This is a genomic window from Halorussus vallis (assembly GCF_024138165.1).
Lineage (GTDB): Archaea > Halobacteriota > Halobacteria > Halobacteriales > Haladaptataceae > Halorussus > Halorussus vallis.
Map to the genome: position 1 here is coordinate 3,161,848 of NZ_CP100000.1, position 56,242 is coordinate 3,218,089.

Here is a 56,242-nt window from a genome sequence, read left to right on the forward strand (position 1 = left end):
CGATGGCCGTCTTTGCCAACTGCCGGTCGGACCGCACCAGCAACGTCGTGACGTTCGGCGCGAACTTCGGGGGCGTGCTCGCTCGCTTGTCGAGTTCGAACAGTTCCGCCGACGTAGTCCGATTCGCGTCGAGCACGTACTGGAGCGAGTCGTCGAGCGCTTCCAGCGCCTTCGTCCGGTGGCGCTCGACCGACCGCCCAGGACCCGCGAACTCCGCGTCCTGCAGTGCGTCGATGGCCGCGACCCGGTAGTCGACCGCCGAGGCGTTCTCCTCGACGGTGACGTCGACGCTCGCGTTCGCCAGCGCCTCGCTCGCGTTCTTCCTGTGCGAGCGGTTGTCGACGTTCCCGGGCGTGTTCCGGTTCGCCACCCACTCGGGCGGCCCGCGCTCCTTCGACGAGGGGCCGCCGGCCCACGACGGCGGGCCGCCGCCTTTGTCGCCTTTCTTCGGTCCCTTGCCCTTCCCCGGATGGGTCCCGTTCTTCGGTCCCTTCCCGCTACCGGGGTTCGTTCCGTTCTTCGGCCCCTTTCCCTTGCCGGGGTGGGTGCCGTTTTTGGGTCCCTCGCCCTTTCTCGGATGCGTCCCGTTCTTCGACCCCTTTCCGTTGCCGTTCTTCGGTCCCTTGCCCTGCTTCGGGCCCTTCTCGGTGGTCGTCGCGGTCGAGTCACCGTCTCCTCGATACGGCGGGAGCAACCCGTGCCTGGAGAGCGAGTCGGTGACGCTATCGAGCAGCGCGTTTCGAGTCGCGTCGTTCGGCCGGCTCGGCGGTTCGAGGGCCGCCGCGGCCGGCGTGAGCGTCGACGTGACTATCAGTACGGAGAAGACGACCGCGAGGATTCGTCTGGTCCGAAGGTTCATTGCGCCGAACTAATCACTAATACGTTAAGTAGAATTCGAGCGGTATCAACGATGATAACACTGGCAGAGAAATCCCACAGAGTGCCGGGAGAGCTCTGATAACGTGTATTCCGCTCGCGAGGAAGTACGACAACGAAGCGCGCTTCCACCGATACGTGAGTGTTGTCTTACATATATTGCGTCGAGTTCTCTGCCTGATTTCGTTCCGCCATCGCGCCGCTACAGTTCCGACGGCGCGAGCGCCGCCATCGTCGTCTCGAACGTCTCGCGGTCGGCCTGCTCCGGGACGTCGACCAGCAGTCGGTCGATGGCGTCGACGTCCCCGAGCGCCCGGAGTTGCTCGCGGGCTTCTTCCGGCGTGCCCGCGACCCCGAGCGCGCCGACCATCTCGTCGGTCACCTCGTCTGCGGCGCGCTTTCGGTCGCCGACGCGCCAGGCGTCGGCGACCCGTTCGGCCGCCTCGGGGAACCGGCGGGCGACCGCCCGCCGGTAGCCCTCGCCGCTCCCGACGTAGTACGCGAGGTGGCCCCGGATGGCGTCACGGGCGGTTTCGGGGTCCTCGTCGACCGCGCTCGGGACGTACGGAGCCACCGTAATCGCGTCGGGGTCCCGACCCGCCTCGGCGGCCGCCTCGGCGACGGTTTCGAACGCGGCGTCGACGTCGGCGAACGGGACGTTGTGGGGAATCCAGCCGTCGCAGACCCGGCCGGTCGCCCGGCGGTTGGCCGCCCCGAGCGCCGCGTTGTAGATCGGGACGTCGGCGTCCAGCGCGGGGAAGTCGGCGACCGAGAATATCTCGCCGTCGTAGTCGACCCGGCCCGCGTCCTCGCCCGAGAGGAACCGCCTGACCAGTTCGGCGGTCTCGTGGGTCCGGCGGACCGGCCGTTCGAAGTCCAGGCCGTGGAGGTCCTCGATGGACTTCGGCGTGCTCACGCCCAGCCCGAGCGAGAACCGCCCGTCCGAAACCCGGTCGAGCGTGGCGGCCGCCTGCGCGAGCGCCGCGGGCGACCGCGAAAACACGTTGACGATGGCGGTCCCCACCTCGACGCGGTCGGTTCGTTCGGCGACCTCTGCCAGCCTGACGAACGCATCTTCGCCCCAGAGTTCCCCCGACCAGACCGAGTCGTAGCCCAGCGCCTCCGCGCGCTCGCCCAGTTCGCCCGGCCGCGCCTCGCCGGTGTCGGGGAGCAGTAGTCCGACGTGCATACCGGTCCGTCGACCGCCCGGCGTAAAGTTGCTCGGACGGGGACGGTCCTCCCGCCCCGCCGACCGTCAGCCGGTCGGTTCGACGGTCAAGTCGACTTCGGTCGTCGGCGGCCGGATGAGGATGCGCCCGAAGCTCTTGACCGTGACGTCGTAGCCGTGGTACGAGAACGTCACTTTACATTCGCGCGCGACCGTGCTTCCCGACGGACGGAACAGTTCGTCGAGCGCTTCCGGGTCGACGCTCTCGGCCTCGTAGAGTGGTTCGAGGTCCGTCGTATCGCTGTCGGTCAGCGCCATCATCGCGAGCGGCACGGCGAGACTCGGTGGCTCGGACGGGTAGTGGTACGTCGCCCGGTAGGCGCCTGCCTCGGGGTCGACGTCGACGTGCTTCTGGGTGCGACCAGCGGTCATGGGCGTCCATCGGTACGAGCCCCCATCAACCGACCAGGACGTTTCACCCGTTCCGTCGCACAAGCCCACGTTGGGTGTTGGCGGGGCGACGTTCCCCGCTCTAGTGCAGTATTGTGGCCTCCCGGTGCGCCGGCGTAGAAACGGCCAACGCGGCCGACCCGGGCCGACGCGACCGAAACGGCGGGTTCCGACGGACCGGTCGGTCGCGAGGTAGGTTCGTCCGCGTCGGTCGTCGTCGGAACGGGTCGTCGACCGACCGGTGTCCACCCCTCGCCGAGGAATCCCCCGCGTCTCTCGGCGGGTCGGGTCACCTAACGTCGCCATTAGAGGTGTAAAATTTACACTATTTCGGTTCGGTCGGGGGATTCCCCGTTCGGTAAGGTCGGACTACCGAAGGCCGACCGCCGCGCGGACGTCACAGGAGCACTTCGCCGTCGGCCAGCAGTTCCCGTTCGGTCCGTCGGGCCTCCCGGCCCTCCGCGACGAGGACCGGTTCGTCGACCGATTCGGAGAATCGGTCCGGGTCGGGGTCGACCCGCTTCAGCATCGCCGAGAACACCGACCCGCGTCGTCCGCCGGCCGAGACGATGCCGCCGTAGGCCCGCTCTTCGAACGACGTCTCGTCGGGGTCCGGAAACTCCTCGCGGATGATTTCGGCGGTGTCTCGGAGGTACGCCGCCGCCCGCCGCTGGGAGTAGTTGCTCTCCTCGTAGTACGTCCGGGCGTGCTCGGCGTCGAGTTCCTCGGTGGAGTGCTCGGGCGACTCGTAGCGGACCGACTCGGTCGTGGCGTACCCGCTCGCGAACCGGACGTTCACGGTGAAACTGTCGGGGTACCGCAGGATGACGGGGAAGAAGAGCATGTCCGTCACGGTGGTCCGCTGTTGTATCCGCCAGAGGCCTTCGAGGTAGTACGACGCGAGCGCCCCGGTCCGGTCGTCTCGCTCGCCGCGGTAGTACGCCGCCGCGACCTCCCGATAGTCGTCGCCCGCGACGCGGCGGAGTCGACGCTCGAAGCTCCGCGCGACCCGGTCGAGTTCCCGCTCGTAGGCCTCCAACAGCGTGACGTCGGGGTCGGCGAGCAGTTCCGCCTTCTTCTCGCGGGCGTCGGCGACGTTCATCATGTTCTCGTGGAACGTGCGCTCGGCGCGCGCGTCCGGGAGCGGCGTCCGCACTGCCCGTCGGTGCAGAACTCCCGGGTCGCCGTTGAACCGGCGCTGCCGTCCGCTCATGCGAGCGTCTTCGGGGCCGAAGGATTATCAATCGTCGCTTCGCGGCGTGGCGACAAGTTCGGTCAGTGAGTCGACGTCTCGGTCTTGCACACGCGGTCGACGTCGGTGAATTCGAAGCGCGCGCCGCCCGACTCGCCGTCGGTGATCGAGTAGTCCCAGCCGTAGGTTTCGGCCAACTCGGCGACGAACATCAGGCCGAACCCGGTGCCGCCGGTGGTGTAGCCCGCGTCGAATATCCGCTCGCGCTCGTCTGCAGGGATGCCGGGACCGTCGTCTTCGACGTAGAAGCCGCCGTCGAGGTCCCCGACGCGGATGGTCACGGACCCGTCGGCGTGTTCGACCGCGTTCGTGAACAGATTCTCCAGCAGGTGCCGCAGGTGGACCGGGTTGGCCAGGAGCGTCAGGTCGGTTTCGACGGCGAGTTCGGCGTTCGCGACATCGAGGTCGACCCACGCCGCCTCGGCGACCGACGCCAGCGCCACCGCCTCGCGGTCGATGTCGGCGTCCTCGCCCCTGGTGATGACCAAGATGACCTCGACCATCTCCTCGATGCGGGTGAGCGCGGTTTCGAGTTCCTCTGCGGCGTCCCGGTCGCCTTCGACCGCCGGTCCGAGGTAGATTCTGGCGACCGAAAGCGGGTTGCGGAGTTCGTGGGCGAGGAGGCTCGCGAAGTTGTCCAGCAGGGAGTTCTGGCGCTGTAGCTCCTCGCTCTGTTCGCGGAGTTCCTCCTGTTGGCGTCGGAGTTGCCGGCGCTGGCGGCGGAGTTGGCGGGCCTGAGTCCGCCCGCGGGCGTCGTACACTCCGACGAGGAAGCCGCTGGCGGTGCCGATGGACGTGGTGAGCGTCAGCGACCAGCGCGGATACCGGATGACGACGCCCGGTTCGAACCGCAGGAGTTCGACCAGTCCGAGCGTGACGGCGAACCCGCCGAGACACCACCCCACGATTCTGGTGTACGTCTCCGGTTCGATCTCCATCTCGGGCAGGCGGTAGCCGCCGTAGAGGAGGACGAGGCCGGGTGCGCCGACGAGCAGGAAGTCGATGAAACCGGTCGACAGCGCTTTACTTCCCGAAACGACGTACAACGCGCGCCCGACGGCCAACACGACGTAAATCCCCCCCAGAAGACAGAACACCCGATTCCAACCCACCGACCTGAGGCGATTCCGTCCCTGTCCCATTGCCACCTTCGACGTGAGGCAGTCATTTAACTCGTTTGATGGGGGTGTCAGCCCGTCGGATTCCGCGGCGCTGTAACGTGATCGTTGGGCGGTCGCGCAGACGGACCGTCACGCTCGGTCCCGTCCTCTCACCGACGAGGTGCCCGACTTAGAGACGGGTGATATAGAAAGTCCCCGACGGTGCGCGTGGCGATATCAACCCACACCCTCACTCTGGTGGCCGTCTTGCACGGGCAGTACATGTTCACCCCGGACAACTCGCTCGCGGGAGTGCTCGACGACGACCTGTTGGAAATCCTCGGTCGGTCGCGGTGTCGGTGCGTGCTCCACTACTTCAGATACCGGTCGACGGACGTGGCCACGCTCGACGACGTCGCGACGTTCGCCCTCGGTCGAGCGGAGGACGAGGAGGACGACCTGCGAGTCCGGTTGCACCACACGACGCTCCCGCGACTGGCCGATGCGGGCCTCGTCGACTACGACCCGCGGAGTCGCACGGTCAGGTACAGAGGGGGTAACCCGGCGGTCGAGGTCTGGCTAAACCACGTCGTCGAACGAGAGGACCAGGTGGTCGAAGGGGGGAACGACGCGTATGCCCGCGCGTAGACGGGAAACGAGCGACGACGGCGGCCGCGACGAGTACGCGGAGATAGAAGACGCGCTGACCGACGAGCATCTGCCGGCGTTGGCCGAGCGGGATATCATCGAGTGGGACCGCGAGAACCGACAGATTCGGCCGGGGCCGAACTTCGAGCACATTCTCCCCGCGCTTCGAGAGATGGACGACCCCGGCGAGGAGGGTCCGGACGGCCTCCGCTGACGCCCTGCGCGACCGACGCCGCAGAGCGGTCGCCCCAAGACGCAAACCCGTCGGGCCGTTAGCTGGCGTGCCATGTCACCGACCGAGACGCTCGAAGGCTACGTCATCGACGTCGGCTGTGTCCGAAAGAACGCCCGCGACGACCTGTTCGAGAGCGCCAGGACCCACTCCCGGGAGTGCGCCCTGATGGGCCACTGCGTCGAGAGCGGCTACGGAATCGTCTCCGAGGACGACCGGCTGACCGTCCTCGACCCGAACGCGACGCCGAAGGTCGTTAACGTCGTCGAGCAGAGCGACACCGAGGAGGGAATCCGCCTCCGCGTCGAGCGCGAGGAACGCGACAGGACGACGGAGACGACCGCCGTCACCGAAATCGACTGAAATGGCCACCGCCGACGGTGCCCCGCCGAGCGAGGCGCCGTCGGCCGCAGAACACCCTTCACGCTCGACGCCGTATCGATTCCCCGCGAGGACTCCTCATGGACGACCACCACCACTCGAACGGCGACGAAGCCGAGGACCGCTCCGACCCCGACGGTCACGCCGGTCACGATGGCCGCGCCGACCATGACGGTCACGCCGACCACGACGGTCACGACGCGGGCGACGAGGCCGGGGGAACCAGCCTCGGCGACGATGAGCCGCGGGTGGAGCAGTCGCTCCTCGAAGACGAGGCCGACGCCGACGAAGCCGAGGAACGCGTCGAACACGGGAGCCACCCCGAGGGCGACCACGGAGGCGGCCCCGGTCACGCTGGCAGTCACGGTGACCACGACGGCGACCACGGCGGGATGCACGAGGGCCACGAGGAGATGTTCCGCCGGCGGTTCTTCGTCTCGACGCTCCTGTCGATTCCGGTCCTCCTCTACAGCGAGGCCCTCCAGGAGTGGCTGGGGTTCTCGGTGCCGGCGTTCCCCGGCAGCGAGTGGATCAACCCGGTGTTCGCGGTCGTCGTCTTCGCCTACGGCGGCGTCCCCTTCTTGCGGATGGCGGTCCCGGAACTTCGCGAGCGCTCGCCCGGCATGATGACGCTCATCTCGATGGCCATCTCCGTCGCGTTCGTCTACAGCCTTGCGGGGGTCGTCTTCCCGACCACGTCGGCGTTCTTCTGGGAACTCGTCACGCTCATCGACATCATGCTGCTGGGCCACTGGATAGAGATGCGGAGCGTCCGCCGGGCGTCGGGCGCCCTCGACGAACTCGCCGAACTGATTCCCGACACCGCCGAGCGAATCGCCGACGGCGGAACCACAGAAGAGGTGCCCGTGAGCGACCTCCGGGAGGGCGACCTCGTGCTCGTGCGGCCCGGAGCCAACGTGCCCGCCGACGGCGTCGTCGAGTCGGGCGACTCGGACGTGAACGAGGCGATGATAACGGGCGAGTCCCGGCCGGTTTCGAAGGAACCCGGCGACGAGGTCGTCGGCGGCACGGTCAACGGCGACGGGAGCCTCCGGGTTCGCATCACCGCCACCGGTGAGGAGACGGCGCTCGCCGGAATCGTGCGACTGGTCGAGGAGGCCCAGCGGAGCAAATCGAAGACCCAGGTGCTCGCGGACCGCGCCGCGGGGTGGCTGTTCTACGTCGCGCTGGCGTCGGCGGCCGTCACCGCCGTCGCCTGGACCGTCGCCACGTCGTTCGGCGCGCCGGTCATCGAGCGGGCGGTCACGGTGCTGGTCATCGCCTGCCCGCACGCGCTCGGCCTCGCGATTCCGCTGGTCGTCGCCATCAACACGTCGTTGGCGGCCCGCAACGGCATGCTCGTCCGCGATCGCATCGCCATGGAGCAGGCCCGCGAACTCGACACCGTGGTCTTCGACAAGACGGGGACGCTCACCGCGGGCGAACAGGGCGTCGTGGACGCGGCGACCGTCGACGGCCTCGCCGAGGACGAGGCGTTCGCGCTCGCCGCCGCCGTCGAAGGCGACTCCGAGCACATGATCGCCGAGGCCATCCGACAGGCGGCGGCCGAGCGCGGCGTCACACCTCCGGACGCGACCGACTTCGAGGCGCTGAAGGGTCGCGGCGTGCGCGCGACCGTGGAACGGGCGTCGCGTCGCGACGCCGACCAACCGAGCGGCGGCGGCCCGCGAGACGGCGAGACGGTGTACGTCGGCGGCCCGAACCTGCTCGCGCAACTCGACGCCGAGGTCCCGCCCGAACTCGCCGCGTTCGCCGACAGGGCCGGCGAGAACGCACAGACGGTCGTCTACCTTCTACGAGACGACGAACTCGTCGCCGCCTTCGCGCTCGCCGACGTTATCCGCGAGGAGAGCTACCAGGTGGTCGAGGCGCTCCACGAGTTGGGCGTCGAGGTGGCGATGCTCACCGGCGACTCCGAGGACGTCGCCCGTGCGGTCGCCGACGAACTCGGCATCGACACCGTCTTCGCCGAGGTGCTCCCCGAAGACAAGGACAAGAAGGTCGCCGAACTTCAGGACCAGGGAAAACTCGTCGCCATGGTCGGCGACGGGGTCAACGACGCCCCCGCGCTCACGCGCTCCGACGTCGGCATCGCCATCGGCAGCGGGACGGACGTGGCGGTCCAGTCGGCCGACGTCGTCCTCGTCCGGAACAATCCCCTCGACGTGGTGCGACTCGTCAAACTCAGCCGGGCCAGCTACCGGAAGATGCGAGAGAACCTGGTCTGGGCCGCGGGCTACAACGTGTTCGCCATCCCGCTGGCGGCGGGCGTGCTCGCGCCGATCGGTATCGTTCTCTCGCCCGCGGTCGGGGCGCTGTTGATGTCGCTGAGCACGGTCATCGTCGCCATCAACGCCCAGTTCCTCCGCCGGGTTGACCTCGACCTGCCGTCGCTGCCGGGCGTCGCTTCGTCCGGGAGTCCTCGACCGGCCGACTGACCGGCGCGCCGACGCCGCGATTCCGATTCACCTCGGTCCCGTCGTCGGCCGGTCGGGGACGTCACCACACGCTGCGCCGCGACGACCAATCAGAAACGGACACGAACAGAGAGGGACAACGGGTTCCGGCACGGTATTTATCCGTATTACCAAGGTTGAATTACTTTGAGCAAGAACGTAATATTCGATGTCCGAACACGGAGACGAAGTGAGACGGCGTACGTTTTTGCAGCGAACGGGCGTAGTCGCGGCAGGTACGTCGCTCGCCAGCGCGCGCGTCGGTGCCGACCCGGGTGACCGAGAACACATGGAGGAAAGCCAGGACCCCGTATCAGAACTATCCCCGAACGTCATCGCCCACCGCGGATTCGCCGGCGTCTACCCCGAGAACACGGTCGGCGCGGCCGAAGCGGCGTCGCGAGGCGGCCGCGCCGACGCGTCGGCGAATCGCGCGGCCGATATGGTCGAAATCGACGTGATGCCGACCGCCGACGGCGACGTCGTGGTCTTCCACGACACGCACTTGAGCGGCCGCGACGGCGGCGAGCGGGGCCTGACCGACGCGAGCGGCGTCGTCTGGGAGACGCCCACCGAGACGGTCACGAGCGCCGAGGTCCTCGAAACCGGCGAGACGGTTCCTCTGCTGACCGAGGTGCTCGACGCCATCCCGTCGCCCGTCGGCGTCAACATCGAGTTCAAGAACCCCGGTTCCGCCGACGTGCGATTCGCGGAGAACCTCTCGGGACCGACCCTGGAGACGCAGAAGGAACGCTGGCGGCCGTTCACCGAGGACGTCCTCGAAATCGCCTCGCGGTACGACAACGAGATACTCGTCTCGTCGTTCTACGAGGCGGCTATCGCGACGGTCCGGGAGGTCGATTCGAGCGTCCCCGTGGCGTTCCTGTTCTGGGACTCCATCGAGGACGGCCTCGACATCACTCGCACGTACGACTGTGAGGCGCTCCACCCGCCGTACAACCTCGTCGAGGGGACGCCGTTCTTCGGCGACGAGTACTACTTCTCGGGCCCGTTCGCCGACGTGGACCTCGTCGACGTGGCCCACCGCGAGGGCCGCGAGGTGAACGTCTGGACGCTCGCGACGCACTTCCAGGCCCGGAAACTTGCCGCCGCCGGCGTCGACGGTCTCATCGCCGACTACCCCGGCCTCCTTTCGTTCGGCGCGCGACGCTGACCCGGCGGCGGTCCCGAAGCCGAACGCGGCCGACCGGCGACGAGCGGTTCCGTCGCCCCTCGCCGTTCTGTCTACGAGTCCTCGATTATCCACTCACCTTCGAGGATTCGATTCACCAACCGCGGGTCGATTTCCACGGTGAACTCGGGCGCGAGGTCGCCGTCCAGCCTCGCCGCGGTCGTGGCGTCGCCCGTCGTCGTGGTCGTCGTCGCGGAGGTCTTCATCGTCGTCGACGTCGTGGACGCAGTCGTCGTGGCGGTCGGAGTCGACGTCAACGTCTCCGTCGTCGAAGTTGCCGAGGTCGTCGCGGTCGTCGTGTCCGTTTCGGTCGCGGTCGTACTCGTGCTCGTTTCCGTGGTCGTCGTCGCGGTCGTGGTCGTTGTGGTCGTCCCACCGCCGCCTCCGCCGACCGCGCGCTCGACGATGGTGCCGCCGGTGCCGACCGCGACGTCGTAGTCGGGACCGCTGGCCCCGCCGTTGAACTTCGTGTCGGTCGGCGTCTGGTGGCGGGTCCACTGGCCCGCCGACTGGCGCTCGTAGACCTTACCGCCGGCGCCGACCGCGAACCCCTTCTCGCCGTCGCGGTCGATGCCCCGGATGGCCTGCCGGGCGTCGTCGATGACGTGGGGCGTCCAGCGGAAGCCGTCGTAGCGGTACACTATGCCGCCGCCGGCGGTGACGTTGACGTCGCTCGCCCCGACGCTGGCGACGTCGTAGAACGCGTTGCCGGCGAAGTCGATGCCGATTCGGGACCAGTTCTTGCCGCCGTCGGTGGTCTCGGTGACGAGTTGGCTGGTGCTGATGACGTGGCCCTTCTTCCGACTCCGGAAGTCGATGCCGGGGATGGTCGACCCGCCGCCGGGTTTGACGACCTCGCGGTACTTCACCGCGCCAGACTCCTGGCGGACGCCGACGAGCAGTTCGCCCGACCCGTTGACGAAGTAGAGGCGTTCGTTCTTGCCGGCGGTGCCGACCACCGCGACGTCCTCCCACGTGCTCGTCTTGCCCTTCGGCGCGGAGTAGTTGGTCAGCGTGTTGGTGTCGACCCGGAACTCGCCGATGACCCCCGACCCGCCGACGAACCAGACGGCCCGGCCGTCGTCGGTGACGTCGGCGCCCTTCAGCGGTCGACTCCGGGCCTGCGGGCCGTACTCGACGACCTTCCGCCAGCCGTCGTTTCCGCGGGCGAGGACGTCGCCGCCCGCGCCGACCGCGTACGGCCCCTCGGCGGTGTTGACCGCGCTGAACAGCGTCTTCGTCGTCGGGGAGTCCTCGACGACGGTGAACTCGTTCTCGCCGGACTGGGCGTTCCCGGTGGCGCTGAGCGCGCCGGTCCCGGCGGCCGTCAGTAGCGATGCTCCTGCGACTTTCACGAAACTCCTGCGGGTTTGCCGTGACATGGCGGTGCACGTTATCCTTGGGCCGGAGTTTATTGTATTTATCTGACGTAATTGGATATGTGAAAAAGGTTGCTCGGTCGGGCGGGACGCGACGCTTGGCGTCCCGCCGTCGCGTGAGAGCGTCGACCTCTTTCCGCTTCGACACCGCCGTCCCGAGCCGCATGCATTATTATGCAAGCACCCTTTTGTACGGGCGATGCTTCGCCGGCTCCGGTTCCGCTCGCCGAGGAGTGCCGAGTTCGCCATCACGCTCCTGGGAATTGTTCTCTCGGGCGTTGCGATCGGACGATTCCCGTTCGCGGTCGTCGTCCGGGCACCGTTCGCGGAGGCGGTCATCCACGCCGTCCTCGTCGGCGCGCCCGGCCTCGTCCTCGTCTACGGCGGCCTGAGACTCTCCGAAAGTGGTATCGACCCCGAGGCGTACCCGCGGGTGGCCCACTGGTGTTTCGGTGGGGTGGGCGTGTTGCTCGTCGGCCTCGGCCTGCTCGGACTCAACCCCGCGGGCCGAATCGCCAACCCCGTCGAGGCCGGAATCTTCGCCACGGCCATCGGGGGCGTCGGCGGGTTCACCATCGGCCTCCACGACGCCCAGGCCGTCACTCGGGCCGAAGAGGCCGAGGCCCACCAGCGCCGACTTCGGCGGCAGAAACAGGCGCTCGAACGCCAGAACGAGCAGTTGGAGAGCTTCGCGAGCATGCTCGCCCACGAACTCCGCAATCCGCTTCAGATCGCCCAGATATACCTCCAGCAGATACCGACCGACGACGGGAGCGCCCTCGCCGAAGTCGAACACGCCCACGACCGCATCGAGGAGATGATCGACATCCTGCTGGTGACCGCGCGGCGGACGGACCCGGACATAAGTTGGGAGGCGGTCCCGCTGGCCGACGTCTGCACGGAAACTTGGTCGGCCGTGGAGACGAACGGGGCTGAACTCGCCGTCGAAACCGACCGGACGATTCGCGCGGACCCTCTTCACCTCCGCCACCTCCTAGAGAACCTCTGTAAGAACGCTGTGGAGCATAGCTCCACGAGCCCTCGTCGGAACGACGAGAACGCCGTCGAACACGGCGACTGGTCGCCGACCGTCAGGGTCGGCGACCTGCCCGACGGCTTCTTCGTCGCCGACGACGGTCCCGGTATCCCCGAGGACGAGCGCGAAACCGTCTTCGACGCGGGCTACAGCACGCGCAAGGACGGCATCGGACTCGGCCTCACCTTCGTGGCTCGGCTCGCAGACACCTACGGCTGGGAGTGCGCGGCGACCGAGAGCGAGGCGGGCGGCGCGCGCTTCGAGTTCCGGAACGTCGAACTCGTCGAGTCCGAGGGCCGATAGCGAGTTCCGGATTGACCATCTCGACGCGACCGCCGCGAGCGTCACCGAGATGCTCGGCCGGCGTCGCGTCCGTCGTCGCATCCATCGTCGGTGGTGACCGAGCGCACGTCGAGGTCGCCGTCGACGACGACGGTCGCCGTCCCGCCGTCGGACTCGATTCGCAGTTCGAATTCGAGCGGGTCGTCCGACGCGACGGTCACCGTCGGCTCGGGCAACTCCCACGAGAAGGCCGTCTCCACTGGAACGTCGAGGTCCACCAGCGCCGCCGCGACGCGGGCGTCCGAGAGCAGCGGCAGGAGGAAATCGACCGCGACCACCCAGGTACAGGTGTCGCAGGTTATCTCGACGTCGTGCTCGTCGTCCCGGTCGAGGAGGCCCCGCCGTATCGCGACGGTCGTCGTTCCGGCGCAGTCGGGACACTGGCCCTGCCGCGCCAGTCCGACCTGCGAGCGAGCGCGCTGGTACACCGCGCGGACGACCTCCGCGTCGGTGCGGTCGTCGAGTCCGTTCTTCGGGAACGGGTAGGTGAAGTCGCCGACCACCCGGTCGCACCCCGGACAGCGGAGGGTGAGAAAGTCCCCCTCGTAGGTGGCGACCAGCGACTCTTCGCAGTCGGGGCAGGCCGCGTCGCTGTCGAGTTCCGATCGCGCCGCCGACTCCGTCGGGCGATTCGCGAGCACCGCCCGGTAGAGCGCGGTCGCGCTGGCCGTCGGAACGTAGCCGTCTTCGGTCTTCCGGAGGTACGCGCCGCGCAGCCTCCCCAGATGGTAGTTGAACTTCCCGCTGTCCTGCAGGCCGACCGCGCGCATCAGCTCCGAGTACCGCTGTGGCTCGGTGTGGGCGGCCCGCCAGCGGTCGAGCAACGCCAGCAGGATCTCGAGACGGAGGTCGTGGCCGAGGAGCGCGAACGCCTCCCGGGGTCGGGCCACACCCTCGTCGTCGCTCGGCATACCGTCCCCGTGGCCGGGCGATGCAATCAGGCTGTCGGTGGCCGAGGGATTCAGCGTTTCGCGGGGTGTCACGCCTCGTGCAGCGTCACCTCGACCGCGCCGTCGTCGACGACGGCGGTCATCATGGTCGCGCTGTCGGCCGGCGCCGCTCCCGTTGCGGAGCCGGGGTTCAGCACACGGACTCCCTCGTGGACCTCGTCCTCGACCCGATGCGTGTGGCCGCCGATTCCGACGACGCCATCGCCGTCCCACACACGAGTTCGCGCGCGGGCCGTGTCCGCAATCGCGTTCAACCAGTCTTCACGGCTCGTAACCGTTCCGTTATGACTGTAGACGGCCGCTTCGACGAGATTGAACGTGCCGTGCGTGACGACGAACGTGACGCCTCCGAGAGTCACGTCCGAAACGGTCGGCAGTTCGATCGCTACGTCGGTTGCATCGATGTTGCCGTGTACGGCCGTCAGCTCCGTCGCAAGCTCACGGACATCCGCGAGGACCTCCGTCGTCTCGAAGTCGCCAGCGTGAATCGTGTGATCCGCCGCCGCAATTCGCTCTCGGAAGGATTCCGGAATCGCTTCCTCCCGTTCTGGAATGTGCGTGTCGGAGACGATGGCAATTTTCATACGTCCGATAGATGTAACGCGTTAATAATATTTAGATTTCCTGATGATTTCCAGTCGCGCAGGATCGTTACGGGCATCGACGAGTTGCACTCGACCGTGCTGCGGTTTCCGAGCGCGTCGGGTCAGGCAATGCTATTTGTCAACACGACTTGTGAGCTGGGTTTCGCAAAATCGCTAATAAGTCGGCGTACGAACCCCGTATCCATGACCCAGAACACGACCCGGAGCTCCGACTCGCCCGAGGGGGAGTCTTCGTCTCGGTCGCTCCGGTCGCTCTCGGGCTGGTTCGTGCGGTGGCTCGCGGGCGTCAACATGTTCGCGTTGATGGGGGTCTTCTTCGCGGTGGGGTTCCTCGCCGAGGCAGTTCCGCCGCTGGCTCCGTACGATTGGGTGTTCTTCCTGCTCGGCGGAATCCTGCCGATACTGCTGGCGACGGTGTCGACCGAGGAGGACGGCTACGACCACGAGATGTCGAACCGCGACCGGGCGACGTTCGTCGCCTCGATGCTCCGCTGGGCGTTCACCCCGTGGGGCATCTACACCCAGTTCCTCCAGATCGCCGGGACGCTCGCGGCGTACCTCCGGTACCTGGGCCGACTGCCGAACCGCGACCGCCACGTTCCGAAGACGGAACTGACCCTCCCGTTCGACGGCGAGTGGACGACGGTCAACGGCGGGGTTACCCAGCGCACCTCTCACTCGTGGGGCATCGTCTCCCAGCGGTACGCCTACGACTTCGTCGTCACCGACGCGGACGGCGACACCCACGCGGGCGACGGCGGCGAACTGACCGACTACTACGCCTTCGGGAAGCCGATTCGCGCGCCCGCCGACGGCACCGTCGTGAAGACGAAGGACTCGCTTCGGGACTACCCCAAACCCGGTTCGGGATGGATAGAGTGGCGGACCTGGGACATCGCGGGCAACCACGTCGTCGTCCGCCACGCCGACGGCGAGTACAGCCTGCTCGCGCACCTCCAGGAAGGGAGCGTCACCGTCGAACCCGGCGACGAAGTCGCGCGCGGCGACGTCGTCGGCGCGTGCGGCAACTCCGGGGCCTCGACCGAACCCCACCTCCACTTCCAGATTCAGGACAGCGCGAACTTCTGGTTCGCCGCGGGCCTCGTCCCCCGGTTCGTCGACACGACCGTCGCCCGCGACGACGACCGGCGCGCCGACCACGAGGAGTACGACGAGGCTCCCGAATCCGGAGACGGCCTGTACCTCTGGGCCGGCGACGTGGTCTCGCCCGTGGGTGGCTAAGTCTGAAAGCCGAATCCGCGGGCCGCACTGACGTCGAGCGATTCTCTGCGTCCATCCGCAGGCGAGGCGTTGTGCTCGTCCCCGACGACTCCCATCTGATACCGACGGTGGCCGTCCATCGGATGGGTGACGAGAACGGGCGTGGATAACATAAGTAGATTTAAAATATATAAAATAGTAAGAAAACTATATATCTGGTGCGTATAACGGAAAATTATGGAATCTAATGGTTCCAAACAAAGTCGAAGAGCCCTCCTGAAACGGACCGCGACCGGCGCTGCAGTCGTCGGCGGCATCGGAACCGGTACCGAACTGATCTCGGAGAACGCCCGCGCAAGCTCTCACTGCCCGTACGACGCCGTCGACTGTACGGGCGCGTCCAACGACCGCGTCTACGACGACGGTGCCGCAGTGCCGGACGTCCGAATCACGCAGTCGACCGCGCTCGCCTATTACGGACACGACTACTTCAGCGGTCAGGACGATTACGTCCACCAGTTCCAACTGTTCAACTTCGGAGAAGCCCGCGAACGCGATACGAGCGACTCGAACGGAGAGTGGGACCAGGCCTACGGCAAGGAGGTCAAGTCGTCCGGATTCGAGATTTCGTCGCCCCACGAGGTGACCTTCGGGAAGGACTCCCCGCGTGCGGGTCCCGGCGCTCCGCGAGAGGACTCGACCGCCGACGTCATTATCGAACACGGCGACGAACTCGCGTCGCTCATCGTCGGGCACTACTTCCCGTGGGCGGGGATGGCCTACAGTGTCGGAACCATCGCGGCGTCCATCATCGACGGCGCGACTGGAAGCGACGGCGGCGACGAGACGACGCTCAAGCAGACGTGGGACAACGGGGCCGTCGACACTGACTTCACCCCTGCGTTCACCACGTACACGTCCTTCCGAGTGCACGTTCCCGCGTCGCCACCCTGTCAGACGAGCAACGTGAGCATCACCAGTCGGAGCGAGGCGGACTCGTACGGGAGCCAGTATGTGGAGACGGACCTCTACTACTCGTTCGAGAACCCGCAGGAGGGCTGTAACCTGTAGACGGCGCCGCCCGGAGTCGGAGAGCGGTCGACCGGCGACGTCCTCGCCCTCTTCGTTTGGTTGCGACGTCGCTACCGTCCCAGTCGACCCGGCCCGAACCGCTTCGGATTCCCTCGAACTTTATAGTAATTGGTAGTTCGGTGAGCGTCCGAAAACGGGGCCCGTGACCCTCTACTAAATACGCTTTCCGACCCGGACGAAACGTCGGTTTTCGGCCGCTGACGACCGGCGACCGCTACGTTGAACCCCGCGGGCGTCGTAGTAAATTCCCGGGGGAGTAATCGACGAAATGACGTACGCCATAGAGACCGCAGACCTGACGAAATCGTTCGGAGAGACGCGCGCCCTGGACGGTATCGACTTACAGATAGACCGGGGGTCCGTCTTCGGACTCCTCGGGCCTAACGGCGCTGGCAAGACGACCATCATCCGAATTCTGGCGACACTGCTGGACCCCGACGGCGGTTCGGCGACCGTCCTCGGCCACGACGTCGAGCGCGACCCGGCGGCGGTTCGCGAGAGCGTGAGCCTCACCGGCCAGTACGCCTCTATCGACGAGGACCTCACGGGCCGCGAGAACCTCGTCCTCGTGGCCCGCCTCCTCGGATTCCGGTGGCGGGAGGCCAGAGCGCGCGCGAACGACCTGCTTGGAGCATTCGGCCTCGCCGACGCCGCGACGCGCCAGGTCCGGACCTACTCCGGCGGCATGCGGCGGCGCCTCGACATCGCCGCGAGCCTCGTCGTCACGCCGGAGGTGCTGTTCCTCGACGAACCGACGACCGGCCTCGACCCGCGGAGTCGAAACCAGGTCTGGAAAATCATCCGCGCCATCGCCGCCGAGGGGACCACCGTCGTCCTCACGACCCAGTACCTCGAAGAGGCCGACCACCTCGCCGACCGACTCGCCGTCATCGACGACGGGCGCATCATCGCCGAGGGGACGAGCCGCGAACTGAAGGCGAGCGTCGGCGCGAACACGCTCGACGTCCGCCTGCGAGACCCCGACCGGCGTCCGGAGGCCGAGTCGATTCTGGCGGACGTCCTCGGCACCGAAGTTCGGCGCGGGACCGACCGGGACGCGCTTTCGGCTAGCGTCACCGACGACGAGCGCTCGGCCGAGGCGTTGATGGCGCTCGCCAGGGCCGGCGTCCGGGTCGCCGAGTTCTCGCTCGGTCAGGCGAGCCTCGACGAGGTGTTCCTCGCGCTCACAGGTCGCCCCGCCGAGGAGCGGATCGAGGGGGCGGCCGCGTGAGTGCCGAGACGCCGGAGGCGCCCCCGGTCGTCGAGGAGGAGATCGGAGACGTGCTCTCCCGGACCGAGCGCCCGCCGCGCGCCGGCGCGCTCTCGGCCTCGCTCACCCTCGGCTGGCGGGCGCTGTTGAAGATCAAGCACGTGCCGTTTCAGCTCTTCGACGTCACGGCGTTCCCGCTCATGAACACGCTGCTGTTCACCTTCCTGTTCGGCGGCGCCCTCGCGGGGTCGCCGCGCGAGTACATCCAGTTCCTCCTGCCGGGCATCCTCGTCCAGGCCGTCCTCTTCATCACCGTCTACACGGGCGTCGGGCTGAACACCGACATCGACGAGGGGCTGTTCGACCGCTTCCAGTCGCTCCCCATCTGGCAGCCCGCACCGCTAGTCGGGGCGCTCCTCGGCGACCTGTTGCGCTACACTATCGCGGCGTGCATGGTCCTCGGACTCGGGTTCGTCCTGGGCTTCCGACCCGGGGCCGGAGTCGTGGGGGTGCTCCTCGCGCTCGCGCTGGTGCTCGTCTTCGCGTTCGCCCTGTCGTGGATCTGGATAGCGGTCGGACTGACCGTCGAGACGCCCGAGTCCGTCATGACGACGAGCTTCCTGTTGCTCTTCCCGGTCACGTTCGTGAGCAACATCTTCGTCGACCCGGCGACCATGCCGGCGTGGCTCCGGACCGTGGTCGGCCTGAACCCCGTCACCCACCTCGTCGACGCTTGCCGCGGACTGATGCACGGCGGCGATGCGCTCGGAGACGTGACGTGGGTGCTCGTCGCCGCCGCCGCGGTCCTCGCCGTGGCCGCACCGCTCTCGCTCCGGATGTACCGCAAGGAGCGGTGAGCCGAGCGGACGACGGACGGCGGCCCCTCGCCGTCGGCGGAATTGGCCACGATTCGCGACCCGGAAACTCAGCGACTCGCGTACGGGAGCGTCTCGCGGTCGATGTCGGCGATGCGAACGTATGCGGGAGCCATGATTCCGATGGCGAAGACGCTCGCGACGGCCGACCCCACGAGCGCGACCAACTGTGCGAGTACCGGTGAGAGGAACGCCGACGCGGCGACCGAGAGCAGAAGGGAGGGCGCCACCGGTATCGCGAACAGGACGAACAGCCGAACCCGGTTTCGGCGAGTCAACCGCCAGCTTCCCACGAGCGCATCGCCGACGCTCTTGTCCCGGACCGATATCTCCTGACCGACGAAGAGCAGGCTCGCACCGAGCGCGGCGGCGGGGGACAGGAGACCGAGGCCGAGAACGGCCAGCGACGCCTGCCCCGCCCGGGTCGTGAACAACCAGAGCCGAATCGGCTCGCCGACGACGGCGAACAGCGCCGAGAAGCCGACGTACAGGCAGGCGAGCGAGACGGCCAGAACCGCGAGCGAGACGACCCAGACGCCGACGAGTCGGTTGGCCATGGCCCGCCCGAGCCGATGGACGACCGCTCCGTCGGGGATGCGTTCTGCGTACTCGCCGACGAGCGTCCGGGTGGCGACGACGTAGACGGGGACGGTCAGCAGTCCGCCGGTCATCGTCGCGATGAGGGCGGCGGGGAACGAGACGAGGGTCGGCAGTTGCGTGCCGGGAGCGGGACCGGTGCTCTCGACGCCGGCAACGGGGACGCCGCCGGAACTGAGCGGAAGATAGGTCGTAGTCGCGGCGAGCACGAATCCAGTCTGCAGCAGGATTGCTCCCAGATAGACGGCGAGCAACACGGCTCCGTTACGGGTAGTTACTCGCGAGATGCCGTCTGCGAGCGTATCTCGGATGTGGAGGGTCATACGGATTCTCCGTCGAACTCTTACTTAGCTATCTTGTTCTGACCCCGTCGAGCGGCCGAGCCGAAACCGAGCGACGGAGCGCCGCATGCCGGCGGAAACGCCGGCGACGGGTCGACAATCGAACGCCGGAGAAGTAATACCCGGTCGCCGATTCTCCGGGCCGGAAAATCGAATACGTGTTTTACCTCCCCCCGAAACAACCGACGACCGTGAGTGAGGACTGCCCACCGAGCGAGCTTTTCGCGCTCCTCGACGACGAGTACGCGCGGGCCATCCTCACCGCAACGAGCAAAGAACCGATGTCCGCAAAAGCCCTCAGCGAGGACTGTGACGCCTCGCTCCCGACCGTCTACCGGCGCGCCGACCGCCTCGTCGAGTGCGGGCTCCTGACCGAGCGAACCGAGGTCGTCGCCGACGGCCACCACTACAGCGTCTACGAGGCCCGCCTGCGGCGGCTCACCGTCGAACTCGACGACGGCGACCTCGCCGTCGACGTGGAAGAACAGCGCGCCGACGACATGGCCGACCGCTTCACCGAGATGTGGGAGGAGATATGACGGCGGTGTCGCTCCTCCAGGCCGGCGCTACCCAGCAGTACGTCGACTACCTCGTCCTGCTCGGCGTGACCAGCGTCGCGATGGTCCTCGGCCTGTTCATCGTCTTTCAGGCCTACCGCGGCTACCGGCGCAATGCGAGCCGTCGGATGCTGTATCTCGCGCTCGGCCTCGCGCTACTGACGGTCGCGCCGTTCGCGCTCTCCATCGCCGTGGCGTCGCTCGGCCGCACGCTCGGCCTCGGTCCCCGGACGTACACGTTCTTCCTGCCGGTGACGACCCGCCTGGTGGAGATCGCGGGCCTGGGATGCATCCTCTACTCGCTCAACACGCGGACCTGACGGACGAACGCTCCGAACGACGATGAACGTCACCGAATCCGCCGAACCTACTGACGAACGATGAACGCCGCTGAAACCACCGAACAACGATGAATACCACCGAATCTACCGGGATTACCCAACGACAATGAACGCCATCGAAACCACCGAACTGACGAAACGCTACGGGGACGCGACCGCCGTCGAGGGGCTCGACCTCTCGGTTCCGGAGGGGGTCGTCTACGGCTTTCTCGGGCCGAACGGCGCGGGCAAGACCACCACGATGCGGATGCTGACGACGCTCACGCGCCCGACGAGCGGGACGGCTCGCGTCGCGGGGCGGTCCGTCGCGGACCGCGACGCCGTCGTCTCCAGAATCGGGTATCTTCCCGAAGAGCCGCCGCTCTACGACGAACTGACCGCACGCGAGCAGTTACACTACATCGCCGACCTGCGCGATATCGACGTGGACGACCGGATCGAGGCGCTGCTCGACCGGTTCGACCTCGCCGAGGACGCCGACAAGCGCGTCGGCGCCTACTCGAAGGGGATGAAACAGAAGACGGCGCTGATTCAGACGATTCTGCACGAACCCGAGGTCGTCTTCCTCGACGAACCGACCTCGGGGCTGGACCCGCGGGCGGCTCGCACGGTCCGCGAACTCGTCGCGGAACTGACCGACGACGGGATGACCGTCTTCCTCTCGACGCACATCCTCCCGGTGGTCGAGGAGATCGCCGATGTCGTCGGCGTGCTCTCCGACGGGTCGCTGGTCGCCGAGGATGCGCCGGAACGGCTTACGAGCCGAGCCGAGGACGAGCGGACGCTGGAAGACGTCTTCCTCGCGGTCACCAGCGAAGAACCCGCGGCTCCGACACCATGAACGCGAGTCGGCTCCGGCTCCGAAACGGCGTCCGCATCGCGGGCGTCGAGTTCCGCCGGAGCCTGCGCGCGCTCGGCGGCAATCCGGTCCAACTGGCCGTGTTCGCCGTCACCGCGCTCTTCTTCGTCGGCGCTCCGACGGCCGCCGGAGCCTACGTCGCCCTCCACATGGGGGCCTCGCTGCTCGAAGTCGTTCCCGTCGTCGAGGGCGCGCGGAGTGCGCTCGCCTTCCTCTGGCTCGTCCCGACGATCATGGTCGCCCAGCGCGCCGTCGGCAAGACCGGGCGAATCGACCACGCCGACGGGATGCTCACGGTCACCCTGGCGGTCGACGTCGTCGTCGGCCTGCTGTTGGCCGAGTACGCCCGATTGCTCGCGGTCGTCTCGCTGCCGATACTGGTCGTCGCCGCGTCGCTGGCGTACGGACTCGGCGCGCCCGCCGCGTTCGCGACTATCGTCGCGGCGCTGTTCGCGCTGTTGACCACCGCCGTACTGACCGGACACCTCTTGGGCGTGCTGCTCAAGACCGTCCTCGAAGGCTCGGAACTGCTCACGCGCCACAAGTCCGCGCTCGCGGCGCTCGCGTTCGCCGCCTACCTCGCGGCCGCCTTTTCGGAGGGGTTCGGCGGGTGGTTCGCCGACGCGCTCGGCGTCCTGGCGACGCTTCCGACGGGGTGGTTCGGTGACCTCCTCGCGCTGGGGTTCCCGGGCGCCTCGCCCTCGCCGATTCGAATCGCCGGCGCGGTCGCGCTGTTCGCGGTCGGCGTGCCCGTCCTGCTCGCGCTCGACGTGCGCGCTTCGACCCGGCTCTGGTACGGCGACCGCGCCCGGCCCGCCGTCCGTCGGCACGCGTCGTCCTCGGGGTCGAACGTTCGGTTGCTCGCGGGCGTCGCGTCCGGGCCGACCCGGGCCATCGCGGCGGGCGTTTGGCGGCGGACGGCGCGCGGGCCGCTCCGGCTCGTCTACGTCGTCTACCCGCTGTTACTGCTCTTCGCGCCGCTTCGCGACGCGGTCACGACCGGCCGGGTACCCGAGTCGCTTCCCGTTCTCCTCGCGCTCTACGGCACGTGGGCCATCGGCGCGGCGGCGCTCAACCCCCTCGGCGACGAGGGTGCGATGCTGCCCACCACGGTCACCTCGACCGTTCGGGGTCGACGGTTCGTCGGCGGCCACGTGCTCGCCGTTGCGCTCGTCGGACTTCCAGTCCTCGTCGCGGTCACCGCGACCGCCGGCCTGCTGAGCCCGCTCGCCCCGACCGTTTGGCTCCCGCTGACAGTCGCGGGTGGGTATCTCGCGATGGCCGGCCCGCTCGTCGCCCTCGCCATCGGAACCGCCTTCCCCCGATTCGGCGAGGTTCGCATCACCCGAAGTCGGAGCGCCGTCGTTCCGAGCAAGACCGCGTTCGTCTACTACACGCTGGCGCTCGTGCTGGGCTTCGGTGGTTCGGTCGTGGCGCTGGTCCCGGGCGCGGCGGTGTTGCTCTCGAACGTCGTCGCGTTCTGGTCGTCGTTGCTCGGCCACCCGGTCGACGTCGGTGCGAATGCGCTCCGTCTCGGCGGCGGCTCGGTGGGCTTCCTGCTGGTCGTCGTCGCCCCGCCGCTGGCGTACCGGTACGCCGTGCGACGGTTCGAAACCTACACGCTCGGTTAGTCGGCCGAAACGGCCGACGTCGACCCGACCGGCCGCCGCGCCGATTCGACGGAGTAGACGATACTGCCGGCGAACAGGACGACGCTCCCGACGATGAACAGCGAACTGAGCGGCGACGCCGAATCGACGAACACCCAGTAGAGCGGGGCGGCGATGGACGGCCCCGCCGCCAGCACCGCGACCTTGGCGATGAGGGGTCCGCAGCACCCGCAGGTACACGAGCCGACGATGGCGGCGCCGCCGGCGGCGCCTTCGGTCAGACCCGCGCGCTCCTCCATCCGCCAGTGGCGGGCGATGAGGGCGGCGTTCAACCCGACGAGCGCGCTCAGCAGTCCGACGACGACGAGTTGGCCGGGCGAGATGGCGACGAAGAGCGGGATGTGCGGGAGGTATATCTCGAGGATGGGCCACGTCACGAGCTGATAGACCGCCGGAAGCACGGTGACGAACGGTTCGTGCGGGAGGCCCTCTTCGGGGAAGAACGAGACGTAGCCCGTGACCGAGACGAAGAAGAGCGCCAGCACGACGCCGACGCCGACGCCGAACCGTCGGGCGACCGGGTCGCGGAAGACCGACCGGAGTACCTCTCTCGCGTCCTTCCAGACGATGTATCCGACGAGCATGGGCGTCCCCAGGACGATGGCGTACCCGAGGGGGTGCGAATCGCTCGCCGCCCCGCGAATCAGGTAGGGGTAGGCGACCCAGAGTCCCATCACGATTCCGAGGAACGTGTAGCGAGGCCGGGTCGGCCATCGGAGTCGGCCGACGACCAGACTCGACACCATGATGAAGAACCCGACCGACAGCGACAGGGCCGGATACCACGACCGCGGGAACGGCATCGATTGCGCCGAGTACGTCGGCTCCGGCGAGAGGCCCTCGAAGAGCACGGCTCCGAGCGCCGTCAGGACGATACCGAGGAACGCGCCGTAGAGCGCGGTCGTCGGCGAGAGGCGGTCCCGCCGCTTGAGGGCGCTCGCCCCGACGAGGAGGCCGACGCCGAGGACGGCGAGGACGACCCCGTGTCCCTGCGAGAGGCCGCCGGTCGCCGTCGAACCGTGTGCCGACGCGACGGGCACCCGTGTCAGTACCAACAAGGAGAGGAGAACGGAGAGCGTCCGGGAGAGTCCGTGGCCGCTCGGTCGTCGACGGAGCCACCCCGCTCGCGTTCGACGGTGTTCCAACGCCATTAGAGAACCTTGGCCAGCGACGCACTTCTACCTGACTGATTCGGTCGACCGCTCGCCGTCGCGTCGAACGGTCGCTCCGGTCGGCGAACGCCCCGCAGACGACGAGCGTCGACGAATCGCGAGGAGCCTTCAGACGGTCGGCGACGGCGGTTCGGCCGTCCGACAGCGACGGACGACCTCCCGAATGGCGTCGACGTCCTCCTCGTGGGTCCCGTAGACGACCGCGTCGGCGTGCGGGTCGACCTGGCGCGTCACGTCGACGAGGCGGTCGACCTCGGCCTCGGACGCCGAGAGCTGAATCGTCAGCGACGCGTCGAGTTCTTCGAGTTCGCGGGCGAAGCCGCGGGCCAGCGACTCGACCCAGTAGGTCGTCTCGTAGCTGATGCTACAGAGCGGGACGAGAAAGCCGTCGACGTGGGAGTCGAGTTCCCGCGGGTCGAGGCCGGTGCGCTCGCGGAGGTTCCCGGGATACGGGTCCGGGTACAGCGTGATGACGAGGTTTCCCGACACCCGGTTCGACGCCTGCCGGACGAATCGGGTGATCGTCTCGGTTCGCCACGCGACCCGGTCGTCGCGGTCGCTCGCCGCGAACTGCCGTTCGCACCGCTCGCACCGACAGAACTCGACGCCGGGAAAGCCGGGCGTGGTGAGCCTGACGGCCCCGGCGGCGCCGACCGCCTCGATTCGGTCGAGGAGCGCCGCGCGGTAGTCGGGGTCGGTCGGACAGACCGTTCCCCAGTGGTGACCCTCGGCGTCGGGCGTCGTCCGGGTCCCCTCGGCGGTGACGGCGGCGCGACTCGGGTCGTCGCGCACGACCGCCGTATCGCCCCAGCAGGCGACGGAGTTTATCGCGCCGTCGAGCGGAGCGGCGCGCCGTCCGCTCACGTCGTCGGCGACGAAGTGGACGAAATCGCCGACGTCCTCCCGGGCGAGGTCCGCGTTGCTCGTGAGGATTCCGTACAGGGTCGTGAGTCACGACGGAACGTCTTAACGGTACTCGTCGCGTCTCTTCGTCGAACTGGCGACTTCGGTTAGACCGGAGACGCGTACGAGTTCGAGTCGACTACACGAAGCGGTTGACGGACCAAAATCGGCCGCAAGGGAAAGTGCGCCCCCTCTCGGAGACGTGTGAGGCCGGAGGGATTCGGAGCGGTCTAGCACCGACCGAAGCAATCGGAAGGGACCGACTACGAAAGCGTCATGCGGAGTTCAAACTCGCTCGTCAGCCCTAGTACGATGCTCGGTAGTTCCTCGCGGAACCAGTCCTCGGTCAGACGGTTCGCTGGCCCGGAGACGCTGAACGCTCCGATGACGTCGCCGTCGGGGTTCTCGACCGGTGCGCCCACTGCGATGACGCCCTCTATCTGCTCCTCGTCGTTGAAGGCGTACCCGAGATCGCGAACGCGCTCCAGTTCCTCGTACAGTTCGTCCTCGTCGGTGATGCTGTACGTGGTTTCGCGGGTCAGCCCGTGTTGGTCCACGATTTCGTCGAGTCGGTCGTCGGGGAGGAACGCGAGAATCGACTTGCCGGCGGCGGTGACGTGCAACGGGACACGCTTGCCGATGGTCGACTTGGTCCAGACGCCGTGGTCGCCCGGCGACGTGTAGAGGTACACTCCGCGGCCGTGTTCTTCGACGAGGAAACTCGACCGACAGCCGCTCTCTTCCGAGAGCATCTGCGTGTACTCTTCGGCGTTGGTGTACACGTCCTTGCGAGTGCGGGCCTGTTCGCCGAGAGCCAAGAAGTTGAGCGAGAGGTGGTAGACGCTCTCCTCCTTCACCAGGTATCCCTCGGCGTGAAGCGAATTGAGGTACCGATGAACCGTGCTCGAACTCATGTCGAGGGCCTGGGCGATGTCCGCAACCTCCCCGCCGTCGTTCTCGCGTATCCATTCGAGTATCGCGAAGCCCCGTTCGATCGTCTTGAGCTTGTCTTTATCAGTAGAGGTCATAGAAGATAAGTAGCTCTCCCTCCTCAATATGTTTTCGCATATCGGAGTTGTTAATCCCTCGGTGTTTTTCGGATCCTCGGTCACGTCCGGCATTTTTCGAGTTCTCTCAAAAACCCGGACAGAAACTGAGTCCCGAATATCGGGAATACAATATCCTACATATCGGGATATGACTACTATTATCCCAGATATGCGCCCGGCAATTGCTATGTGAAGCGGTTGTTATTAATACAAAACTTCTTGGTAGGTGGCCACAACGCTAACATGTACCAATGGGAGATCGACAGGTTCCGCGGCGACGGATATTGCAAGCGACGGGCGCGACGATACCGGCCATACTCGCAGGTTGCACCGGCGGCAACTCCACGGACCAGGGGACTACGACCGACGAGACGACCGGCGGATCGACCAACTCCGACGATACGGGCGGAGGGTCGGGCCAGACTAACTCGGGAGCGACGCTAAACGTGGCCCAGCACCTCCAGCCCTCGCGGTTCGACCCGATACTGCAGTACTCCAATCCCGACGCGATGGTGGGGAACCGAGTGTTCAGCAAGCTGTACACCTACAACGAGGGCACCGAGACGGTGCCGAACGTCGCGAAGGCCGACCCCGAAATCTCGAAGGGCAACACCCGATACGTCGTCCCGCTGCGCGAAAACGTTACGTTCCACAACGGCGACCCGCTGACCGCCGAGGACGTGAAGTACTCCTTCATGGCGCCCATCAACGAGGAGACTCCGCTGAAGGGCATCTTCAAGGTCATCGACAAGGCCACCGTCGTCGACGAGCACACGGTACAGTTCGACCTCAAGTACCCGTTCGCCATGTTCGACGACGTCCTGACCCACCACATCGTCCCGAAGTCGGTGCGCGAGAAGGACAAGGAGGCGTTCAACACCAAGCGCCCGATCGGCTCGGGTCCGTTCAAGTTCGTCGAATGGGAGGAGAGTTCGTACGTCGACCTCGAACGGTGGGACGACTACTGGGGCGACGAACTCCCCAACCTGTCTGGCGTCAGGTTCCAGCCCATCACCGAGTCGACGACCCGGGTGACGGAACTCCGAACCGGCAAACAGGACATCATCGAAACCATCCCGCCGAAGCTGTGGTCCACGGTCAAGGGCATGCAGGGCGCCAGCATCGACGCGGTCGAGAGCATCGGCTACTTCTACGTCGCGTTTAACTTGAACGAGGGGCCGACCAAAGACCTCAAAGTCCGAGAGGCGATCGACCACACCTTCTCGATGGACAGTGCGGTCGAACAGTTCATCAAACCGGCGGGCGTCCGCCAGTACAGCCCGATGCCAGGGCCCATCGTGGAGGACTGGGGCTTCCCCGTCGACCGATGGAAGGACATCCCCAACGACAAGGACGTCGCACGAGCCAAGAAGCTGTTCTCGGAGGCCGGCGTTCCCTCCAACTGGACCTGCAAGATCATCGTCCCGCCGGACGACAACCGCGAGAACATCGGCATCAGTATCGCCAACGGAATCAAGGAGGCTGGCTACGACGCCAACGTCCAGCGCCTCGACTGGGGTACTCTGCTGAGTAAGGCCTACACCGGCAAGGCCGCCGACTACAACATGTACGTACTCGGGTGGGTCCGGTACCCCGACCCCGACGACTTCATGTACAACCTCTTCCACCCCGACGCCGAGGGCGCGAACCAGGGCGTCTACTACAAGAACGAGACGGTGGCCCAGCAAATCTCGCAGGCTCGCAAGTCCATCGACCGCAAGGAACGCAAGCAGTTGTACACCAAAGCGATCACCACGATCCTGGAGGACAAGGTGCACCTCCCGGCGTTCAACTACAAGAACTCCTTCGGCGTCCGTTCGGCGGTCAAGGACTTCGGCGTCCACGCCGTGGCGCCGATCAACCCCCGGCTGCTCACCGACTACGCGAACGTTTCGGTCGAAAAATAACGGCCTCCCGCACCTACCACATCTCTCGAAATGAACCTGGTCCGGTATATCGTTCGTCGATTAGCACAGTCGGTGTTCGTACTCTGGGGCGTCGTCACCATCACCTTCCTGCTGGTGTACGCCTCCCCCGGCGACCCGATTCGGATACTCATCGGGCCGAGCGCGGACGCTTCGACCGTTGAGGCCATCCGCGCCCAGTACGGCCTCAACCAACCGCTGTACGTTCAGTACGCGAAATACGTGCTCAACGTCGCGAGCGGCGACTTCGGGCACAGCATTCACTACGGGGTGCCGGTCGTCGAGAAGATACTCCAACGGCTCCCGACGACCCTGCTGTTGGTCGCGTCCAGTTTCTCGTTCGCCATCGCCACCGCCATCCCCATCGGGGTTCTGTCGGCGAAGCGACGCAACGAGGCGGTCGACCACGTGTTCCGCATACTCGGCCTGATCGGCGTCAGCACACCCAGCTTCTGGATCGGGTTGTTGCTCATCATCGTGTTTGCGTACCACCTCGGGGTGCTCCCGGCGACCGAACTCGTCATGCCGTGGGCGCCGCCGAGCGAGGTGGACGGGGTGGCGACCCGATTCGGCGTCCTCCGGAAGGCGGCGACCCACCTGGTGATGCCGACGCTGACGCTCGGCACGCTCCAGATGGCCGCCATCATGCGCATCGAGCGGTCGTCGATGCTCGAAGTGCTCAACCAGGAGTACGTGACGCTCGCGCGGGCGTTCGGGGTTTCCGAGCGCACCATCCTCCGGAGGCACGCGTTCCGGAACGCCCAACTGCCGGTGTTGACCGTCATCGGCCTCCAACTGACGACGGCGCTCGGCGGTTCGGTGCTGACCGAGACGGTGTTCAACATCGGCGGGATGGGGACGCTCATCATCACCGCCGTGGGGGCGCGCGACTACCCGCTCGTGCTGGGGACGACGCTGTTCTTCGCCAGCATGTTCGTCGTCGGCGTCCTCGTGACCGACCTCCTGTACGCGTATCTCGATCCACGGATCTCCTACGGGGAGGGTGGTGTCTGATGAGCGACACCAGCTCTGGGGCACGCACGCGCCAATCGGGTTGGGACGAAGTCAAGACCCAATTACGGAGGAACCCCACCGCGAGGTGGGGGTTCTACATCATCTCCGCCGTCGTCGCGGTTTCGCTGTGGGCGTTCGTCGACGGCGTCCTGCTCGACTACCACTTCGCGCGCACCTATTGGCACAACCCAGTGAGCGCCGAACCCGGTTCGAAGGGCCTGCTCCCGCCGGTGGGCGTCACCAACGAGTTCGGTGCCGGGACGTGGAAGTATCCGCTGGGAACCGACGACCGCGGGCGGGGCATCCTCGTTCGACTGGTCTACGGCACGCGAATCGCCATCCAGGTCGGCGTCGTGGCCACGGGCATCGGCGCGGCCGTCGGCACGGTCGTCGGAGCGGTTTCGGGCTACTACGGCGGCTGGGTCGACGACCTGCTCCAGCGGACGGTCGAGACGTTGTACGCCATCCCGTTCCTCGTGTTGATGATCGCCATCATGTCGACGTTCGGACGCGACCTCTGGATCGCCATCGTCGGGGTGAGCATCATCACCGTGCCGGTGTTCACCCGCCTGATCCGCTCGGAAGTGCTCAGCGTGCGCGAGGAGGAGTACATCGAGGCCGCCAAGGCCGCCGGCGTCCGCGACCGCAACATCATCCGTCGCCACATCATCCCGAACAGTTTCGCCCCCGTGCTGGTGCAGGCTTCCCTGCAGGTGGGCGTCAACATCCTCATCGTCGCGGCACTGTCGTTCCTCGGGTTCGGCGCACAGCCACCCACCCCGTCGTGGGGAGCCATGCTCGCCCAGTCGCGGACGTACATGCTCCCCGACCCGTGGTTCAGCATCTGGCCCGGACTCGCCATCCTCGTGACGGTGATAGGGTTCAACCTCCTCGGAGACGGCTTGCGCGACGCCTTCGACCCGCGACTCGACGATTGACACGACAATCCACACAACCAATCTATGAGCAACGACCCACTGTTACGCGTCAAGAACCTGCAAACGCAATTTCGAACCGAGGCCGGTGCCATCCGAGCGGTCGACGGTGTTTCGTTCACCGTCGACCGCGGCGAGATAGCCGGTCTCGTCGGCGAGTCGGGAGCCGGCAAGAGCGTCGCCGTCCAGAGCGTCCTCCGACTCATCGACTCGCCCGGCCGCATCGTCGGCGGCGAAGTCACCTTCGACGGCGAAACCCTCGTGGGGTTCGAAACCGACGCCGCCGACGGCGACCCCACGCCCCGCGAGGAGATGCTCTCCGAGCGGGAGATGCGGTCTCGGATACGCGGTAAGGAGATCGCCGTCATCTTCCAGGACCCCATGGAGAGCCTCAACCCCGTGTTCACCGTGGGCGAACAGCTCTGCGAGTTCATCGAACTCAATCGCGACCTCTCCAGAGCGGCCGTCCGCGAGTGCGCCGTCGACATCCTTCGGGAGGTGGGCATCCCGCAGCCCGAAGAGCGTCTCGACGACTACCCCCACGAGTTCTCGGGCGGGATGCGCCAGCGAGTGCTCATCGCGATGGCGCTGGCGTGCGAACCCCAACTCGTCATCGCCGACGAGCCGACGACGGCGCTCGACGTGACCGTCGAAGGACAGATACTCGACCTCGTGGACGACCTGCAGGCGCGGTACGACACCAGCTTCCTGTGGGTGACTCACGACATGGGCGTGGTCGCCGAGATCTGCGACCGGGTGAACGTGATGTACCTCGGCGAGGTCGTCGAGCAGGCCGACGTCGAGAACCTGTTCTACGACCCACAACACCCCTACACCGCGGCGCTGCTCGACTCGGTGCCGCGCCCCGACAAGACGGTCGAGAAACTCCGACCGCTTCGGGGGTCGATGCCCGAACCCCTCGACCCGCCGTCGGGGTGTCGGTTCCACGACCGGTGTCCGGACGCCCGGGAGGTTTGCGTCCGCGAACATCCGGACCTCCGGACCGTGACCGATGAGGGTCAGCAAGCGGCTTGCCTGAAGCACGACGCCTTCGATGCCGATTACGACGCGAGTCCGCCACTCGACGGTCCGAACGACGGGTCTGTCGGAGGAGTCTCGGTTTCCAGCGCGGGTGATGGCGATGAGTGACGCCGGAGGCGACCCGTTGGTTCGGGTCGAGGGGCTGACCAAGTACTACGACAACTCCGGCGGCCTGCTGGCGGACCTCGAACTCGACTTCGATGCCGGGGGCCTGCCGCTGCGGTACCGGCCCAGCAGGGTCCGGGCGGTCGAGGACGTTTCCTTCGAGATCAGGCGCGGCGAGACGCTCGGCCTCGTGGGCGAGTCCGGATGCGGGAAATCGACGCTGGCGCGAGTCCTCCTCCGATTGCTAGAGCCGACCGACGGCGCGGTCTACTTCGACGACGAGGACCTCGCGGGCATGGATCGTGAACGGTTGCGCCGACGCCGCAAGGACGTCCAGATGATCTTCCAGGACCCCCAGTCGAGCCTCGACCCGCGGATGAAGGTCGGCCCCATCATCGAGGAGCCGATGCGGGCCCACGGCATGCTCGACGAAGCGGGCCGCCGCGAGCGCGCGGAGGAACTGCTGGAGGCCGTGGGGTTGGAGCCCCAGTACTACGACCGGCGACCCCACGAGTTCTCGGGCGGTCAGCGCCAGCGCATCAACCTCGCTCGGGCGCTGTCGGTCGAACCCGAGTTCGTGGTGCTCGACGAACCCACGAGCGCGCTCGACGTGTCGATACAGGCCCAGATACTCGAACTGCTCGACGACCTCCAGGACGAGTTCGACCTCACGTACCTGTTCATCTCCCATGACCTGTCCGTAATCAGGTACGTAAGCGACCGCATCGCGGTGATGTACCTCGGCGACATCGTGGAGATCGGCGACAAGGAAACCGTGTTCGCCGACCCGAGCCACCCCTACACCGAGTCGCTACTCTCGTCCATCCCCGTCCCGGACCCGAAACACCGAGGCGAGCGGAGCGTTCTGAAAGGCGACGTGCCCAGCCCCATCGATCCGCCGTCGGGGTGCCGGTTCCGAACGCGTTGCCCGAAACTCATCGTGCCCGCCGAGTACGACCTCGACGACGAGGAGTGGGCCGGCGTCCGCGAGTTGATGCGCGCGGTCGAACGCCGCGAGTTCACCGCGGACGACCCCGAGTCCATCCGAAACCGCTTCCTCGACGGTCCTCTGTCCGACCAGACCTGCGAGAACGTGGTCCAGCAGGCACTCGACCGCGTAGCCAACGACGAGTGGGAGCGGGCGACCGACCTCCTGCTGGAGACGTTCGCCGAACGGAGCGTCTGCGCCACCCGGCGCCCCGGACTCGAATCGCCGACCGACGAAGCGATGGGTCGCCGAGTGGCCTGTCACCTCCGCAATCCCCCGGACGACGGCAGATCGACCCCCGTCCGGAGAGGTGAACCGGACGCGTAGCCGGCCGGGATACCGGCGCGGAACCACCTGCCGACCAACGACGACGCAACCATCAATGACGAAAGACACACTGCTCGAACGAATCGACGACGGCCGAGACGAGTTGATCGACCTGACTCGTCGCCTCTGGGAGAATCCCGAACTCGGCCTGGACGAAACCGAATCGGCCGACCTGCTGGCAGATTGGCTCGACGACGCCGGCTTCGACGTCGAACGCGGCGTCGGCGGTATGCCGACCGCGTTCGTCGCTTCCTACGGTTCGGGAGCGCCGAAGATCGGCATCCTCGGAGAGTACGACGCTCTGCCGGGACTCTCCCAAGAAGTGACCGCCGAGCGGGCGCCGGTCGAGGAGGGCGCGCCCGGACACGGATGTGGGCACAACCTGTTCGGCGTCGGAAGCCTCGGCGCGGCGTGCGCGCTCAAGGAGGAGATCGCCGACGGCGAACTCGACGGGACGGTCCGGTACTACGGCTGTCCGGCCGAGGAGACGCTCGTCGGCAAAGTGTACATGGCCCGGGACGGTGTCTTCGACGACCTCGACGCCGCGCTGACGTGGCACCCCAGCCAACTCTCGGCCCCGTGGAAGTCCCAGTCGCTGGCGATGAACTCCGTGCGGTACGAGTTCGAGGGCCGGTCGGCCCACGCCGCCGACTCGCCCGAATCCGGACGAAGCGCGCTCGACGGTGTCGAACTCATGAACACCGGCGCGGAGTTCATGCGCGAGCACGTCTCCGACGACGCCCGGTTGCACTACACCATCGTCGACGGCGGCGGTGCGCCCAACGTAGTTCCGGCGAGCGCGTCGGTCTGGTACTTCGTCCGGGCTCCCACCCGCGAGGAGGTCGACCGTATCACGGAGTGGCTCGACGACGTTGCGGAGGGCGCGGCGCAGATGAGCCAGACCTCGGTCGAGCGCCGGTTCCTGACCGGCTGTTACGACTACATCGCCAACGACGTGCTCTCGGATTTGTTGCGCGAAAACATGCGGGAGCTAGGGCCGATAGACTACTCGGAGTCCGACCGGGAGTTCGCAGCCGACCTGCAAGCCACCTTGGACGGAGAGACGATACGCAACCGGACCGACCAGCTCCCGCCGACTGTCCGCGAGACGGCCCGCGAGCGAACCCTCTACTCGGAACCGCTCGAGTCGTTCGACGAGGGGACCGTACTGAGCGGCTCGACCGACGTCGGCGACGTGAGCTGGCTCACCCCGACAGCCCAGTTCTGGTGTGCGTCGTGGCCGGTCGGGACGCCCTCGCACTCGTGGCAGGCGGTGGCCGCCAACGGCGACTTCGGCGCGAAGGCCGCGGTCTACGCCGCGAAGGTCCTCGCTGCGACCGGGTTCGACCTGATTGCAGACCCGTCGCTGGTCGAGGAGGCCGACGCGGAACTCAGCCGGACCCGGCCCGGCGAGTACGAGAGCCCGCTCCCGGCCGACGCTGAACCGCCGTTCGACATCGACCAGGAATGACCCGTAAACGAGTCTATCCGCGAACGACCGACGACGATTCGACCGATCGACTACCCACGAACACCCAATCACACATGACAGACAACACCGACGACTACCGACTCGCGACCAAGACGTGGGAGGACGCCGAGGTGGCGTTCGAAGCCGCCGACTACGTGGTTCTCCCCTGCGGAAGCACCGAACAGCACTCCACCCATCTGCCGACCTCGGTCGACACGTTGCGCGCGAAGCACCTCACCTACGAACTCGCCGAGGCCGCGCCGGGACACGACCTCGACCTGCTCGTGTTGCCGCCGTTGCCGTACGGCTACTCCGAACATCACCTGCCGTTCTCGGGAACCATCACGCTCGACGCCGACACCTACAGGGACGCGATAGTCGACGTCGGCCAGTCGGTGAAGGAACACGGCGGCAAGCGGTTCCTCATCACCAACTTCCACGCCGGCAACATCGAACCCCACAAACTCGCCATCGACCGACTTCAGCGCGACCACGGCCTCAGGACCCACTACGTCAACTGGACGGACTTCGCGCGTGACGAACTCGAAGCGGAGTTCGGCGACGACTGGGGCCACGCGGGCGAACACGAAACCAGCGTCATCGAACACTACCGCCCGGAGCTCGTTCGGACCGAGAACAAGCGGCCCCAGACCATGAAGGAGAACGGGGACACCACACAACAACGCTACTTCGACGACCTCACGGTCGAGGGCGGCCTGGGCGACCCGAGCAAATCGAACCCCGAGTTCGTGGAGTCGGTCATCGAGCACACCACCGACAGGATACTCCGGAAGCTCGCGTCCGACCTCGACAGATGACGGAAACCGACACTCGCGCCACCGTCTGTCTGACCGTCGACTTCGACGCGGTTTCGTCGTGGATTCACTCGTTCGGTGAGGGCGACAGCCCGACGAACCTCTCGCGGGGAGTGTTCGGCGCCGACGTGGGCGCGCCCCGCCTGCTCGACCTACTCGACCGGTACGACCTGCCAACGACCTGGTTCGTCCCGGGACACACCGTCGAGAGCTTCCCCCGGGTCGTCGAGGAGGTGTGGGCGCGCGGCCACGACGTCGAACACCACGGCTGGTCGCACACCCGCCCGTCGAACTACGCCGACCGGGCCAGCGAGCGAGCCGACGTCGAACGCGGCGTCGAAGCCATCGAGTCGCTGACCGGGCGACGACCCACGGGATACCGCTCACCGTCGTGGGATTTCTCGCCGAACACGCTCGAGATACTCCAGGAACTGGGCTTCGAGTGGGATTCGAGCCAGATGGCCCGCGACTTCGAACTGTACCGACTTCGGGAGGGCTGGCGGGCCCCCGCGGACGCACCCTACGAACGCGGCACGCCGACCGACATAGTCGAGGTGCCCGTGTCGTGGCAGCGCGACGACTTCCCGGCACTGGCGTTCAGTCGGGAACGCGGGTTCGCCGACGAAACGGCCGTGTTCGAGATGTGGCGACGCCAGTTTGACTGGATGCGCGAAAACGTCGACGGTGGGGTGTTCGTACTCACGGTCCACCCGCAGGTCATCGGCCAGAGTCACCGGCTGGCCAACCTCGAACCGCTGCTCGAACACATGCTGGCGGCCGACGACGTCGAGTTCGAGACGGTCACATCGGTCGTCGCGGAGTTCTCCGACTGACCATGCCCGACGAACCACTGGCTGTAATCGTGACGGGCGCCGGTAGCGGCATCGGCCGAGCGATCGCCGCATCGCTCGCGGCGGATTCGAGGTACGAATACGTGGCGTGCGTCGACGTCGACCTACCCGACGATTTGGACGCGTCGGACGATCGGCTCGTCCCGTTCGAACTCGACGTGCGTGACGAGGTTGCGGTTCGGGAGATGGTCGAGACGGTGGCCGAGGACGCCCGCATCGGCGCGGTGGTGAACAACGTCGGCGTCTCTGCAGACGTTCCGCTGGCCGACCTCACCGCGGACGAGTGGGACAGGCTGTTCGACGTCAACCTCAAGAGCTACTTCACGCTTGTCCGCGAGGCTGCGCCCCACCTGCGCGAGCGCGACCGGGCGTTCGTGGTCAACGTCTCCAGCACGGCGGGATTGGTCGGGAGTGCGTCGGCTGGCGTCCACTACTCGGCGTCGAAGGCCGGCGTACTCGGCCTCACGAAGGGACTGGCCACGGAACTCGGCCCGACAGTGAACGTCAACTGCGTCGTTCCGGGCCTCGTGGACACGCCGCTCCTGACCGACTCCGGTCTCTGGACGGCGTCGGAACTCGACGCGTTCGTGAGTGACCTCCCACTCGAACGCGTCGGCGGCCCCGAAGAGGTCGCAGACGTCGTCCGCTTCCTCTGTAGCCCGGCCGCCTCCTACGTGACGGGGAGCGTGCTGACCGTCGACGGTGGGCTGACGATGCGGTGACTCGATTCGGTCCAAATACGGCCGGAGGACGAATCCGGAGGGTAAGTCCGTGGAACGGAGGTCGACGCAAACGGAATTCCACTATTCGAGAGCTACGCCTCGACGATTTCGGGTCGCAGTTCCTCGACCTCGGCGAGCACCCGTTCGCGGTCCTCGTCGGCGACCCCGTTCTCGTCGAGGGCGGTGTCCAGGTGGGTCGCGACAGCGTTGAACTCCTCGTCGGTGATGCCCATTCCGCGGTGTGCCTCCTCCATGTCGTCGCCGGTGTACTGGACGGGGCCGCCGGTCACCGCCGAGACGAACTGTACCTGGTGGGCGCGTAGCGCCGTGGTGTCGGCGTCCTCGAAGTGTTGGACGACCCGTTCGTCGGTCAGCACCCGGTCGTAGAAGTCGTCGACGACGCTCTCGACTGCCTCGCGACCGCCCAGTCGGTCGAAGATGGTTTCGTCGGCACTCATCGTCCCGGTCGATTCGTCCACGATAAACAAGTGGATTATGGACGTTTCAAGGCTAAAACCCCGCCCTTCAGGGCGGGGATATAGCCGACAACTCCTACATAATCCACCGTCGATGGAAAGCCCGGATATTCCACGCCAACCGACCCTATTAAGAGAACAGCGTTCATAACCGGTTATGGGCCCAGAAATGAGTCGAACCATCCGAACCTTCGAGGCCACGATTACGAACCAGCGACAGGTTCGTGACGACCTCGATCAACTCGGATGGGCCGCCTCAAAACTCTGGAACGTCGGTCGCTACTACGCACAAGAACAATGGGATGAAACGGGCGAGATCCCCGATGACGGGGAACTCAAAGCCGAACTCAAAAGCCACGAACGCTATACGGACTTGCATTCTCAATCCAGTCAGCGCGTTCTCGAAGAACTCGCTGAAGCGTTTAACGGCTGGTTCGGCAAGCGTCGGAACGGCGACGACCGTGCCCGACCACCCGGCTACCGGAAACACGGAGACTCCCACCCGCGTTCAACCGTGTCGTTCAAAGCGGCTGGCTTCAAGCACGACGCACAGTTCAACCGCGTTCGCCTCTCAAAAGGTCGCAACCTCAAGGAACACCGTTCCGATTTCATTCTATGTGAGTACCAGACTCGTCCGGATGTTGACCTGACCGAGTGGGACATGCAACAGGTTCGTGCCGTCTACAAGCGTGATGAGTGGCGACTTCAGTTCGTCTGTCGCACCACTATCGACCCGGAACCGCCGGGTGACGAGGTGGCTGGTGTTGACCTCGGGATTTGCAACTTCGCCGCCGTCTCGTTCGGCGGTGAGTCGGTGTTGTATCCCGGTGGCGCACTCAAAGAGGACGAATACTACTTCACGAAGAAGAACGCCAAGTGCGACGATTCCTCGTCCCATGAAGCGACTCGTCTTGACCGGAAGCGGACTGGTCGCCGGACGCACTTCTTGCACGCACTCTCGAAAGCAATCGTGGAGGAGTGCGTTGAACGAGGTGTCGGAACGCTTGTCGTGGGCGACCTCGGCGGCATCCGAGAAGATGACGAGAACGGTGAGTCCCGCAACTGGGGCGACCACGGGAATCTCGACTTGCACGGGTGGGCGTTCGACCGCTTCACAACGCTTCTCGACTACAAGGCTGAAGCGGAAGGTATCGACGTGGAGTTGGTGTCGGAACGCGATACGTCGAAGTCCTGTTCGGCGTGTGGACACACCGACGGCAAACAGCGTGTCGAACGTGGACTGTACGTGTGCGAGGAGTGCGAGACAGTGGCGAATGCGGACGTGAACGGTGCGGAGAATATTCGGCAGAAGGTACTCCCGAATCTCGCCTACGATGGGGGAGATAGGGATAACGGCTGGTTGGCACAGCCAGAGGTTCACCTGTTCGACCGTAGTGAGGGCTATTTTGCCCCACGAGAACAGGTTGCTAACCGCGAACCGTAATATCCCAACGCGGTCGGGAATCCTCGCCCTTTAGGGCGGGGAGGATGTCAAGACCGCGAAATTAAGATGTGGAATCCGGAACTTCCGAACCGCGTACACCGGAGTCAGGACGGTGTCTCGAACCCCGAGTTACGGGAATGTCAGTCGCCGGGGTCGCTCGAAGGAAAGACGGAGCCTCCGCCGCGGAGAGGGGTCGAACGGACCTCCGATGGCGCGGAGAACGCGCGGCGCTACTGGTCTGCAAGCCAGTCCAGGGCTTCCGACTGGGTGCCGAATACACGGTACTCGAAGTCCGGGTCGAGCGAACTCAGCGTCTCCTCGACGCGCCGCATCTCCATGTCCGCGATAGCGGAGTCGGCGTACACGCCGGCGCCGGCCCGGACGCCGCGGTCGATGAGGTTCGGGACCCACGTGTCGGCGAGCCACTGCTTGTCGGCGTCGTCGTGTGCGGCGATCTCCTCGGTGTTCACGAGGTACCGTTCGGCGTCCTCCTCCTCGATGACCTCGGCCCATCGGTCGGCGATCTCCCGCAGGTCCTCGCCCGAGGCGAACTCGTTGTAGACGAAGATCGGGATGCCGTGTTCGGTGTCCTTCTCGACCGTGTACTCGCTCGTCTGCGCTACCGTTTCTGTCGACATGTCTCTGTACGTCGACAGAATCGTCTCTTAATTGTTCGGTTCGAATTATCATCGATGATACGGCCGTCTGGCGGTTTCCCACGACAGGCGTCCACATCCATCGGGCAAACGAACGCGGACCACACCGAGACGATAGAAGTCTTTGGAGGCTCCCGTCTCGTCCGGCGCCGAATATCGAGGTCGGTCAGCGGCCCGGGGTAAACGGCGTGTTTATCTCCTGGCACGACGAAAGAAACGACCATGGTTTCGGACAGAAACGAGAACGGCTCGAAGGAGACGGGAATCGGCGTCGCGCTCGGCCTGGCGCTCGGCGTGGCCTTCGGGGTCGCGATGGATAATCTGGCGACGGGAGTCGCCCTGGGGGTGGTGCTCGGCATCGGCATCGGCGCGGGGTGGCCCCGGATACGTGGATAGGTGTCACTTCGTCGGTCGGCGGTCATGAGACATGCAGACGGCTACCGAACGGAACGGTCCGTCCGCGCGGGAACGTGCTCCTCCAGAAACTCCAGCAGCACGCGGTTGAAGAACTCGGGGTTGTCCTGGTTCGCGTTGTGGCCCGCATCCGGAATCACCTCGTACCGGCACTCGGGTTCCTTCTCGGCCCACGCAGGGGCGTCTCTCGCTATCGTCCCCGTCTCGTCGGCGTCGCCGTGCGTGAGTAACAACGGTTTCTCGACGACGTACCCCGGTTCGGCGTGGAGGGCCGTCGCGACGCCCTTCCAGACGGCGACGAACTCGCGCTTCGACAACTGGCCCGTCGCGCCGTAGGCGTAGCGCTTCGCCGCTTCGGTCTTGGCGGTGCTGTCGGCGACGACCTTCCGGAGATGCCGGTACGGCCAGAGTCCGAACAGATAGGGCGAGAGTCTGAGTGCGAGGGACTCCAGTTTCGACGGGAGTTGGGTGATATCGGTCGCGCCCACGATGGCGACCGCCGCCACCCGCTCGGGATGCCGAAAGCAGAGTTCCTGGGAGACGTAGCCGCCGAACGACTGTCCGAGGGCGACGACTTCGTCCGCGCCCACGCGGTCGAGAACCGCGACGAGGTCCGCGACGACCGTCGGAACGTCGAAGCGGGCACCGATGGGTTTCGACAGGCCGTGTCCCCGGATGTCCCAGGTCACGACGCGATAGCCGGCGTCGAGGAGCGGCTCGCGCTGGGCGTCGAACATGTGGTGGTCCATCGTCGCGCCGTGGCTACAGACGACCGTCGGCGCGTCGGCGGGGCCGACCGCCCAGTAGTGAATGCGACAGCCCTCCCTGTCGATGACGGACGGTTCGCCCCAGCCGTTCGAGTCGCCGTCGCTCGCCATAGTGTCGATGGGTCATCCGACGAAAAATAGATTTCCTCGATTCCGTCGGACAGCTAGCTTCGTCTCGCACGACGTGAACGGGCGATTCCGGAACGAACGGCGGATTCTCGCCTCGTCGACGCCACGCTTCGTGATAGTCGACCGGACTGGTTTCCCGGTACTTATGCGGGGGTCGGTAAGCGACGTTCGTGGTCGCAATGATCGCAAAGGCTACAATCCAGTCCAACGACGCGCTGTCGAACAGCTTTACGGCTCTCCAGACCAGCGGCGGCTCCATGTCGTGGCAGACGATGCTTCTGCTCGGCATCTCGGTCGTCATCGTCGCGTTCCTCGCGTGGTTCTTCCTCTTCCGGAAGGGCGCGGACTGAGCGCACGGCGAACAACCTCCTGAGAACCGTCGGCCCTCGGCCGACGACTCCCGTTTGTGTCCGACGAACGGCCCGTTCTGCCGTAAAGCGGTCAGTAGATTCTCCGCATGGAATCCGTGTCGGGAGAAAGATTGGAGTACGTTCGACGCAGGCGCCCGGGCGACGGTTGTCGTCGTTATCGACGCGTCAGTCGTCGTGTCGACGGTCGTGGTACGGGACGGAGTCTGCGCCGTCGAAGGACGGCGCACGGTTCTCACCCCGGTCCTCGTGAAGGAACGCGAGACCGCCACCGATGTCGCTGACGACGGTGAACCCGCGGGCACGGACGGCCGTCCAGAACGACGATCCGTCAGGGTCGTACTCGTAGGTCTTCTGTGGATTCGATGGGTCCGTTGTATCGTAGACGCGAGCGCCGGCGTTGTACCATGACGTGTAGAGACGATTCGGCGTAACGTCGAAGTTGTGGGACGTGTCCGGGAAGATACCGGGGTTGCGGTCTTCCGCTTCGATCGTCGCGACCTGCTGCGGGTCGTTGAAATCGCTCACGTCGAAGACCGTGATACCGCCAGACTCGCCCGCGTAGGTTTCGGCACCGACGTACACGTGGTCACCGTCGGGCGACGGTTGGACGTAGTGTGCGTTTCCGGGTGAGCCGTAAACACGCGACCAGGGGTCACCGTCCATGCCCATATCCGCGTTCTCGGTCTGGCCGAACCAACTTACCTCGACGGGGTCGGTTGGATCGCTCACGTCGAGGACGCGGCAGCCGGCATCCCAGTACGCGAGGTAGGCGTAGTCGCCCTGGGCGTAGACATCGTGGACGAAGTTCGTCACCGAATCCAGTTCGGGGTGAACTTCCTCGAGGATCCACCGAGAGGACTCCGTAGGGTTCGCGGGGTCGCTTACGTCTACGATGATGAGCGCGCTCTCGTCGAACGGCGCTTCCTTCGCGATGTAGAGCACATCGTCGACGAGATGCGCGTTGTGAACCCCTTCCGGAAGCACCTGGAACGTACTCAGGTACCGCGGGTCGGTCGGGTCACTGACATCGTAGAGGTGGGTGCCGATCTGTGCGTCCGGGTCGGCGTTCGGTTCCTCGCCCGGGCCGTGGTCGTGTTCGCCACCCTGCGTGCTGACCGCAAGCAGGTCACCGTCGACCTTGACGTCGGCGATACCAGTTCCCGGTGCATCCCACGTCCCGACCAGTTGGGGTCGATTCGAATTTCGCCAGTCGACGACCGCGAAGCCATCTCCTGTCGCGACGTAGGCCCACGTGTTCTGGGTGACGACCTCGGTCGCGCCCGAGACGGCCACCTCCCCGAAGAGGCGGAGCGTCTCGCTGCTGCTGGTACCGATTTCACCGCCACGTCCGGCCGTGACACCCGTAAATCCGGCGAAACCGAGTGCTCCGGTCGCCTTCAAGAAGTCACGCCTTCGGGGACGACGCATCGTCAGTTCCCTCCGCTCGACGCGGCCGGCGTCACTTTGAGAACGTACACGCCGGTGACCATGTCCGAGACGACGGTGAGGTCGCGCTCCTCGTTGTAGTTCGCACCCCACGCCATCGGGGCGTCGCCGAGCCATGTCGGTCCCTGGGCCTGGTCGGCCATGTCGTCGGTTTCGTACTGGTCGGCGACGGCGGGGTTCGTCGGGTCGCTGATGTCCCAGACGACCGCACCTTCGTGGTACGCGCCGTCGACGAGCAGGGAGGTGTCCTCCTTCGCGATGATGTCGTGGTTGTGCGTCGTCCAGTCGTAGGTTTCGAGCGGGTCGTCACCCTGGTACTCGGCGTCCGGCGACGCGGTGTACCCGATTGGCTGCGGGTCCGAGACGGAGCCGTCGCCCCAGCCGATGTCGAAGATGTGTTTGCCGCCGGGCTTGCCGTGGCCGATTTCGTCGCCGACGACGGCGATGGCGCGCTCGGGGTCGTAGTTCGCGTAGTGGCAGTTCTCGAAGCCCTCCTCGCCGAGCGGGACGTCCTCGTAGGACGGGAGGCCTTCGTAGCTGAACTGCCCCGCCACTTCGGGACTGGCGGGGTCGCTGACGTCCATGATGACGTAGCCGTCGAAGCCGCCGCCGATGAACGCGAGGTGTGCGAGGTCGTTCTCGGGGTCGACGACGATGTCGTGGAGGTCGGCTTCGGGGCCGAACCGGCCGACGTACGAGGTACTGGTCGGGTCGCTGACGTCGAAGACGCCCATTCCGTGGTGTTCGGTGGTGTAGACGTACGGTTCGGTGGGATGGGGGAAGAGGTTGTGCGTCGGACCCGCGTCGAGCGTCCCGATGATGGCCGGCTCGCTCGGCGTCCCCTCCGCGTAGCCGTAGTCGATGATCTCGACGCCGGCGAACTCCGCGTCATCGGTGTTGGGTTCCTGTGAGCGGTAGTAGAGTCCGTTGCGGCGGCCGAACTTCACGTCCGCGTTCCGCACGTCGGCCGACGACGGCAGGCGGTGGACCTGCGTCGGGTCCGTCGGATTGCTGATGTCGACGAGGAAACTTCCACCCGTTCCGAAGAAACTCCCCGTCAGCGCGTACTGTCCGTCGTCACGGACGTCGCCTTCGGTGTATCCGCCCGGCGGGTCTTCGAGGAGCGAGTGACCGAGTTTTCGGATTCGGCCCTTGGTTGGGTTACCTCGGGCTGTTACCGTATCGATGCTTCCGATCGCGGCCGTGCCGCCTAGCACTTTGAGCAGCGTGCGTCGTGTTGATTTCATCGACGATCCAGTTTGGTGTTCGACTCTACTATGATAGTTAATGGCTAGCTACAGACTTCGTGAACCATTTAAACTAAGGAAGGTATTATTGGCGTTGAAGAAAAGGGATACAATAGTTTTACTGACTGATGGAAAGTTACAATTCCGGATCCGTCTGAAGGCCACTTTCACCGGAACTCGGAGGCTGTGGCCGAGTTCCTTACAGACACTGATATCCTTGTGGCCGGATCCACGACGAACGCGACCCAGTATCGTAGTAACGACGAGCGCAAGTGATTGTCTGCGCTCTCTCGCAATGAATCGCTACCCACGCAGAGGAAACGAACCTCGGGTCACCCCCCGACGGGTGGGAAGGGCTATGCGTGTCCGACACCAACGAGTATCGAATCCCTCCACCGAATGTTACAGACCGCACGCACTATCGCCATCGTCGGGCCGGATGGAAGCGGGAAAACCACGCAGGCGGAACTCCTCGTCGAGCGCCTGCAAGAACTCGGCTACGACGTTCAGTACGTCCACGCGTTATACTATCTCTCTGACAGAGTTCCCTACGCGGACCGATTCCGGAGAAAGCTCGGACCCCGGAAGATGCGGACCCGGGACCGGAGAACGGACGGCCCGCTCTACTTCGTTCGACGCACACTGTTCGGTCTGTTCGGCTTTTGGTTCGCACTGCTCACGGTCGGTGTCGTCTCCGTCATCTACCGCGGCAGCAATCGAGTCGTGGTGTTCGACCGATACTATCAGCAGTTCCTCTACGACGTGTACGGTCGGTCGAGCGTCCCACTCTCGCAACTGCTTCCCCAGCCGTGGCGGATGATTCACCTGAATGCCGATCTCGACACGATCCAGATACGGATGGGAACCGTCGACCGATCGGCCGACGAGCAGTACTACGCCACCGTCATCGACCTGTTCGACGAATGCTCGACTGACGACTGGCTGTCCTTCCGTGCGGAACTGCCGATCGAAACGCTCAACGAACGAATCTTCGAGGCAGTTCGTACCGACGTCAAACGAGGTCGACTCGTCTCCGAATAGGTGTGAAAATAGATTACAATACGACCACTACGCAAGTAGTCTACTCTCCGTTCGATTTCCTAGCAAACTCTTGGCAGAGTTTTCTTCGCCGAGGTTGTGAGTCTCTGTTTAATGAAGCATCTGAATGTATTCCAAAATTGCCTGAATCCAACACCTAAGGAACGACTTACCCCCAAGTCATATGCGTAACTCAGACAATAGAGAGACACAAATGAACGACACACATAATAATCTGTTCGTACAAACTACGCCAATGAACGACAGTAACGAACGGTGGTGTACAGATGAGTAATGTAGAAAGTAATTTTCAGGCTTATACACTCCGTCTTGAGCTCGTGGATGAGCCCGGTGAACTCCTCCGATCACTACGCCCTATTGCCGAAAATGGCGGAAATCTCCTTTCGATATTCCATGAGCGAGGGAACGTAACACCGAGAGGTCATATTCCCGTCGAGGTGGACATTGAAGCGGCGCCAGACCAATTTGAAAAAATTGTCGAATCACTGAGGGACGCTGGAATAAAGGTTATACAAGCAGGTACAGAGCGCTATAGTGAAGAACTAACTATAATTCTCTCAGGGCATCTCATCGACACAGATCTTTCAGACACGATTTCCCAAATTCAGGCTACACGGAATGCAACTGTCACAGACGTCTCCCTCGCTGCTCCGGAAGGCTCGACCAATACCTCGAGTGCTCGACTCCAATTAGCTGCCGAAACCGATTCGACTGAGCAAGTATTAGATGCAGTTCGAACCATCGCAGACGAGAAGAATCTTCGCGTTATCGAACCGCTTACTTCTGGAGGTTTTGCGTAGAGACAGCGACCACTTTAGAACTCTTTCGTAGTTCCAGTATCCGTCTTTAATCGGAGAGACACAGTTCCTTTGGGACGGATACTTCGTCGCTGATTGTGTCGATTATATGGTTATCGTCGCCGGTTTTTTTCGTGAATTCGATAAGCGACGCAAGTTTCTCCAACGGAATTTGCCCTGGCGCGTAATTGTTGTTATCTGCGAGGAGAGGCGCGTAGCCAAGCTTTGAGCCGTACAGGTGTCCAATAATGCGTGTATGACTTCCAAGCTCTCCCATCGAAATTCCGGCGACATCGTGTCCCTCGTTAGTTGCTTCGTTAACTGCTTCTAGAAGCGTGAGTGTTTCAGCCTGGGTTCGTGGGAAGGTAGCGACCTTCGCGATGTCACCGTATTCGGCACACTGTTCGATGATTGCGTCCAGAATCTCCCTTTTGGGTGTCTCCTCGAAGTCGTGGTGCGAAATAATAAGTTGGACATCGTTCTCTCGGAACTCGTGAACGAGCCAATCCTTTGAGCGAACCGTCTCTAACTCCAGGTCAACGAATTTCACCGAGTCAAATCTAGAAGCAGAAAATAGAGTATCGAGTCGACCAGTGCCGCTCGCTTTTCCTCCAAACCAGCGCGCTCTGTTCGTCGCAATAATAGGGAGTTCACCATCGTACTCAGAAAGTTGTTCAATCGGATCTTCTGCTTTATCGATACGGAATTCAATGAGGTCTGCTACCCCGTGTGCGTCTTTAGCCCTTGTGAGATCGTTTGTCGTAGCGGCAAGGGCAGAATCTCTAATTTCCATGCGTAGGCGTAACGCCCTGCCATACATAAAGGTTGGCTGTACGCGCAATATCTATTGAAACCAGAAAAGCAGAGAATGCCCACATTGGGCCGTCTATCGACTATATGTGTCTGCTTAGTAGGGAATTCAAATCTTCGATTCGCTTAAAAGTCTAGTTACAAATCTTAGCTTTTAAGTCCATCTCGGTCTGGTGAAGTAGACCAGATTGAATCCTCCGAACCGAGAAACGAGGAGTACCTCTAAAATTTCCCCTGAAGCTCGTCAATTAGAGTGGCGCTCTCGGAATTGATTAGTGTTTTAAGGAGATTCTGGAGGAGACGCAGATCAATTTCCTCAGTGTCCGAGCTCCCTTCGTAACCAGCAATAGGGGCATAGGCCATCTGTGCCCCGTAGAAAATACTGATTACACGAGTGTGTTTTCCAATATCCCCCAGTGCATAGCCAGCGACGTCAATTCCTTGACGAGACGCCGCATTGAGACACTGGAGTAGAGATAAAGCGTCAGTTTCTGTTTCGGCTCGAACGACTATTTTTGCAATATCCCCATATTGGGAGCAATTTGAAATAATATTCTGAAGCCGTTGTTCGGTAGGTGTTTCTTCCACGTTATAGTATGAGATGACTGTGCTAGCGCTTTCTTTCTGAAATTTCCTCACAATGTGTTCGTTTTCTTTCGCCACAGATAGTTCGAATTCTACTGTTTTAATTTTGTCTGCGGGTTGTTCCGAGACGATGTTGTAAAGTGCTTTTTCCTGCTCCTCACTGCTATTGACTTGATTAACAACGTCTGAAACGATGATTGGGGTATCACCATCATAGTTGGATATTTGTCCATACGGGTCTTTTGCCTCACCAAATCGAAACTCTACTAAATCAATGATATCCTCGACAGTAGACACTTGGCTTAGATCGTCGGTTAATCCAACAAGCTGGTATTCGCCCGCATTCATAGTCGGTTATTCTAACTAGGTGCATAAAAACCATCCGGGGCCGTTGTTCTGTACTACTCCCCCGGATAAGCGAATTCGTGTACCAGCGGCTCGTTCAACAATGACGTCAAGGAGGAAGTGGCCGAGAGGGTGTATTTACCGATTCTTTTTGATCTTGAGTTCGATTATATTCTTCTTGCTCAGAAGTTCAGGGCCCAATTCCTCTTCAATTCGCTCTTGCTCCATTCGGCTCTGCGGGCCACTAATGCTTATTGCACCGATTGCGTTGTCCGGTTCTGAGACAACTGCAGTCCCCACTGCACAGACCCCAGCGTAGTGTTCTCCACGGTTGATAGAGTACCCTCGTTCACGAATATCCTCGAGTTCTTCGAAGAGAGTATCCTCATCGGTAATTGTATCGTCGGTCAGTGCTGGAAGTCCTCGTTCATCGATGACACGATCAACTTCGTCTTCCGTCAGTTCTGCAAGAATGGCCTTTCCTGTTGCAGTTGAATGGAGGTACAAGTGGTCACCCATCGGTGCGTTATCGTCGATCGAATCTGGACTCTGGGACTTATATAACTGGACAGAATACCCATTTTCCTTTACCGTAGCGTTTGTGTGCTCACCTGTTTTTACTCGCAAGTCGTCCAGCTCCGGTTTGGCTGCCTGATAAAGAACCAGCTCATCGCGCATTTCACCACCCACCTCAAGGAACTTTAAACTACATTGATACTCCTTCGATCTCTTCACAACGTAGTTTGACTCGACGAGCGTCGCCAAATGGATATGAGTCGTACTCACAGGCATCTCCAGATCCTCCGCGGTCTGAGAGAGCGTTGCACCCTCTGTCTCTCGAAGATACTCCAGAATCTCAAACGATTGTTTGACACTCTTCAATTGCCGTGAGCCCGTTTCGCTCTGATCCGCCATAGGAGGTCTATAGAGAGTGGCGGTACAAATAGCTCTCGAAATTTCCAACAATATTGAAACGGGAGGGTGGTATACAGATAAGGGAACTACCCGTTGAGCGCCGTACTATAAGTTCAGCGAACTCGTGTATTCTACGCACTAAACATAAGTGTAGGTATTATTATGAATGCGGAAAATATTACATATGTATTGATGTGGCGTCTCACGAACTGATTCTATCCTGCGTCGATGTACCATCTAAACATGAATAATTGGAAAATAGAAGGGATTATACCGTTACCGATTGCTGACGAAGATACAGCAAAGGTACATCTACTATGGAACCAAATAGCTAGAGCGCAAAGACTGCAAACGGGAAAATGCAAGGAATTATGTTAGATTCTCTTGAAGTATGAGATGAACGACTACCTATACTGAAAAATATTATAGAGGAATTTATGTCATTATCTCAAAGCCCTCTTATTTACGTTGATTACAATGCTTGTTCGGCATCAATCGTAGGCAAATCGTATTGAGCTGCGATTACGGCGGATGAAAAAAACAGACGAACCCAGAAAAACGGCACGCCATCTTGATATCGAGAGGGTGACGCTCACGAGCTGGGGCGTAAGAACTGCTCCAACAGCCCAAATGAGCGTATAGGTGATAAACATCTTTCCTCGGTTATCAGGGTGTGAGCCCTGTACATCTCCCGTTTTGAGTCCTACTGGAGCAGTTTTCCAATGATGTCGAAAACGCTCCTGCCACTTGGTTTGAAGGGGAACTCTCACCGAGGGCTTATATACCATTACAGGAGTAGTTCTGTAACGGACGGCCATCAGGCGACCGATGTGAGTTTCGATAATTTTGAAAATAGATGACGTTGGGACTGAAATGGTGATAGAGGCAATATTCTCCAACTACAACAATCTCTAAATATGAGGGTGGTCGATTTAGAGTATCGATGGCAGCCCAAAACGTACTAGTGACGGGTCCATACGGTGAGGCTGGCGAGGCGATTCTCACCTACTTGGCCGGCAAAGAGGAGTACAACTTCACGTATCTCAACCGAAGCGATCACCCGGAATACGAAACCCACGTCGCCGATATCGCCGATTACGAGGCAATCCGACCTGCATTTGACGGACAAGACGCCGTCATTCACCTTGCGGCTCAATCGGACGCAGGGGCTGAGTTTGAGGATATTATTGAGCCAAACATCGTGGGCACGTATAACGTCCTCAAAGCAATGGAGGACGCAGACGTCAAGAAGCTCATCTACGCGTCCTCACAGCGAGTAATGGGACTGTACGAAGAAGAACACGCACCAGAACTCTACGAGGAGGACTATCCCAGTGAGTACGATCCTCTCAGACTTTCTCACGAGACGATACCGAAGCCCGACGGTTATTACGGTGCGTCGAAGATGTTCGGTGAGTACATTTGCCAAACCCATGCGCGTCGTGACGGTGCGCCCGAGCAGGTCTACTCTCTCCGGATTTCCAGCGTCCGAACGGAAGAATATGACCACCCCTACGGTGACGCTGAGCGAGGAGTCGACCGCGGTGGTGAGCACAAGGTCGAGGATGGAGAAGTATGGGATCAGTCCCAAACTGGCTCCTGGGAACGCGGAAGTCAAGAGTACAAGGAGATGGAAAAGCGGCTCAAGGCATCGTGGACGTCTCAACGCGACTTTGCACAGATGCTAGAGTGTTGTCTTGAGGATGAGGACGTCACTTACGATACGTTCTACGCAGTAAGTGGCAACGATGCTCGCTGGTTCGATATCGAGCATGCACAGGCCGTTCTCGGCTACGAGCCACAGGACAACGGCTCAGAGTGGACGAGTCCTCCAGAGTAAGCGAGAAACAGAGCTTGACGGATGACACGGTGTCCGTCCAAAGAGATTCGATGTACTGGCGAAAAAGCGGTTAGCGTTTGACTCCATTCTAGTTGAGTCTGTTCGTCTGCGGTGTGTGGTTACTGAATCGAGTCTTCTGGACCGACGACTTCCAACTCCTCGAACAGTTCATCGTAGCCGTTGATCTCGTAGAGGTACGCACCCTCTTTGACTTCTTGGCGTGTCGTATCCTCTGCATTGATTTTCTGATGGGCGAGATCGAGGACCTCCTCAGCACCGTCTCCGGGGATGACCGCTATTCCGTCATCGTCACCGACGACGATATCTCCTGGGTCGACACTTACACCGCCACAGGAGATTGTGACGTTGATCGAACCAGGATCCTGCTTCAGGGGTCCTTGGGGATTGACACCGCGGCCGTAGACCGGGAACTCCATCTCAGCGATTTCTCTACTGTCTCGGTAGGCTCCATCGATGATGACCCCCGAGAGATTGTGCGCTTTACAGGACTGGCACATCAGCTCTCCAAGGTGTCCTGTATCGGTGTAGCCGTCACAATCGATAACCAAGACGTCACCCGGTTCGGCCATCGTGATGGCCTTGTGGATGATCAGGTTGTCGCCCGGCGCTGCTTTAACTGTGACCGCAGTGCCGGCCATCTCGACACCGTCGTAAGCAGGTCTAATCCCAGAGTCCATCGTCAGGCCGACGTTCCCAGTCACGTCGGAAACGATTGTACTGGGAACCTCTTCGAAAGCCTCAACGATTTCACTGTCCGGTTTCTCGATATCGTACTCTATTGTATGCACATACTCGTTGAGGCAAACAATACACGTAAAACCATCGGTGGGCTATCTGGCGCTCTCGTTCAGGATGTTGTCTGGAATCAAATAAATATTGGAGTCCGTCAAAAAGGTTCGATGGGGACAGAATCTACCTGTTACCACCGTTGACTATCATACTCCTAAAAAACAGGGGACAGCACCATTCGAGCATTTTGGGCACTGTAGCACCAAAATGCACTACGGACAAAGGTCATACCTCTCCCTCGTCGACGTCGCTCAGGTGGTTACTGTTTCTTGATGCCGAGTTTGTCTACCAGGTTTCCGTAGTACTTGTACTGCTCGTCGAGGAACTTCTTCAGTTCTTTGGGGCCACGCTTGACACGGATGAATCCGTTGTTGCTCATGAACTCCTTGAACGCCTTGTCCTCGTAGACCGAGTTGTACACGTCCACGATTTTCTTTTGGCGGTCTTCGGAAAGCTCCGGGGGTGCAAAATGCGCCAGCCAGGAACCGATACGGATGTCGAGACCCTGGCTCGCTAACGTCGGGGTGTTCGGAAGCGACTTCACCTTCTTGTCGAACGCGACGCCCAGTGCGGTTAGCTTTCCGTCCTTGACCTGGGGTGCGACTTCAGCGGCACCCACCGCAGTACAGTCGACCTCACCGTTTGCGACGGCCGTCATTGCAGGCGCTGCACCATCGTAGCTGATGTGTTCGACTTTTACGCCTGCCTCGTCCGCGATGGCTGCCGCAGCCATGTGCCACGACGAACCGAATCCGGAGTTGGCCATCTTGAGCTTGTTCTTCTTCCCGTAGGAGATCCAATCATCGAGAGATTTGAACTGAGAGTCTTTTTTGACGACGAGTGCTGCCGGGAACTCAGTGTACTGCATAATCGGCGTGATATCGTCGGGACTGAGTTTGGCGATTCCGAGGTGTTCGAACAACGCAATTTCAGGTGCCGTACACCCAAGCGTGTGACCGTCCGGCTCGGCGTTTGCGGCGGCATTCATCCCGACGGAACCGGAACCACCGGTCTGGTTACTTACGTTCCAAGAGACATCGGTATGGCTCTTGGCAGCATCTGCAACGGCACGGCTGGTTCGGTCGGCACCACCGCCCGCTGCCCACGGAGCGATGATTTCAACCGGACGCGCCGGCCACTCCTGCTTGCCCGTAAGCTGTCCGAGACAGCCAGCAGTTGCCGCGAGACCTGACGCCCCGACGGTTCTTGCGAAGTTTCGTCGGCTGAGCACGGTTCGACGACTGGCTTTTTCACTGCTATCGCCTGCCATACTATCCTTCATGTTTGACCCAACATATTAAACCTTCGGTTAGGCGGACTGATTACCGTCAGATTCCGTCGATGGAGAAAAGTCATTTCAATGACTCGATGGCGATTACAAATGGAGGGAATTACCCGGATATGCCCCCAAAAACTCGCAATTCGGTCTTCAACCAGTCTGGATTCAACGGAATCAGGCGGTCAGAGCGTTAGCATATACCAATGCGAAACCTTATAATACGCCACAGCCGAGTTTTCGCGTATGCAAGGACTGGCGAAGACCAGCCATGAGTCTGGGAGTATGGAACTCATCACCGTCGATACTCCGGAGCCGAAGTCGAACGAAGTGTTGATCGAAGTGGACTACGCTGGACTTTGTGGGAGCGATGCTGGAATATATGAATTCAAATCGGCGTTCGAACGGATGGATACGCCGACGATTATCGGCCATGAGTACACAGGCCGAGTAATTGAACTTGGTGAGAACGTCACACGGTTCTCTCAGGGAGAACGTGTCGTTGAACGCCCCATTCATGGTTGTGGTGAGTGTTACCAGTGCCAGACCGGCATGGAAAACATCTGTCAAGATTCCCAACTGACGGGGATAGACCATAATGGGGCCTATGCAGGGTACATAATTGCGCCCGAGGATTCCCTCCAATCGGTACCGGGCGATGTCGATCCACGACATGCGGCGCTCGCTGAACCGACTGCGGTCTGCACACGCGCAGTCATCGAGAACTCCCGAGTTGATGCGGGCGACAGAGTTCTCGTCGCTGGACCAGGTCCGATTGGCCTTCTCACTGCACAGGTTGCAGCAGCAGAGGGAGCAACAGTTACCGTTGCTGGCGTCACTCCGGACACGAAGTACCGTCTACCGCTCGCGGAGAAACTCGGGTTTTCGGCGATCAACATCGAGGAGATGGACTTGGAGGCGTACCGTGAGGAATTCACTGATGGAATCGGGTATGATGTGGTCTTCGATACGACCGGTCATCCCTCGGGACTCACGATGGCCGCCGAGGAGGTCCGTAAGGGTGGACAAATCGTTATCGTTGGCCAACCGGGAGAAACAACACTGTCCTATACTCCGCTCGTTCGAGCAGAGGTAGACTTGCAGTGTTCCTACAGTGCAATGTATGAGGACTTCGAACGAGCATTCCGACTGAGCGCCTCGGGTGACATCGACCATGAGACGTTCCTTGACGACCGATTCAGTCTGCTTGACTCAGAGAAAGCCTTCAAGGCATTCTTGGCTGGTGAAACCTGCAAACCCATCTTCGATGCATCCTCTCTACGAGAGTGATGATTGCTTCGTGCATGTATCCTTAATTTAGGCAGATGACCATTCTCAGCACTTCGTTCTCAAGGGTGTTGGCGAAGCGGTCATCTCTTTGGTCGCTCTAGAATGCGTGAACGCACCATAATCCCACCTCTAAGGATATCTGAATGCTGAGAGGGAGAAATTGAGACTGGCTATGTACGTCTCAGTACTGCAGACGTCTAGCTGGCATTTCGCTTGAGGCGTGATTGGGAGCGACGAATCAGTTGTTCCGCGGATCCCACTCGTTCCATTCACGCTCTACGAGATAGTCGTCCAGTTTGCCCTTGGGGTTCTCGAAGACGTGTGAACCGTGGAAGACCAGCAGCGTAACGAAGTCGTGTTCGAGTAGATTGTAGAGGTTAAGCTCTGCATCCTTGTGATTGTCATTGAACAGTGCCGGAGGCGGAAGGAGATACCCTTCTGGAAGTCCGCCTCGGTCAGCACCGTCCAGAGCATCACCGGAGATGAGGATGTTTCTGTCTTTGAGGAGTAGCGCCGACGTCGCTTCTGTGTGCCCGGGTACCTGAATGACTCGAATGTTGCCTTCAAGGACGTCTCCATCCTCAAAGGCAATGTCAGGCTCGATGTCGAGGTCCGCCTCATCGAGGTGGTCGTAGAGTTTCGTCTCGTCCGCCGGCATTGCGAGTTCGGGCGAGAACGCCTCAACCACGTGAGCGAGTCCACCGTGGTGACCGTGATCGCCATGGGTAAGGATTACGCGGTCAACGGTTCCGTATTCGGCTCGAAGCGTTTCAACGAGTTCCTCGCCGTTTTCGTCGAACGCCGTGTCGATGAGTGTGATTTCCCCCTCCGCTGGCATATCTTCCAATACGAACACCCGAACGTGCTCGAACTGTATCTGGTCGATTCCCTCTAATACGTTATTTGCGCTCATCTACAACCGCCAGATATGAGACAATCCTAATTAAGGTCGTCGGTCCACTGACGGTTCTCGGGTACCTCACCCTAAGCGAGCACGACAGATGTAATAATAAACCAACTTTGTATCGATAAAAAGCACCGCGTTCCAATAACCAACTGGTGGGACCAGTACCTTTATACAACTACCATCCGTGATTTCGCAACACGAGCGTGAGACACTAATGATTAAAGGCTGGATAGGAGATGTAGCTGATCGGACTTCCGGAAGTTCAATCTCATCGAGTCCCTTGTCGCTGGGATTCATCCTCCTCTCGCTCGTGGTCATCTATACCGCGAGTACGTTCCCGGAGGAGGGCACCCTTGGTCCCGGTTTCTTCCCGATGCTCATTTCAGTTGGGATTATCGTCTTTGCCGCTATTGACCTCCTGAACGAGACGGAAACTGAACTGGAAATGACCGAACTCGACTTTAGATCGCCGGCTGTCGTGCTAGGGTTGCTTGTGGCCTACGTCTTCCTCATGCCCATTACCGGATTTTTAGTCGGGTCGATGCTGTTTCTCCCGGTGTTCCTTTACTATTCGAATATCCGCTCAAAGCCGACCCTCATCGCACTCTCGATAGGGCTTCCCATCCTGTTGTTCTACATCTTCGGCCGCATCTTCCTAGTGCGGCTACCTGAGGGAATCATTCCGTTTTCGAGACTGCTTCCACGGCTCCCGCTGGGGGTGATGTTCTAATGGTCTTCGAATACATTGTCCAGGGGTTCGTGAACGTCATGGACCCGTTCGTAATCGGACTGATGATCTTGGGAATCTCGTTAGGGATTCTTATGGGTTCCATTCCCGGAATGACGGCGACGATGACGATCGCCGTGTTGCTCTCATTCACGTTCACGATGGAGCCAGCACACGGAATGATGCTGCTCTTAGGTATCTATGGCGGGGCAGTCTATGCCGGGTCGATTCCAGCCATCTTGATTCGAACGCCAGGGACACCGTCGGCAGCAGCGACAATCTTCGACGGATATCCGCTATCCCAAAAGGGTGAAGCCGGACGAGCTATCCGGGTCAGCACGGTTTCTTCTTTCGTCGGTGGAGTGATAAGCGTCTTCGCATTAATGTTCTTCTCGCCTGTTATTGCGAACGCTGCACTCCGCTTTCGGTCACCCGAGTTTTTCGCACTTGCCGTCTTCGGACTCACGATTATCGCCAGTGTGAGCGGAGATTCCCTCACAAAAGGGATGATATCCGGCCTTCTCGGAATGCTCGTTGCATCCATAGGAATTGATCCAATCACGGGCTTCCACCGATTCACGTTCGATATCCCTGAACTTCTGACTGGTGTTGAATTCATTGCCGTGATGATAGGGCTGTTTGGGATCGCCGAAGGACTTCGTAAATATTCTGAAGGAATTGACGAGAACCAAGAGAAAGTTGACCAAGATATTTCGGGGCTGTTACCGTCGTTGTCGGACATACGGGCAATTGCCCCTGTTAGTACGGCGTCTGGTGTTCTTGGAGCGCTTGTCGGTGCTATTCCAGGTGCTGGAGGTGACATTGCAGCGTTCATCACGTACAATGAGGCGACACGGTGGCTCAAGAATGCAACCCCGTCATTCGGTGACGGAAACATTCGTGGTGTCGCTGCTGCCGAATCTGGTAACAACGCAAGTACCGGCGGTGCGCTGATTCCGACGCTTACGTTAGGTATCCCAGGCGACTCTGTCTCCGCAATTCTCATTGGTGCCCTGTTAGTTCACGACGTGAACCCTGGTCCAGGGCTCTACAAAGATGAACCAGTACTACTGTACACCATATTCGTCGGGTTCCTGATCATTTACGTCTTCATATTGCTCTTCGGACTTCTTGGCGCAAACTACTGGGCGAAGATCATCAACATCCCGAAGCAGTTCCTTTGGCCCATCATCCTACTGCTTTGTGTCATCGGCGCAATTGCCCTTCGTGGCAATCTCTTCGACGCATGGGTGATGCTCGGAGCGGGACTACTCGGGTACGTGATGCGCCTCCGTGGTTATCCGCTCGCACCGATGGTCCTTGGATTAATTCTTGCCCCAATCGCTGAGGTGAACCTGCGTCGCTCGCTTGCGCTTTCGGGCGGGTCACTTGATATCTTCCTCGGCAGTCCTCTTGCCCTTCTCATCCTACTGCTCAGCGTACTAACGATACTACTTCCGACTGCACGGGCACTTCGTGGAACGGCCTAATCACCCCCTTTGACCGAAGTCGGTCGTGTTCTTCGTATTTTAGCCACCTTGTAGAGGTTGTTGAACACTGAATACACTCAGTAAGCAATACTCTACGTACCGCCTTTTTACGGGCAAATCGGGTATCAATCTCAGTTGGCCTCTTGTTCTCACCTATTGCATCGAACTAGGTGGTACTGATCCTCCAGAGAGAATACTTCTACTTTTGCTCAATTGGAAGCGCCCTTATTTTCGCCTAGAACTATAGAAAATTCGACATCGGGGATGCAAAC

Annotated in this window: 54 protein-coding genes (1 of these 54 cut by a window edge); 31 read left to right on the forward strand and 23 right to left on the reverse strand. The window is 62.8% G+C overall.

Translation table 11 applies throughout. The features are described from left to right. From NGM07_RS16070 to NGM07_RS16090, 5 genes are all read right to left on the reverse strand, one after another. On the reverse strand, positions 1–859 hold the 5' end (the start) of the coding sequence (locus NGM07_RS16070) for a hypothetical protein (RefSeq protein ID WP_253513371.1). 3,614 nt of this gene lie to the left of the window's left edge; only the first 859 of its 4,473 coding nucleotides appear in the window; the start codon lies at positions 857–859; its stop codon lies off the left edge, out of view. Positions 860–1,078: 219 nt separating this feature from the next. After that, complete coding sequence (locus NGM07_RS16075) at positions 1,079–2,065, reverse strand: LLM class flavin-dependent oxidoreductase (RefSeq protein WP_253513373.1); 987 nt, start codon at positions 2,063–2,065, stop codon at positions 1,079–1,081. 66 nt (positions 2,066–2,131) lie between these two features. Continuing rightward, positions 2,132–2,476: a HalOD1 output domain-containing protein gene (locus NGM07_RS16080; protein ID WP_253513375.1), complete on the reverse strand. Its 345-nt coding sequence runs from the start codon at positions 2,474–2,476 to the stop codon at positions 2,132–2,134. 415 nt (positions 2,477–2,891) lie between these two features. Further along, the gene (locus tag NGM07_RS16085; RefSeq protein WP_253513377.1) at positions 2,892–3,707 is read right to left on the reverse strand and encodes a hypothetical protein; all 816 of its coding nucleotides are present in this window, start codon (positions 3,705–3,707) and stop codon (positions 2,892–2,894) included. Between the two features lie 62 nt (positions 3,708–3,769). Continuing rightward, positions 3,770–4,888, reverse strand: a complete 1,119-nt coding sequence (locus tag NGM07_RS16090; RefSeq protein ID WP_253513379.1) for an ATP-binding protein — start codon at positions 4,886–4,888, stop codon at positions 3,770–3,772. A 186-nt stretch (positions 4,889–5,074) separates the two neighbouring features. Between NGM07_RS16090 and NGM07_RS16095 the strand changes: the two genes are divergently transcribed. The 5 genes from NGM07_RS16095 to NGM07_RS16115 all read left to right on the forward strand — a co-directional run bounded on the left by NGM07_RS16095 (position 5,075) and on the right by NGM07_RS16115 (position 9,758). After that, positions 5,075–5,494 carry a DUF7344 domain-containing protein gene (locus NGM07_RS16095; protein ID WP_253513381.1) on the forward strand — a complete coding sequence of 140 codons (420 nt, stop codon included), beginning with the start codon at positions 5,075–5,077 and terminating at the stop codon, positions 5,492–5,494. Continuing rightward, a complete protein-coding gene (locus NGM07_RS16100; RefSeq protein ID WP_253513382.1) occupies positions 5,481–5,708 on the forward strand; it encodes a transcriptional regulator in 228 nt (75 codons plus the stop codon). Before NGM07_RS16095 ends, NGM07_RS16100 begins: the two co-directional genes overlap by 14 nt. Positions 5,709–5,780: 72 nt before the next feature. Then, the gene (locus NGM07_RS16105; protein WP_253513384.1) at positions 5,781–6,089 is read left to right on the forward strand and encodes a hypothetical protein; all 309 of its coding nucleotides are present in this window, start codon (positions 5,781–5,783) and stop codon (positions 6,087–6,089) included. Positions 6,090–6,187: 98 nt separating this feature from the next. Further along, a complete protein-coding gene (locus tag NGM07_RS16110; protein ID WP_368410210.1) occupies positions 6,188–8,566 on the forward strand; it encodes a heavy metal translocating P-type ATPase in 2,379 nt (792 codons plus the stop codon). A 187-nt stretch (positions 8,567–8,753) separates the two neighbouring features. Then, entirely contained in the window at positions 8,754–9,758 is a 1,005-nt protein-coding gene (locus NGM07_RS16115) for a glycerophosphodiester phosphodiesterase (RefSeq protein WP_253513386.1), read from the forward strand. Positions 9,759–9,829: 71 nt separating this feature from the next. Here the strand turns inward: NGM07_RS16115 and NGM07_RS16120 are convergent, their stop codons facing one another. Then, complete coding sequence (locus tag NGM07_RS16120; RefSeq protein ID WP_253513388.1) at positions 9,830–11,158, reverse strand: WD40/YVTN/BNR-like repeat-containing protein; 1,329 nt, start codon at positions 11,156–11,158, stop codon at positions 9,830–9,832. A gap of 196 nt (positions 11,159–11,354) precedes the next feature. Between NGM07_RS16120 and NGM07_RS16125 the strand changes: the two genes are divergently transcribed. Then, complete coding sequence (locus NGM07_RS16125; RefSeq protein ID WP_253513390.1) at positions 11,355–12,494, forward strand: ATP-binding protein; 1,140 nt, start codon at positions 11,355–11,357, stop codon at positions 12,492–12,494. A gap of 41 nt (positions 12,495–12,535) precedes the next feature. Here NGM07_RS16125 and NGM07_RS16130 read toward each other — a convergent pair whose 3' ends face one another. After that, the gene (locus tag NGM07_RS16130; RefSeq protein ID WP_253513392.1) at positions 12,536–13,444 is read right to left on the reverse strand and encodes a DUF7351 domain-containing protein; all 909 of its coding nucleotides are present in this window, start codon (positions 13,442–13,444) and stop codon (positions 12,536–12,538) included. A gap of 68 nt (positions 13,445–13,512) precedes the next feature. Then, positions 13,513–14,067 (reverse strand): metallophosphoesterase family protein, encoded by a 555-nt coding sequence (locus tag NGM07_RS16135; protein WP_253513393.1) that lies wholly within the window; start codon positions 14,065–14,067, stop codon positions 13,513–13,515. Positions 14,068–14,271: 204 nt separating this feature from the next. Here NGM07_RS16135 and NGM07_RS16140 point away from each other — a divergent pair, with 204 nt between their 5' ends. The 4 genes from NGM07_RS16140 (at position 14,272) to NGM07_RS16155 (ending at position 18,468) form a co-directional block, all read left to right on the forward strand. After that, the gene (locus tag NGM07_RS16140; RefSeq protein ID WP_253513395.1) at positions 14,272–15,330 is read left to right on the forward strand and encodes a M23 family metallopeptidase; all 1,059 of its coding nucleotides are present in this window, start codon (positions 14,272–14,274) and stop codon (positions 15,328–15,330) included. Between the two features lie 216 nt (positions 15,331–15,546). Continuing rightward, positions 15,547–16,380: a hypothetical protein gene (locus NGM07_RS16145; protein ID WP_253513397.1), complete on the forward strand. Its 834-nt coding sequence runs from the start codon at positions 15,547–15,549 to the stop codon at positions 16,378–16,380. A 289-nt stretch (positions 16,381–16,669) separates the two neighbouring features. Then, entirely contained in the window at positions 16,670–17,632 is a 963-nt protein-coding gene (locus NGM07_RS16150; RefSeq protein ID WP_253513399.1) for an ATP-binding cassette domain-containing protein, read from the forward strand. Further along, positions 17,629–18,468, forward strand: coding sequence for an ABC transporter permease (locus NGM07_RS16155; RefSeq protein WP_253513400.1), 840 nt, complete (start codon positions 17,629–17,631; stop codon positions 18,466–18,468). The genes NGM07_RS16150 and NGM07_RS16155 overlap by 4 nt, the downstream gene beginning before the upstream one ends. A 68-nt stretch (positions 18,469–18,536) precedes the next feature. Here the strand turns inward: NGM07_RS16155 and NGM07_RS16160 are convergent, their stop codons facing one another. Then, the gene (locus tag NGM07_RS16160) at positions 18,537–19,406 is read right to left on the reverse strand and encodes a DUF7847 domain-containing protein (RefSeq protein WP_253513402.1); all 870 of its coding nucleotides are present in this window, start codon (positions 19,404–19,406) and stop codon (positions 18,537–18,539) included. A 209-nt stretch (positions 19,407–19,615) separates the two neighbouring features. Here NGM07_RS16160 and NGM07_RS16165 point away from each other — a divergent pair, with 209 nt between their 5' ends. The 4 genes from NGM07_RS16165 to NGM07_RS16180 all read left to right on the forward strand — a co-directional run bounded on the left by NGM07_RS16165 (position 19,616) and on the right by NGM07_RS16180 (position 22,812). Further along, positions 19,616–19,963 (forward strand): winged helix-turn-helix domain-containing protein, encoded by a 348-nt coding sequence (locus NGM07_RS16165; RefSeq protein ID WP_253513404.1) that lies wholly within the window; start codon positions 19,616–19,618, stop codon positions 19,961–19,963. Then, positions 19,960–20,301: a DUF7521 family protein gene (locus tag NGM07_RS16170; protein ID WP_253513406.1), complete on the forward strand. Its 342-nt coding sequence runs from the start codon at positions 19,960–19,962 to the stop codon at positions 20,299–20,301. The genes NGM07_RS16165 and NGM07_RS16170 overlap by 4 nt, the downstream gene beginning before the upstream one ends. Before the next feature lie 127 nt (positions 20,302–20,428). After that, the gene (locus NGM07_RS16175) at positions 20,429–21,163 is read left to right on the forward strand and encodes an ABC transporter ATP-binding protein (protein ID WP_253513408.1); all 735 of its coding nucleotides are present in this window, start codon (positions 20,429–20,431) and stop codon (positions 21,161–21,163) included. Further along, positions 21,160–22,812 carry a hypothetical protein gene (locus tag NGM07_RS16180; RefSeq protein ID WP_253513410.1) on the forward strand — a complete coding sequence of 551 codons (1,653 nt, stop codon included), beginning with the start codon at positions 21,160–21,162 and terminating at the stop codon, positions 22,810–22,812. The genes NGM07_RS16175 and NGM07_RS16180 overlap by 4 nt, the downstream gene beginning before the upstream one ends. On the opposite strand, the gene NGM07_RS16185 is transcribed toward NGM07_RS16180, so the two are convergent. The 3 genes from NGM07_RS16185 to NGM07_RS16195 form a co-directional block, all read right to left on the reverse strand. Beyond that, entirely contained in the window at positions 22,809–24,002 is a 1,194-nt protein-coding gene (locus tag NGM07_RS16185) for a hypothetical protein (protein ID WP_253513412.1), read from the reverse strand. The genes NGM07_RS16180 and NGM07_RS16185 overlap by 4 nt on opposite strands. A gap of 129 nt (positions 24,003–24,131) precedes the next feature. Further along, positions 24,132–24,965, reverse strand: a complete 834-nt coding sequence (locus NGM07_RS16190) for a hypothetical protein (RefSeq protein ID WP_368410312.1) — start codon at positions 24,963–24,965, stop codon at positions 24,132–24,134. A gap of 224 nt (positions 24,966–25,189) precedes the next feature. Next, positions 25,190–25,954 (reverse strand): IclR family transcriptional regulator, encoded by a 765-nt coding sequence (locus NGM07_RS16195; protein WP_253513416.1) that lies wholly within the window; start codon positions 25,952–25,954, stop codon positions 25,190–25,192. A gap of 335 nt (positions 25,955–26,289) precedes the next feature. Here NGM07_RS16195 and NGM07_RS16200 point away from each other — a divergent pair, with 335 nt between their 5' ends. The 9 genes from NGM07_RS16200 (at position 26,290) to NGM07_RS16240 (ending at position 36,169) form a co-directional block, all read left to right on the forward strand. Beyond that, a complete protein-coding gene (locus tag NGM07_RS16200) occupies positions 26,290–27,882 on the forward strand; it encodes an ABC transporter substrate-binding protein (RefSeq protein ID WP_368410313.1) in 1,593 nt (530 codons plus the stop codon). Positions 27,883–27,912: 30 nt separating this feature from the next. After that, the gene (locus tag NGM07_RS16205; RefSeq protein ID WP_256524017.1) at positions 27,913–28,914 is read left to right on the forward strand and encodes an ABC transporter permease; all 1,002 of its coding nucleotides are present in this window, start codon (positions 27,913–27,915) and stop codon (positions 28,912–28,914) included. Then, on the forward strand, positions 28,914–29,852 hold the full coding sequence (locus NGM07_RS16210) for an ABC transporter permease (RefSeq protein ID WP_253513420.1): 939 nt from the start codon (positions 28,914–28,916) through the stop codon (positions 29,850–29,852). Before NGM07_RS16205 ends, NGM07_RS16210 begins: the two co-directional genes overlap by 1 nt. Before the next feature lie 24 nt (positions 29,853–29,876). Beyond that, positions 29,877–30,998, forward strand: a complete 1,122-nt coding sequence (locus tag NGM07_RS16215) for an ABC transporter ATP-binding protein (RefSeq protein ID WP_253513422.1) — start codon at positions 29,877–29,879, stop codon at positions 30,996–30,998. Beyond that, positions 30,991–32,310, forward strand: a complete 1,320-nt coding sequence (locus NGM07_RS16220; protein WP_253513424.1) for an ABC transporter ATP-binding protein — start codon at positions 30,991–30,993, stop codon at positions 32,308–32,310. Before NGM07_RS16215 ends, NGM07_RS16220 begins: the two co-directional genes overlap by 8 nt. Before the next feature lie 55 nt (positions 32,311–32,365). Next, complete coding sequence (locus NGM07_RS16225) at positions 32,366–33,781, forward strand: amidohydrolase (RefSeq protein ID WP_253513425.1); 1,416 nt, start codon at positions 32,366–32,368, stop codon at positions 33,779–33,781. Between the two features lie 74 nt (positions 33,782–33,855). After that, positions 33,856–34,599 (forward strand): creatininase family protein, encoded by a 744-nt coding sequence (locus NGM07_RS16230; protein WP_253513427.1) that lies wholly within the window; start codon positions 33,856–33,858, stop codon positions 34,597–34,599. Further along, positions 34,596–35,429, forward strand: a complete 834-nt coding sequence (locus NGM07_RS16235; RefSeq protein ID WP_253513429.1) for a polysaccharide deacetylase family protein — start codon at positions 34,596–34,598, stop codon at positions 35,427–35,429. The genes NGM07_RS16230 and NGM07_RS16235 overlap by 4 nt, the downstream gene beginning before the upstream one ends. A gap of 2 nt (positions 35,430–35,431) precedes the next feature. Continuing rightward, complete coding sequence (locus tag NGM07_RS16240; RefSeq protein ID WP_253513431.1) at positions 35,432–36,169, forward strand: SDR family NAD(P)-dependent oxidoreductase; 738 nt, start codon at positions 35,432–35,434, stop codon at positions 36,167–36,169. A gap of 92 nt (positions 36,170–36,261) precedes the next feature. Here NGM07_RS16240 and NGM07_RS16245 read toward each other — a convergent pair whose 3' ends face one another. Continuing rightward, on the reverse strand, positions 36,262–36,648 hold the full coding sequence (locus NGM07_RS16245) for a group I truncated hemoglobin (protein WP_382194294.1): 387 nt from the start codon (positions 36,646–36,648) through the stop codon (positions 36,262–36,264). A 166-nt stretch (positions 36,649–36,814) separates the two neighbouring features. On the opposite strand from NGM07_RS16245, the gene NGM07_RS16250 reads away from it, so the two are divergent. Next, positions 36,815–38,089, forward strand: a complete 1,275-nt coding sequence (locus NGM07_RS16250; protein WP_253520227.1) for an RNA-guided endonuclease InsQ/TnpB family protein — start codon at positions 36,815–36,817, stop codon at positions 38,087–38,089. 230 nt (positions 38,090–38,319) lie between these two features. Here NGM07_RS16250 and NGM07_RS16255 read toward each other — a convergent pair whose 3' ends face one another. Continuing rightward, positions 38,320–38,727, reverse strand: coding sequence for a hypothetical protein (locus NGM07_RS16255; RefSeq protein ID WP_253513432.1), 408 nt, complete (start codon positions 38,725–38,727; stop codon positions 38,320–38,322). 240 nt (positions 38,728–38,967) lie between these two features. On the opposite strand from NGM07_RS16255, the gene NGM07_RS16260 reads away from it, so the two are divergent. After that, the gene (locus tag NGM07_RS16260; protein WP_253513434.1) at positions 38,968–39,141 is read left to right on the forward strand and encodes a glycine zipper domain-containing protein; all 174 of its coding nucleotides are present in this window, start codon (positions 38,968–38,970) and stop codon (positions 39,139–39,141) included. Between the two features lie 41 nt (positions 39,142–39,182). Here NGM07_RS16260 and NGM07_RS16265 read toward each other — a convergent pair whose 3' ends face one another. The 3 genes from NGM07_RS16265 to NGM07_RS16275 form a co-directional block, all read right to left on the reverse strand. Next, on the reverse strand, positions 39,183–40,037 hold the full coding sequence (locus NGM07_RS16265; protein WP_253513436.1) for an alpha/beta fold hydrolase: 855 nt from the start codon (positions 40,035–40,037) through the stop codon (positions 39,183–39,185). Positions 40,038–40,591: 554 nt separating this feature from the next. Next, positions 40,592–41,827: an LVIVD repeat-containing protein gene (locus tag NGM07_RS16270; RefSeq protein ID WP_253513438.1), complete on the reverse strand. Its 1,236-nt coding sequence runs from the start codon at positions 41,825–41,827 to the stop codon at positions 40,592–40,594. A gap of 29 nt (positions 41,828–41,856) precedes the next feature. Continuing rightward, the gene (locus NGM07_RS16275) at positions 41,857–43,119 is read right to left on the reverse strand and encodes an LVIVD repeat-containing protein (protein ID WP_253513440.1); all 1,263 of its coding nucleotides are present in this window, start codon (positions 43,117–43,119) and stop codon (positions 41,857–41,859) included. 399 nt (positions 43,120–43,518) lie between these two features. Between NGM07_RS16275 and NGM07_RS16280 the strand changes: the two genes are divergently transcribed. Both NGM07_RS16280 and NGM07_RS16285 read left to right on the forward strand, forming a co-directional pair. After that, positions 43,519–44,160 (forward strand): nucleoside/nucleotide kinase family protein, encoded by a 642-nt coding sequence (locus NGM07_RS16280; RefSeq protein ID WP_253513442.1) that lies wholly within the window; start codon positions 43,519–43,521, stop codon positions 44,158–44,160. 284 nt (positions 44,161–44,444) lie between these two features. Continuing rightward, the gene (locus NGM07_RS16285; protein WP_253513444.1) at positions 44,445–44,978 is read left to right on the forward strand and encodes an amino acid-binding protein; all 534 of its coding nucleotides are present in this window, start codon (positions 44,445–44,447) and stop codon (positions 44,976–44,978) included. A gap of 46 nt (positions 44,979–45,024) precedes the next feature. Here NGM07_RS16285 and NGM07_RS16290 read toward each other — a convergent pair whose 3' ends face one another. The 3 genes from NGM07_RS16290 to NGM07_RS16300 all read right to left on the reverse strand — a co-directional run bounded on the left by NGM07_RS16290 (position 45,025) and on the right by NGM07_RS16300 (position 47,630). After that, on the reverse strand, positions 45,025–45,768 hold the full coding sequence (locus tag NGM07_RS16290; RefSeq protein ID WP_253513446.1) for a type I 3-dehydroquinate dehydratase: 744 nt from the start codon (positions 45,766–45,768) through the stop codon (positions 45,025–45,027). Positions 45,769–46,007: 239 nt separating this feature from the next. Further along, the gene (locus tag NGM07_RS16295) at positions 46,008–46,718 is read right to left on the reverse strand and encodes a type I 3-dehydroquinate dehydratase (protein ID WP_253513448.1); all 711 of its coding nucleotides are present in this window, start codon (positions 46,716–46,718) and stop codon (positions 46,008–46,010) included. Positions 46,719–46,853: 135 nt separating this feature from the next. Further along, on the reverse strand, positions 46,854–47,630 hold the full coding sequence (locus NGM07_RS16300; RefSeq protein WP_253513449.1) for an IclR family transcriptional regulator: 777 nt from the start codon (positions 47,628–47,630) through the stop codon (positions 46,854–46,856). A 943-nt stretch (positions 47,631–48,573) separates the two neighbouring features. On the opposite strand from NGM07_RS16300, the gene NGM07_RS16305 reads away from it, so the two are divergent. Continuing rightward, a complete protein-coding gene (locus tag NGM07_RS16305) occupies positions 48,574–49,470 on the forward strand; it encodes an NAD-dependent epimerase/dehydratase family protein (RefSeq protein WP_253513451.1) in 897 nt (298 codons plus the stop codon). A gap of 119 nt (positions 49,471–49,589) precedes the next feature. Here NGM07_RS16305 and NGM07_RS16310 read toward each other — a convergent pair whose 3' ends face one another. Continuing rightward, complete coding sequence (locus tag NGM07_RS16310) at positions 49,590–50,279, reverse strand: 4-carboxy-4-hydroxy-2-oxoadipate aldolase/oxaloacetate decarboxylase (protein ID WP_253513453.1); 690 nt, start codon at positions 50,277–50,279, stop codon at positions 49,590–49,592. Between the two features lie 260 nt (positions 50,280–50,539). Then, positions 50,540–51,550, reverse strand: coding sequence for a Bug family tripartite tricarboxylate transporter substrate binding protein (locus NGM07_RS16315; RefSeq protein ID WP_253513455.1), 1,011 nt, complete (start codon positions 51,548–51,550; stop codon positions 50,540–50,542). A gap of 252 nt (positions 51,551–51,802) precedes the next feature. Here NGM07_RS16315 and NGM07_RS16320 point away from each other — a divergent pair, with 252 nt between their 5' ends. After that, the gene (locus NGM07_RS16320; RefSeq protein ID WP_253513456.1) at positions 51,803–52,846 is read left to right on the forward strand and encodes a zinc-dependent alcohol dehydrogenase; all 1,044 of its coding nucleotides are present in this window, start codon (positions 51,803–51,805) and stop codon (positions 52,844–52,846) included. A gap of 238 nt (positions 52,847–53,084) precedes the next feature. Here the strand turns inward: NGM07_RS16320 and NGM07_RS16325 are convergent, their stop codons facing one another. Further along, entirely contained in the window at positions 53,085–53,759 is a 675-nt protein-coding gene (locus NGM07_RS16325; protein WP_253513458.1) for an MBL fold metallo-hydrolase, read from the reverse strand. Positions 53,760–53,967: 208 nt separating this feature from the next. On the opposite strand from NGM07_RS16325, the gene NGM07_RS16330 reads away from it, so the two are divergent. Both NGM07_RS16330 and NGM07_RS16335 read left to right on the forward strand, forming a co-directional pair. After that, positions 53,968–54,483 carry a tripartite tricarboxylate transporter TctB family protein gene (locus NGM07_RS16330; protein WP_253513460.1) on the forward strand — a complete coding sequence of 172 codons (516 nt, stop codon included), beginning with the start codon at positions 53,968–53,970 and terminating at the stop codon, positions 54,481–54,483. Next, positions 54,483–55,970 carry a tripartite tricarboxylate transporter permease gene (locus NGM07_RS16335; protein ID WP_253513461.1) on the forward strand — a complete coding sequence of 496 codons (1,488 nt, stop codon included), beginning with the start codon at positions 54,483–54,485 and terminating at the stop codon, positions 55,968–55,970. Before NGM07_RS16330 ends, NGM07_RS16335 begins: the two co-directional genes overlap by 1 nt. Positions 55,971–56,242: the final 272 nt, after the last annotated feature.

Bases quoted from the DNA above. Each gene is read 5' to 3' on its own strand.
- NGM07_RS16080 (WP_253513375.1), bottom strand. From the start codon at position 2,476: ATGACCGCTGGTCGCACCCAGAAGCACGTCGACGTCGACCCCGAGGCA.
- NGM07_RS16180 (WP_253513410.1), top strand. From the start codon at position 21,160: ATGAACGCGAGTCGGCTCCGGCTCCGAAACGGCGTCCGCATCGCGGGC.
- NGM07_RS16110 (WP_368410210.1), top strand. From the start codon at position 6,188: ATGGACGACCACCACCACTCGAACGGCGACGAAGCCGAGGACCGCTCC.
- NGM07_RS16150 (WP_253513399.1), top strand. From the start codon at position 16,670: ATGACGTACGCCATAGAGACCGCAGACCTGACGAAATCGTTCGGAGAG.
- NGM07_RS16260 (WP_253513434.1), top strand. From the start codon at position 38,968: ATGGTTTCGGACAGAAACGAGAACGGCTCGAAGGAGACGGGAATCGGC.
- NGM07_RS16235 (WP_253513429.1), top strand. From the start codon at position 34,596: ATGACGGAAACCGACACTCGCGCCACCGTCTGTCTGACCGTCGACTTC.
- NGM07_RS16205 (WP_256524017.1), top strand. From the start codon at position 27,913: ATGAACCTGGTCCGGTATATCGTTCGTCGATTAGCACAGTCGGTGTTC.
- NGM07_RS16225 (WP_253513425.1), top strand. From the start codon at position 32,366: ATGACGAAAGACACACTGCTCGAACGAATCGACGACGGCCGAGACGAG.
- NGM07_RS16215 (WP_253513422.1), top strand. From the start codon at position 29,877: ATGAGCAACGACCCACTGTTACGCGTCAAGAACCTGCAAACGCAATTT.
- NGM07_RS16320 (WP_253513456.1), top strand. From the start codon at position 51,803: ATGCAAGGACTGGCGAAGACCAGCCATGAGTCTGGGAGTATGGAACTC.
- NGM07_RS16090 (WP_253513379.1), bottom strand. From the start codon at position 4,888: ATGGGACAGGGACGGAATCGCCTCAGGTCGGTGGGTTGGAATCGGGTG.
- NGM07_RS16140 (WP_253513395.1), top strand. From the start codon at position 14,272: ATGACCCAGAACACGACCCGGAGCTCCGACTCGCCCGAGGGGGAGTCT.
- NGM07_RS16240 (WP_253513431.1), top strand. From the start codon at position 35,432: ATGCCCGACGAACCACTGGCTGTAATCGTGACGGGCGCCGGTAGCGGC.
- NGM07_RS16325 (WP_253513458.1), bottom strand. From the start codon at position 53,759: ATGAGCGCAAATAACGTATTAGAGGGAATCGACCAGATACAGTTCGAG.
- NGM07_RS16120 (WP_253513388.1), bottom strand. From the start codon at position 11,158: ATGTCACGGCAAACCCGCAGGAGTTTCGTGAAAGTCGCAGGAGCATCG.
- NGM07_RS16295 (WP_253513448.1), bottom strand. From the start codon at position 46,718: ATGAATGCGGGCGAATACCAGCTTGTTGGATTAACCGACGATCTAAGC.
- NGM07_RS16115 (WP_253513386.1), top strand. From the start codon at position 8,754: ATGTCCGAACACGGAGACGAAGTGAGACGGCGTACGTTTTTGCAGCGA.
- NGM07_RS16125 (WP_253513390.1), top strand. From the start codon at position 11,355: ATGCTTCGCCGGCTCCGGTTCCGCTCGCCGAGGAGTGCCGAGTTCGCC.
- NGM07_RS16160 (WP_253513402.1), bottom strand. From the start codon at position 19,406: ATGACCCTCCACATCCGAGATACGCTCGCAGACGGCATCTCGCGAGTA.
- NGM07_RS16210 (WP_253513420.1), top strand. From the start codon at position 28,914: ATGAGCGACACCAGCTCTGGGGCACGCACGCGCCAATCGGGTTGGGAC.
- NGM07_RS16275 (WP_253513440.1), bottom strand. From the start codon at position 43,119: ATGAAATCAACACGACGCACGCTGCTCAAAGTGCTAGGCGGCACGGCC.
- NGM07_RS16105 (WP_253513384.1), top strand. From the start codon at position 5,781: ATGTCACCGACCGAGACGCTCGAAGGCTACGTCATCGACGTCGGCTGT.
- NGM07_RS16305 (WP_253513451.1), top strand. From the start codon at position 48,574: ATGGCAGCCCAAAACGTACTAGTGACGGGTCCATACGGTGAGGCTGGC.
- NGM07_RS16195 (WP_253513416.1), bottom strand. From the start codon at position 25,954: ATGACCTCTACTGATAAAGACAAGCTCAAGACGATCGAACGGGGCTTC.
- NGM07_RS16085 (WP_253513377.1), bottom strand. From the start codon at position 3,707: ATGAGCGGACGGCAGCGCCGGTTCAACGGCGACCCGGGAGTTCTGCAC.
- NGM07_RS16335 (WP_253513461.1), top strand. From the start codon at position 54,483: ATGGTCTTCGAATACATTGTCCAGGGGTTCGTGAACGTCATGGACCCG.
- NGM07_RS16280 (WP_253513442.1), top strand. From the start codon at position 43,519: ATGTTACAGACCGCACGCACTATCGCCATCGTCGGGCCGGATGGAAGC.
- NGM07_RS16330 (WP_253513460.1), top strand. From the start codon at position 53,968: ATGATTAAAGGCTGGATAGGAGATGTAGCTGATCGGACTTCCGGAAGT.
- NGM07_RS16170 (WP_253513406.1), top strand. From the start codon at position 19,960: ATGACGGCGGTGTCGCTCCTCCAGGCCGGCGCTACCCAGCAGTACGTC.
- NGM07_RS16290 (WP_253513446.1), bottom strand. From the start codon at position 45,768: ATGGAAATTAGAGATTCTGCCCTTGCCGCTACGACAAACGATCTCACA.
- NGM07_RS16315 (WP_253513455.1), bottom strand. From the start codon at position 51,550: ATGGCAGGCGATAGCAGTGAAAAAGCCAGTCGTCGAACCGTGCTCAGC.
- NGM07_RS16175 (WP_253513408.1), top strand. From the start codon at position 20,429: ATGAACGCCATCGAAACCACCGAACTGACGAAACGCTACGGGGACGCG.
- NGM07_RS16250 (WP_253520227.1), top strand. From the start codon at position 36,815: ATGAGTCGAACCATCCGAACCTTCGAGGCCACGATTACGAACCAGCGA.
- NGM07_RS16265 (WP_253513436.1), bottom strand. From the start codon at position 40,037: ATGGCGAGCGACGGCGACTCGAACGGCTGGGGCGAACCGTCCGTCATC.
- NGM07_RS16100 (WP_253513382.1), top strand. From the start codon at position 5,481: ATGCCCGCGCGTAGACGGGAAACGAGCGACGACGGCGGCCGCGACGAG.
- NGM07_RS16145 (WP_253513397.1), top strand. From the start codon at position 15,547: ATGGAATCTAATGGTTCCAAACAAAGTCGAAGAGCCCTCCTGAAACGG.
- NGM07_RS16220 (WP_253513424.1), top strand. From the start codon at position 30,991: ATGAGTGACGCCGGAGGCGACCCGTTGGTTCGGGTCGAGGGGCTGACC.
- NGM07_RS16255 (WP_253513432.1), bottom strand. From the start codon at position 38,727: ATGTCGACAGAAACGGTAGCGCAGACGAGCGAGTACACGGTCGAGAAG.
- NGM07_RS16130 (WP_253513392.1), bottom strand. From the start codon at position 13,444: ATGCCGAGCGACGACGAGGGTGTGGCCCGACCCCGGGAGGCGTTCGCG.
- NGM07_RS16230 (WP_253513427.1), top strand. From the start codon at position 33,856: ATGACAGACAACACCGACGACTACCGACTCGCGACCAAGACGTGGGAG.
- NGM07_RS16285 (WP_253513444.1), top strand. From the start codon at position 44,445: ATGAGTAATGTAGAAAGTAATTTTCAGGCTTATACACTCCGTCTTGAG.
- NGM07_RS16075 (WP_253513373.1), bottom strand. From the start codon at position 2,065: ATGCACGTCGGACTACTGCTCCCCGACACCGGCGAGGCGCGGCCGGGC.
- NGM07_RS16185 (WP_253513412.1), bottom strand. From the start codon at position 24,002: ATGGCGTTGGAACACCGTCGAACGCGAGCGGGGTGGCTCCGTCGACGA.
- NGM07_RS16135 (WP_253513393.1), bottom strand. From the start codon at position 14,067: ATGAAAATTGCCATCGTCTCCGACACGCACATTCCAGAACGGGAGGAA.
- NGM07_RS16300 (WP_253513449.1), bottom strand. From the start codon at position 47,630: ATGGCGGATCAGAGCGAAACGGGCTCACGGCAATTGAAGAGTGTCAAA.